The organism is Actinoplanes sp. NPDC026670 (assembly GCF_040638175.1).
In the GTDB taxonomy this organism is placed as follows: domain Bacteria; phylum Actinomycetota; class Actinomycetes; order Mycobacteriales; family Micromonosporaceae; genus Actinoplanes.
Window position 1 is genome coordinate 1 of the sequence record NZ_JBEZXU010000037.1, and the last position, 56,978, is coordinate 56,978.

A 56,978-nucleotide genomic window follows, 5' to 3' on the forward strand; every position below is an offset into this window, starting at 1 on the left:
CGTCGGCCATGACCCGGGCGATGATCTGTCCGACGGTGTCCCAGCCCAGCCGTAGGTAGCGGGCGACCGCGGTCTTGGACATCCGGGTTGCGAACCAGGCGACCAGGTCGTCGAAGCCGCGGGTGTGCCCGGCGCCGTGCCGGGCCCAGGGCAGCCGGGCGACCACGACGGCGTGCACGCGGCACCGTACCCGCGGCGCGGCCGCTTCCAGGTATGCCCGGCGGGTACCGACGTCGAACGTGCGCCACCGCCGTCGGCCGTGGCCCTGGTCGAAGCCGGGCGCCCGGCGCCCGCAGACCCCGCACCGGCGCGTGGTCCGAGCGTGTGGCCGGACCGTGACCACGATCTCGCCGGCCTCGACGCGTACTGACTCGACGACTGCTTCCTCGATACGCAGCAGTTCACCCCATACCCTTACAGAACGCACGCCGTTGCCCCCGCCTTCGGATCCTGTCTCGACAAACCGGAACCTAAGGCCTGCAACGGCGTGCGCCTGTCTAAACCCCTCAAACCACCCACACATACGACCGGAGAGCCTGAAAAACACCCTTGCCATGCTGGTCAGAGTGCTTGAACAGGCCGTGCGGGACGGTTTGGTTGATCGCAATGTCGCGCGGGTGAGAGGCTGGCAACGCGCGTACCAGCAGGCCGAGGACGAGTTGGACGATCCGCGGTCGCTCGCGCTACCGGACTGGGAGGCGTTGACCTCCCTCGCAGATGCGCTGGTGGCCCGGTCACACGGCCACTTCACCGGATGGGGACACGTCGTCATGTTCGCCGGGTGCACCGCGGCCCGCATCGGCGAGGTGTCCGGCGTCCGCGCCGGCGACATCGACCGGCGGACGTGGACCTGGACCGTGCGGCGGCAGACCACGCCCGGACCGGGTGGCCTGATCGACAAGGGCACCAAGGGCAAGCGCGCCCGCAAGGTGCCGATCATCGAAGAGGTCCGGCCGATGGTCGCCGAGCGGCTGGACTCTGCGTCCGGCCCGGACACACGGCTGTTCACCGGGCCGCGTGGCGGCCGGATCAGCACCGCGGTACTGCGCGACGCCACGCACTGGGACGAGGTGGTGACCGCGCTGGGGTACGAGCACCTACGCCGCCACGACTTGCGGCACACCGGACTGACGTGGATGGCCGACGCCGGTGTCAAGGTGCACGTGCTGCGCGAGATCGCCGGGCATGGATCGCTCAGCACTACACAGCGGTACCTGCACCCGGATCAGCGCTCGATCGACGCAGCGGGAGACGCGCTGAGTGCCCACCTCCGTGCCCCGGGCTCCCTCGACGGCCCCCGACTGCGTGCTGTCTGAACAGGCGAAACGGCAGTCAAGGAGTCCACGGATGTGTCGTCTGGTCCCTAAACGGTCCCCAGATACACCCATCCAAGTAGGAATTTGAGGATCAAGCGCGGTAACGAGAAAGGCCGTTGACCAGGTAATATACCTAGGTCAACGGCCTTTCTTGATCGGTCGGGCTGACAGGATTTGAACCTGCGACCCCTTGACCCCCAGTCAAGTGCGCTACCAAGCTGCGCTACAGCCCGATCCCGCCCGAAGCCTTAACCCCGCGCGACATCTCCTACAGACTACCAACCTCACCCGTGGGCTTTTCCGCGACCCCCCGGCCCGGTCTTCTTCCGCGGCTTCACCGACACCTCGATCGGTGTGCCCTCGAAGCCGAACTCCTCCCGCAGCTTGCGCTCGATGAACCGCAGGTAGCCGGCGTCGAACGGCCCGGTCGTGAACAGCACGAACCGCGGCGGAGCCACCCCGGCCTGAGTAGCGAACAGCACGCGCGGAGCCCGCCCACCGCGCACCGGGTGGGGTGTGGCCTGGGTCAGCGCGGTGAGCCACTGGTTGAGGGCCCCGGTCGGCACGCGGGTCTCCCATGAGGCCAGCGCGCGACGGATGGCGGGCGCCAGCTTGTCGACGGCGCGGCCGGTCTTGGCCGAGATGTTGACCCGGACCGCCCATGTGACTCGCTTGAGGTCGCGGTCGATCTCCTTGTCCAGGTAGAACCGGCGGTCGGCGTCGACCAGGTCCCACTTGTTGAAGGCGATCACCAGGGCCCGGCCGGCCTCGATGACCTGGGTGATCACGCGCTGGTCCTGCTCGCTGATCACCTCGCCGGAGTCCAGCAGTACGACCGCTACCTCGGCCGCTTCGACCGCGCCGGCGGTACGCAGGGACGCGTAGTACTCGGTGCCGGACGCCTGGTGGACGCGCTTGCGCAGGCCGGCGGTGTCGACGAACTGCCAGACCTCGTCGTCCATCTCGACCAGGCTGTCGACCGGGTCGACTGTGGTGCCGGCGACCGAGTCGACGACGGCGCGCTCCTCCTTCGCGACGCGGTTGAGGAGGCTGGACTTGCCGACGTTCGGCCGGCCGACCAGTGCCACCCGGCGGGGGCCGCGCGGGCCGCCCTCGACGACCGGCGGGGTCGGCGGCAGGGCGTTGAGGATGTCGTCGAGCAGGTCGCCGGATCCGCGGCCGTGCAGGGCGGAGATCGGGTGCGGCTCACCGAGGCCGAGCGACCACAGGTGCACGGCCTCGAGTTCGAGGTTCTGGTTGTCGGCCTTGTTGGCGACCAGGATGACCGGTTTGTGGCTGCGGCGCAGCATCTTGACGGCGGCCTCGTCGACATCGGTGGCGCCGACTGAGACGTCGACGACGAAGATGACCACGTCGGCGGTCTGCACGGCGATCTCGGCCTGCGCGGCGATGGCGGCGGCGCGGTCCTTGGCGTCCGGTTCCCAGCCGCCGGTGTCGACGACGGTGAACCGGCGGCCGCTCCACTGGGCGTCGTAGGGGACACGGTCGCGGGTCACGCCCGGTTTGTCCTCGACGACTGCCTGGCGGCGGCCGATGATGCGGTTGACCAGCGTCGACTTGCCGACGTTGGGCCGTCCGACGACGGCTACGACGGGGACGGGGCCGGCGTATTCCTCGGCGGACGAGTCGGAGGAGTCGGGACCGGAGAAGTCGAACCCGCCCTCGAAGTCGTTGAGATCGAGGCCGGCGGGAAGTTCAGTCACTTACTTACCTTGCTGTTCAGCAGATGCAGGAGGTGGGCGACGACGTCGTCGATGCCCATGCCGGTGGTGTCGACCTCGACGGCGTCGGACGCCTGCTTGAGGGGGTCGACGGCGCGGCTGGAGTCGAGCTTGTCGCGGCGGGCCAGGTCGGCTTCGGTGGCGGCGACGTCGGTGGCGTCCTCGGCGCTGCGCCGGGCGGCGCGGGCGGCAGCGGACGCGGTGAGGTAAACCTTGAGGTCGGCGTCGGGGGCGACCACGGAGGCGATGTCGCGGCCCTCGACGATGATGCGCGGGTGGCCGGCGACGATGGCCTGCTGGAGGGCGACCAGGTGCTTGCGGACGGCCGGGACCGCGGCGACCGCGGAGACGGCGCCGGTGACCTCGGGGCCACGGATCGGCGCGTCGACGTTGGTGCCGTTGGCGGCGAAGTGCGGGGCGGACGGATCGGTGCCGATCGACAGCTCAGTCTCCAGCGCGATCTTGGCGATCGCGTCCGGGTCGGTCAGGTCGGCGCCGCCCTGGAGCACGGCCCAGGTGACGGCCCGGTACATCGCCCCGGTGTCGAGGTAGACGCCGTCGACCGCGCTGGCCAGGCGCCGGGACACGGTGGATTTGCCGGATCCGGAGGGGCCGTCGACGGCCACCACGCACTTCTCCGGCCGTTCCTGAAGTGCCACCGTGCCTCCTGAGGGTTGCCACCGCCGAACCAACCCTCCCATTGTGCCGAAGAGCGTGGCCATCGACGAACCGGGGCCGGTCCGCTATGTTACCCATGAGTAACTAAGGAGGCCTGCCATGCCGACCCTGGACCGCCACGAGGACGTCTATGTCCTCGACCTCGGCGACACCGAGAACCGCCTGCACCCCGACCTGATCGCCGCCGTCAACGGCCTGCTCGACGAGATCGAGAAAGCGCCGTCCCCGGCCGCGCTCGTGACCACCGCCACCGGAAAGCACTACAGCCTGGGGCTCGACCTCGACTGGCTCGTGTCCCACGCCGACCAGCAGGGTGCGTACATCTCTTCCGTACAGGAGCTGCTCGCCCGCCTGTTGACCCTGCCCATGGTGACCGTCGCCGCCATGCCCGGCCACGTGTTCGCCGGAGGCGCCATGGTGTCGCTCGCCCACGACCTGCGGGTGATGCGCGCCGACCGCGGCTTCTGGTGTCTGCCGGAGGCGGACATCAACCTGCCCTTCACCCCCGGCATGAGCGCGCTGATCCAGGCCCGTCTCACGCCGCAGACCGCGCACGAGGCGATGGTCACCGCCCGCCGGTACGGCGGCCAGGAGGCCGCCGAACGCCACATCGTCGACCAGGCCGTCCCGGCCGAATCGGTCCTCCCGACCGCGATCGCCCTCGCGCAGTCGCAGGCCGGCAAGGCCGGCCCGACGCTCGGCACGATCAAAACCCGCCTGTACCCCGACGTCCTGCACAACCTCCGCTCAAATCTTCTTTAGCGGTACGGCTACCCGCCCCGCCCAGCGCAAAAGGCATCCACCCCGCCCCCGATCTCACACAGGCCCCCTCCGAACATCCCCAGCCGTCGCTCACACAGGTCACGAGCGCCCGAAAACCGCCGTCAGCGACGGCCGAGACCGCCAGCCGTCGCTCACGCATGTCAAACACACCCGAAAACCGCCGTCAGCGACGGCCAAGACCGCCAGCCGTCGCTCACGGCGGTCAAGAACGGCCGATAACCGCCGTCAGCGACGGCTGGCGGTCTCGGCGAGGCGAGGCGAAGCGAGCCGAGGTCTGCCGGGGTCCGGGTGGGTGGAGCGACTAGCGGGAGGAGGCCGGGGCGCGGGCCGGGGCGGGGCGGCTGCGGGAGACGGCCACGCCGGCCAGGCACAGCGCGCCGCCCAGCAACGTCAGCCAGCCCGGGATCTCGCTGAGGATCAGCCAGGACATCAGGACCACCACGGCCGGGACGGCGTAGGTCGTGGAGCCCATCCGGCCGGCGGTGGTGCGGGCCAGCGCGTACGCCCAGGTGGTGAACGCAATCGCGGTCGGGAACACGCCCAGGTAGACGACGTTGAGGGTGGCCGGCAGCGGGGCGGCGGCCACGTCCGAGATGAGCCGGCCGGCGAACGGCAGGCAGGCGAGCGCGCCGATCACACAACCGAACGTGGTGGCCTGCAGGGCGGTGGCGTGTTTCAGGGCGGGCTTCTGGGCGACCACTCCGGCCGCGTAGGTGAACGCCGCCACCAGGCACAACACGACACCGAGGACCGACGTGTGGCCGCCGCCGGACATGGACAGGCCGACGACGACCGTGCCGGCGAAGGAGACGACGATTCCGGCGAGCAGCCGGGGCGGGAAACCCTCGTGCAGCAGCCAGCCCGCCAGTAGGGCCATGATCGCCGGGCCGACGTTGACGAGCATCGCGGCGGTGCCGGCGTCCACCAGCTGTTCGCCCCAGTTGAGGGCGACCATGTAGAGGCCGAACCAGATCACCCCGGAGATGATGATTCCCGGCCAGGCGGCGCGCGGCGGGAGGCCTTGACGGCTGATCGCCAGGAAGATCAGCAGAGCGACGGCGCCGGCGAGCAGCCGCCCCAGAGCCAGTGAGCCCGGGGAGAAGTGCGGGGCCGCGGCGCGGATGCCGACGAACGCGGACGCCCACAGGACGACCGTGACCGTTGCCGCGGCGATGGCGGCGCGCGATGGGCGTACCGAATCGGGGGTCATGAAAGAAAGCCAAGCGTGTCTCGCGGCCGGGCGCTAGCGAAAATCGGACCTGGCGTCAGAGCAGGCCAAGTGCCTCGACGGCGTCGAAGGCGGGGGTACGGACCGCGTAGCGGGTGATCCCCCACCGCTTCTCGTGGCGTTCGATGCTCGCCCGGATCTCGGCCGCGGTGCCGATCAGGACATACGGGGCGGCAAGGAGATCAGAAACGGACATGCCGAACTCGGTAGCGAGCGGAGCGGCGACCGATTCCGCATCGTCGGTGACGGTCATGACCTGGACCAGTGCCTCGAGCTGCGGAGGCGGCGAGGTGCGGCCCGCGACTCCCTGACGGACGTGCTCGATCTGGGCGTCGATCTGGTCGGGACGCCAGCGGACGTCGTGCTGGTGACCGTCGGCGAGGGTGCGGCCGAGCCCGGACATGCCGATGATGTCGGCGTGCGCGCCGGCCCAGCGCAGCATCCGCGCGTTCGACGTGCCGAGCAGCAGCGGGACCCGGTCCTGGACGGGCCGCGGTTTGTCGAGCCGGGCGTCGCGGACGTCGAGTTGCGGGGTGTGCACGGTGACGGTCTCGCCGTCGAGGAGGGCGCGGACCGCTTCGGCGACGGCCAGGCAGCGGTCGACGCGGGCCTGGACGTCCGGGCGTTCGCGGCCGACCGCGAGCCATTCGGCGGGTGTGTGGCCGGCGCCGAGGCCGGCGCGGGCGCGTCCGCCGGAGACGACGTCGAGGGTGGCGATGTCGGCGGCGAGCAGGAGCGGTTCGCGGATGCCGGCGTTCGCGACGTAGGCGCCGAGGGTGATGCGGCTGGTCACGGCGGCCGCCGCGGCGAGGGCGACGTAGGGTGCGGCGCAGGATCCGGGATGGTCGGCGGCCTGGAGGGTGTCGAATCCGGCGGCTTCGGCACGGCGGGCGAGCTCCAGCCAGGAGGCGGCATCCGCAGGCTGCGCCTGCAACGCGAAGGTGGTCACCGCCCGAGCGTCCCATCGGCTCAGATCAGGGCAAAACATTTCTGCGTACGGCAGACGCGCCGGTTTGTTTCGGAACGTTTACAGAATGAACACAACGGCAGCCATCGATCGGACTCCGAGCACAGTGATGGGCGTCACCCAGCGATGAGAGGAGCCCACCGCCCATGTTCGGACGAAGAGTTGCGATCCCGGCCGCCGTCCTGATGCTGCTGACCGTGGTCGCGGGTCAGCCCGCCTCGGCGGCGCGGACAGGTGTCGTCGACCGGCCGGTCCTGACCACCGGCTGCGGCCGGCCGGCCCCGGCGCCGACGACCACCCAGACCGTCGTGAGCGGCGGCATCACCCGCACCTATCTGCTGCACATCCCGTCCGGCTACCACAGATGGCAGCCGACGCCGGTCGTGCTGGCCTTCCACGGGCGCACCCGCACCAGCGAGTACCAGCAGGAACTCACTCAGATGGACCAGCTGGACGCGATCGTCGCCTACCCGCAGGGCACGATCGGCAACGACGGCGAACCGTCGTTCCAGGGCGCGCCCTACTCGTCGGGTGTGGACGACGTGCTGTTCACCAGCGACCTGCTGAACCAGCTCCAGCGCCGGCTGTGCGCCGACCCGGCCCGGATCTACGTCTCCGGCAAGTCGAACGGCGGCGGCTTCGCGGGCGTGCTGGCCTGCCGCCTGTCCGGCCGGATCGCCGCGTCGGCCCAGGTCAGTGGCGCCTTCTACCCGCAGGGCGGCGTCTGCGAGCCACGCCGTCCGGTCCCGGTTCTGGAGATCCATGGTTCGGCCGACACCACGATCCCGTACGACGGCAGCGCCGCCAAGAGCCTGCCCCCGATCCAGTCCTGGCTGGCCGGCTGGGCGACCCGGAACAGGTGCGCCCCCACCCCGGCGACGTCGACGCCGCTCGCCACGGTGACCCGTTACACCTGGAAGCACTGCGCCGCGCCGGTGCAGCACTACCGGATCGACGGCCTGGGCCACGACTGGCCGAGCACCACCCCGAACCCGGACTCGGACGTGCCGAGCGTGCTCGACGCGACCCCCCTGATCTGGAAGTTCTTCCGCAGCCACCGGCTCGGTCAGCACGCCTGGGACAGCCCGGCTCGCATCTCCGGCTCGAACTCCTGGTAGGTGCCTTTTCGGGTCTTCTTCGCCCGGTACATGGCCAGGTCGGCCTCTTCCAGGAGGCGTTCGGCGGAGCGGCCTCCGCTGTAGGCGACGCCCACGCTGGCCCGGGTGACGACGGTGCGGCCGGCGATGTCGTACGGGCGGGCGATCGAGTCGATCACCCGCTGGGCGATGTCGCGGGCCTGGCCCCGGTGGGTGAGCGGCTCCAGCAGGACCGCGAACTCGTCGCCGCCCAGGCGGGCCGGCATGTCGGTGTCGCGGACGGCGGCACGCAGGCGGCCGGCCACGGCGCGCAGCAGTTCGTCGCCGGCGGCGTGGCCGAGGGTGTCGTTGACCTGTTTGAACAGGTCCAGGTCGAGGTAGAGCAGGGCGGCCGTGCCGTCGGTGATGGTCTCCTCGACGCGGTGCAGGAACAGGGCCCGGTTGGGCAGGCGGGTCAGCGGGTCGTGCTGGGCCTCGTGCACGGCGGCGAGGGTGTGCGCGCCGGTCAGGGCGAGGCTGGCCTGTTCGGCGAACGCGGCGAGCACGTCCCGGCGCACCCCGGAGCCGGCGCCGGAATCGACGACGGCAGGCACGGCGATGACCAGGGCCCCGGCCACGTCGCCGTTGATGTGCACCGGGGCGGCCTCCAGGTCGTCGCAGGTCACCGGGGCGCCGGCGGTCACCGCGCGATCGGCTGCGAAGGTCAGGCCCTCGCACAGGGCGCCGCTGACCGAGGCGACCGCGCCGCGCAGGACCAGCGCCACCGTCACCCCGTCGAGCAGGCCGGCCGCGCCTGAGGTGATCATGTCGAGGACTTCGGCGAGGGGCCGTTGCCCGGCCGAACGCTGGACGCTGAGCAGGGTCTCCAGCAGGTGTTCCCGGCGTTCCAGGGCTTCCACCAGTTCCTGCCGGGCGGCTGCCTCCCGTTCTTGTTCGAGACGCAGCCGGCGTTCCGCCTCCAGGGTGCGCAGGCCGCGCAGGGCCAGCCCGAGGACCCGGGCCATGCCCTGGAGCATCTGCCGTTCCTCGGCCGCGAACGGCTCGTCGGCGCGGGCGATGACCAGGCGGTCGGCGGTGGGCGCGTCCCGGTCCAGGACGTGCACGGTGACGTGCATGGTCCCGGCGCCGGGGAAGGTCGCCTCGTCGCAGCCGGTTTCGAGGCTGGTGAACAGCGACGGCGCGGGGGCACGGCCGAGACCTACCGACGCGGGCACCTCGTCGTCGCAGATCACTGCGGCCACTTCGGCTTCGGTGGCCTCGGTGGCGCGCTGGACGGCGAGCCGGGTGGCGGTGGACACGGTTCCGGCGCGGGTGATCGCGCTGAAGAACTCGGTGAGTTGCAGGGTGGACCAGCCGGACATGACCTCAGCCGAGGGCGAGCGCGACGACGGTCAGGTGGTGCATGCCTTTGGCCTGCGGTCTGCGGACGATCTCGCCGTTGGAGTAGAACCCGCCGTACGGGATCGGCTTGATCGCGTCGTGCAGGCGGGACGTGGCGAGGTCGGTGGCGTCGGGGCCGAGCGCGATCGACCGTACGCAACAGTCGAAGACCAGAAGTCCGAGGGCTTCCGAAGGAAGACCGGTGACGGCTTCGACCGCGGCGGCCGAGGCGGCGTCGACGATCCGTTCGCCGTCGGCCTCCATGAACCAGACCATCGCGCCTTCGGGGGTGTCGGCGAGCCCGGAGATGGACCGGGTGGCCGGGTCGGCCGCGAAGATCACCCGGATGTCCTCGCCGGTGCGGCGGGCCAGGCCGAGCGGCCGGACGGTGGCGAAGTTCAGGAAGGCGGCCGGGTCGTCGGCGAGCGCCGGGTCGGCCCCGGTGCGGCGCAGGTAGACGTCGAGGGCGGGTTCGCCGTCGAGTTCGAAGATGGTGCCGGACTCGCTGCGGGAGACGACCATCGGCTCGCCGGTCTTGCGCCAGCCGTGGGCGATGCCGATGCCGAACGGGGCGGGTGACCCGAGGGCCGCGCCGAGGACCGCGTTCGGCAGGAGCTGCACGTCCGTACCGTCGCTGAAGAAGTGGAACGTCCCGGTCTGGGTGACGTTGTCGCCGGCGCAGCCGCCGACCAGCGGCACCAGGGCGCCGGCGACGCTGTAGGCGCCGCGGACCATCTCCTGCTGGTCGCTGCTGCGGCCGTCGCCGAGCAGCAGCACGACCCGGTTCTCGGCGTCGATGTCGTCGAGGCAGGAGGCGGCGCGGATGCCGGCTTCGTACAGGTCGTCGACGTCGCGGGGGACGGCGCGCACGGACGCGTCGTAGCCGCCGAGGGCGTTGACGACGACGCCGGCGCCGCGGCCGTCGGCGGTGAACTCGCCCGAGGTCGAGCAGCCGATCATCAGGACGTCGCCGCCGGCTTCGGCGTGCACGGCTCGCGCCATCTCGATCGTGGCGTGGGTCAGCGACGCGAAGACGATCAGCAGGCCGGCGTGGCGCCCGCCGAGGGCTTCCCGGCAGGCCTCGGCTCCGGCTGTCGCGGGGTCCGCCGCCAGGCTGCGTCCCACTCCGAACCACCGATCCGCGCCCATGTCCCACTCCTGAGATCCGCGGCCCGCGGTGCGAACCGTCCGAGGGATGTTCGGCGTTCCGGTCCGGATTTTTACCTATTTCGTACGGCCTACCGGGGCCACTGTGGCTGTCCCCGCGAGGCAGGCCGGACACCGGGCCGCCAGCGCGTCTTTCGGGCTGAGGCGGTTTGTCACCCTGTGAACGCACCACAGTCGATCATGAGCAGGTGGAAGTCCACTATTGACTAACCTGTTGTGATCGTTAACATACCGGTAATCGGATAGACACCGATGAGTACGAAGCCCCTTTCGGCCGCGGGCTCCGTTTCCCCGAACGGGACCGCGCATCCCCAGTCGAAGGTGACATCCCCATGCGCATCAGCAGACTGCTCGCCGCCGGTGTGACCGGCATCCTCGCCCTGACCGTGGCCGGCACCGCGCCGGCCGCGGCCGCCTACCCCAACCCGGGGGTGGTGACCGGCTCGACCGGCGCCCACGACCCCGCGATCGTCAAACGCCCGACCGGCGGCTACCTGCTGGCCACCACCGGCGACGGCATCACCCTCAAGACGTCGGCCGACCGCACCGCGTTCGCCGACGCCGGCAAGGCGTTCCCCAGCGGCACGTCCTGGGCCAGCTCCTACACCGGCGGCAGCGCCAACCTGTGGGCGCCTGACCTGTCCTACCGCAACGGGAAGTACTGGCTCTACTACTCGGCCTCGACGTTCGGCTCCAGCAAGTCGGCGATCTTCCTGGCCACCAGCACCACCGGCGCATCCGGCTCGTGGACCCACGTCGGCAAGGTGATCGAGTCGACCACCAGCAGCAACTGGAACGCCATCGACCCGAACCTGACGGTCACCTCGTCCGGCGAGTGGTGGCTGACCTTCGGCTCGTTCTGGTCCGGCATCAAGATGGTCAAGCTGAACCCGGGCACCGGCCTGCGCGCCGACTCCACGATGTACAACATCGCCGAGCGGTTCGTGAACAGCAAGTCGGTCGAGGCGCCGTTCATCCACTACCGCAACGGCTACTACTACCTGTTCATGTCGTTCGACTTCTGCTGCCAGGGCGCGTCCAGCACCTACCGCACCATGGTGGCCCGGTCGACCAGCATCACCGGGCCGTACCGGGACCGGGCCGGCACCTACACCACCTCGGGCGGCGGCACCGAGATCCTGGCCTCGCACGACGCCATCCGCGGGCCCGGCCACCCGGCGGTCTTCACCGACACCGACGCCGACGTGCTGGTCTACCACTACTACAACTCGTCGGGCGCCGCCAAGCTCGGCATCAACCTGCTCGGCTGGGACTCCTCGGCCTGGCCGTACGTGTACTGACCGGGACCGGCGCCGGCACTGCCTGGATGGTGCCGGCGCCGTCGACGGCTCAGACCCCGGCGGCGCGCACCGCCTCGTACAGCTCCCCGGCCCGGCCGATCAGCTCCTTCACGTCCCGCATCCCGGCCGGCAGCGTCAGGTACACGTGGTCGGCGCCCGCCTCGGCGAACGCCGCCACGTCGGCCGCCAGCTGGTCGATGCTCGCGGTGAACGGCTGCCGCGGCTCCACCGGCGTCTCGGTCACCCCGAGGACACCGATCTGCACCGTGCACCCGATCGGCGTGGTCCGCCCGGCCTCACCGGCCAGCTCCCCCAGCCGGGCCAGCGTCGCCGTCACCTGCTCCGGCGTGACCCCGCTGGCCACCCAGCCGTCGGCCCGCTCGACCAGCCGGCGCAGCGCCCGGTCGGCCCCGGGGCTCGCGCCCAGCAGCACCGGGATCCGGCCGGCCGGCTTCGGGCCGATGTCGGCCGCGCCCACCTCGTACCGCCCGGTGGAGTAACTGACCGGATTCGGTCCCCAGACCGCCGCCGCGATGTCCAGGAAATCGTCCAGGGCCCGGCCCCGCTCGCTCAGCGGCACCGGCGCGGCGGCCGCGAACTCGTCGGGCGACCAGCCGATGCCCAGCCCGGCGACCAGCCGGCCACCGCTGAACGCGTCGAGCGTCGCCAGCTCCCGGGCCAGCCGCAACGGCAGGTGCAGCGGCACCACGAGCACCCCGGTGCCGAGCGTGATCCGCTCCGTGACGGCGGCCGCCGTAGTGAGCGTGACCAGGGCATCCGCCACCCCGCGGTAGATCTGCGGCCACGCGAGCCCGGGCACCCCGTAGAGGCCGTGCACCCCGCTCTGGTCCTCCGGAACGAGCACTCGCTCGAAGGCCCAGAGACTGTCGTAGCCGATCTCCTCCATCGCCCGGGCCGCGGCGATCACGTCTGCTCCGGGGGTGAACTGACTGAACTGGGGAAGGCTGACACCGAGTTTCACCATGCCCCGACGATTCCACACCGGACGGTCACTCGCTGACATGTTCCGGACCGGGCGCGCTCCCACGCCTGTGAAGATCTAATGAATTCAGTTGATCCGATCGGCCCGGCAATCCGTGGTCATAGGCACGGGAACTTCCGCACAGGTTTCACACAGGCCCTGGAGGCACACGTGCTAGCCGTCGTCCGCATGTTCGCCTTGCCCCGCAGGGCGGCCGGGTTGCTCATCGCTGTCCTGGCGCTCGTCCTGTTCAGCCCGCAGGCGGCTCTGGCCGTCGAACCGGGCGTGCCGGACCCGCCGACCAACCTGGTCCCGGACACCGGCGAGGGCAAGCTCGCCGCCGCCGACAAGGACTTCGTGATCAAGGTGCGGCTGGCCGGCCTGTGGGAGATCCCGGCCGGCGAGATGGCGCAGGACAAGTCGAAGAGCAACCGGATCAAGGGCATCGGCGCGGACATCGCCGAGCAGCACAAGGTCCTCGACCAGCTGACCCGGGACGCGGCGAAGAAGCTGAAGATCACGCTGCCGAACGAGCCGAACGAGGATCAGCAGGGCTGGCTCCAGGAGATGGAGGACGCCAACGTCGGCGAGGACTTCGACCAGGTCTACGTCGACCGGCTCCGCGCCGCCCACGGCAAGATCTTCCCGGCCATCGCCACCATCCGGACCAGCACCCGCAACGACACGGTCCGCAAGCTGGCCCAGCGTGCCAACCAGTTCGTGATGACGCACCTGACCCTGCTGGAGAGCAGTGGCATCGTCGACTTCGCGGCGCTGCCCACCGCCCCGCCGCCGAACGCCGCCGCCGCCACCGCCACGGCGAACCCGGTCCTGTCCGCGGCCGACGCCAGCAGCAGCAGCGGCACTCCGTCGGTGAGCCTGCCGGTGGTCGCCGGGGTGGTGATCGCGGCCCTGGCCGGTGGCCTGTTCTTCACCCGCAAGATGATGAACGACCCGCGCCGCCGATACCGCCAGCGACAAAGCAGGGGCGGCTACGGCTACTGACGAACCCCACCGGAAGCGGTGATCTCCCTCGCGGAGGTCACCGCTTCCGGCATGTCAGGGCGAGGAATCAGGCGAGGTTGAGGTAATCGAGTTCGGCGTAGCCGGCGCCGCCGGCGAAGTTCGGGGAGCCCTTGGCCAGGCGGATCACGTTCCAGCCGGCCTTCAGGGTCACCGAGGTGCTGACCGTGGCGCCGAACACGCCCCACGCCGCGGTCTGCGGGTAGCTGACCGTCTGCCAGGCGCCGCCGTTGTAGGCCAGGCCGTGCGTGGCGGTGGCCCCGCTGGCGTTGGCGTATCCGATGGTCATCGTGTAGCTACGGGCGGCCGGCACGTTGACCAGGAAGTCGACGAACGACTGGTTGCGCGGGTTCGCGACGCCGTCGATCTGCCCGACGTAGCCGCCGCTGGACGCCGACCCGGAGGAGAACCGGTTCGCGTTGACGACCGTGGCGTTCTCCGCCTCATAGCGCTGCTGCCACGTCGGGACACCACTGGTCGGGGTGACCAGCAGCTGGTAGGAGTCCCAGGCGTGCATGCCGGCGACCGGGACGCTGATCGCCCCGCCGGACACCGTGTAGGTCGCCGACGACACCGCGATCGGCGCCGACTGGTTGGTGGTCCGCCCGGTGATGCCGCTACGGACGACGGTGGCCCGCACCTGGGTGCCGAGCGCGCCGAGGCCGGTGACCCGGACGGTGTTGTCGCCGCTGTCGCCGCCGAACACCACGTTCACGATCTTGCGGGTGCCGTCGTAGGCGGCGACGCCCTCCAGCCACGAGCCGGGGGTGGTGCGCACGATGTTGCCGGCCATGTCGCCGTACCACTTGTAGGTCCAGTACGAGCTGGTCGGCGCGTTGTTGTGGAGCAGCCCGTTGAGGGTGCCGGCCTCGTACCAGTAGGCGCGTTCCGCCGACCGGATCCCGTGCCGTTCGAAGACCGCCATGTAGTGCACGGCCACGCTCGGGATGTCGACCTGCGACGGTGACGCGTACTCATTGATCGAAATCGGCCGCGGTGAGATGCCCAGCGAGCTCTCGATGGCCCGGTAGTCGGCGACGTGCGCCTGGACGTTGAGGTACGAGTCGTTGTCCAGCTCGTGCCAGACGATCACGTCCGGCAGGGTGGCGGTGTCGCGGGCGTTGGTGAGGAAGCTGACCATCCAGTCGTGGTTGTAGATCGAGTGGCTGGGCCCGACGATCGGGGTGACCGTGTCGAGCGAGCGGATCACCCGGTGGGTCCGGGTCCACCCGGCGTTGAACGTGCCGGCGGCGCTGGTGTTCCAGGTCCAGTCCGGCTCGTTCCACAGCTCGTAGCCGTCGACGTTGGTGGTGCCGGTGGCGGCCAGCCGGGTGTTGACCATGGTGCGGACCTTGGACTCCCAGTCGGTCCAGCTGACCCACTTGTACGGGAAGTCCTTGTAGATGTCCGGCAGCCGCCAGAACTGCTGTGCTCCGGCGCTGGTGACCTTGCCGGCCGCCAGGTGGCCGTCGCAGCACGGGGTGGTCGCGCCGTTGCCGAGCTGCTGCACGCCGGGCGGCGGCTGGGTGAGGTGGTTGAGCCGCAGCGGGTACATCTGTTCCAGCGGCGGTTTGGTGCCGGTGTCGACGGCGTAGAGGCCGCCGGCCGCGACGTGCGTGACCGGGCGGACGACGGTGCCGACGTCGACGGTGAGGGTGTTGCCGGCGGCCTGCGCCGGGCTGGGGACGGCCAGCCCGGCCAGGACGAGCAACAGTGCGGCGGGGATGCGGTGGCGCACGGTGTCACCTCGGTGGGGGTGATAGGGGATTTTTAGTCCTCCTGTGCGGCGAGCGGGATCCAGACCCGCATGGGCCCGGGTTCCCGGTTGGCCCACAGGAAGTAGGGGATGGCGGTGACCGTCAGGGCCGTCGCCGAGCCGCCGTCACCGCGCAGGTCGCGATAGAGCGGCGTGTCCTCCGTGGCACGGGCGCGAACCCGGACCCGGAGGGTGACCGGGGACAGCCCGGCGCTGTGGAAGGCGACCGCCGCGGGGGCGGCGGCGTCGAGTTCGTAGTCCTCGAACAGGGTGCCGTCGGCGGGCATGTCGGCGTGTTCCAGGCAGTACACGATCGGGCCGCGAACCAGGGCGGCGGCGCCACGGACGGCGTCCACCCGCGGGTGCCCGGCGACCAGGCGGGCCGGCATGGCGAGGGTGAGCACGACCTCGTCGCCGGTGTGCCAGATCCGGTTCAGGCGCAGGTAGCCGTCCTGGGCGCGGGCCGGGGCCGGGGTGCCGTTGATCGTGAGGCGCACGTCGGCGCACCAGGAGGGCACCCGCAGCGACAGCGTCCACGGCGCGTCCACGGTGTCCGCGATCGTGACGGTGACCTGCTCGTCCCAGGGGTAGCGGGTGGCCACCTCGACGGCGTGCGAACCGGCGGCAAACCTGCCCGAACCGTAGAGGTGCAGCTGAAGGCCGGTGTCATCGCCGGTCGCGGCGTACGTGTGCAGCGACGCCATCAACCGGGCCAGGTTCGGCGGGCAGCAGGCGCAGTCGTACCAGTCGAGCCGGTGCCCTGGCGCGTTCTCGTCGCCGCTGTCGTGGCCGGTACGCCGCTGGAGCGGGGTGGAGTAGAAGAACGCCGTGCCGTCGACGGCGGTGCTGGCCGCGATCGCGTTGTGCAGCACCCGTTCCATCTCGTCGGCGTATTTCACCTTGCCGGTGGCCAGCAGCAGCCGCCAGGCGAGCTGGAAACTGGCGATGGCGGCGCACGTCTCGGCGTAGGCGCGGTCCGGCGGCAGCTCGTAGGCGTCGCCGTAGGCCTCGTCCCGGTGCCGGGAGCCCTGCCCGCCGGTCAGGTAGGTGCGGCTGTCCAGCGCCGAGTCCCACAGCTGCTCGGTCTTGGCCAGCAGCGTCTCGTCGCGGGTCTCCACCGCCACGTCGACCGCGCCGGCCAGCAGGTACAGCTGGCGCACCACGTGGCCGGTCACCTCGGTCGCCTCGCGCAGCGGCTGGTGGTCCTGGAAGTAGGCCGGCCCGAACCGGCCGGGGCCGATCACCCCGTGGCCACGGTTGTCCAGCAGACGGGCGGCGAGATCGAGATACGGGCGATGGCCGGTCACCCGGTACAGCTCGGCGAGCGCCGTCTCCACCTCCGGATGGCCGTCGGTTTCCGGCGAATCTCCGTACCGCTGCACCAGAAGGTCGGCGAAACGGCGGGCGACCGAGACGACCTGCTGGGCCACCGCATCGCCGGGCGCGGAACGCGCGGCCGCGACGGCGGCCTGGATCAGGTGGCCGGCGGTGTACATCTCGTGGCTGAAGTGCAGCTCGTTCCACTGCCTGTCGCGCTTGTCCGGGTCCTGGTAGTAGGAGTCCAGGTAGCCGTCCGGGTCCTGGGCCTTCTCCAGCAGCGCGGCGGCCTCGGCGGCGAACTCCGGTGCGGCGCCCGACCAGAACGCCGCTTCGAGCGTCTTGTGCACGTCGGTGTCGGCGAACCAGAAACCCTTGAACGCGGGCTCGCCGTCACCCGTGACGCGGCGCAGGTTGCCCAGGTTGCCGTAGGTGTCGAGCCGGGCGACGCAGTGCGGCAGGGTGGCCTCGGCGTTGCGGGCCTGCCAGCCGCCGAGCAGGCCGTCCGGTGCGAGCCGGACCCGGTTCGCGGGCAGCGGCCACAGGGTGCCGAGCGCCTGCGGGGTGGGCGCGACGGGGCCGTGGAGATCAGAGCTCATGGTGTTCCTCTAGTCCTTGACGGCGCCGGCGGTCACACCGGCGGCCACGTAACGCTGGGCCAGGATGAGCAGCAGCGTCGCGGGAATCGACGCGATCACGGCGGTCGCCATGATCGCGTTCCACTGCTGGTTGTTGTTGCCGATGTAGTGGTAGATGCCGAGGGTGATCGGCTGGGCGTCGCCGCCGCCGTCGAGCGTCGTCGCGAAGACGAAGTCCGACCACGCCCACAGGAACGCGAACAGGCTGACCGTGACGATCGCGTTGCGCGACACCGGCAGGATCACCGAGACGAAGGTGCGCCACCGGGTCGCGCCGTCGATCATCGCGGCGTTGATCAGCTCGTCGGGGATGCCGGACATGAACGCTGTGAAGATCAGCACGCCGAACGGCACCGCGATCGTCGAGTCGGCCAGGATCAGGCCGGGGATCGTGTTGAGGACGCCGAGTCGCAGGTAGATGGCGTAGAACCCCATCGCCATGATGATTCCGGGGATCATCTGGGCGATCAGCAGGACGAAGCTGAGCACGCCGCCGCCCTTCGGGCGCAGTTTCGCCAGGGCGAATCCGGCCGGCGCGGACAGCACGAGCGTCAGGATCACCGTGCCGAGACCCACGATCAACGACGTTCCGAGGTACGGCAGCTGCTGATCGAAGACCGCCCGGTAACCCTCCAGCGTGCCGTCGAGGGGGAACAGGTGCGGTGGGTCGGCCCGCATGTCGGTGTCCCTGGTGAACGACACGTTGATCATCCAGTAGACCGGGAACAGCATGACCGCCGTGAAGAACAGGCCGAGCGCGGTCTTGGCGTGCCTCGCGTATCTCATGCCCGCCTCCTCAGGTCGAGCGCGTGCCTCATCTGGTCGAACGCGCGCCTCATGCCTGCCTCCTCTGGAAGCGGATGTAGAGCAGCCCGAAGAAGAGCGCCATCACGATCAGCAGGTTGCCGACCGCGGCGCCGGGGCCGAACTCGGGCAGCAGGCTGCCGAAACTGAACCGGTACGACCAGGTGGCGAACGTGATCGACGCGTCGGCCGGGCCGCCCTTCGTCATGATCCAGATCAGGTCGAACACCTTGAGCGTGTAGACCAGCCCGAGCAGCAGCGTGATCGCCGAGACCGGCCGCAGCAGGGGGAACGTGATCCGCCAGAACCGCTGCCAGCTCGTCGCGCCGTCGATCGACGCGGCCTCGTACACCTCGGCCGGGATGGCCTGTAGTCCGCTGTAGAGCACGACCAGGTTGAACGGGATGCCGATCCAGATGTTCGCGATGATCACGCTGGTCAGCGCCCAGTCCGGAGACGTCAGCCAGTTGACTGGATCAACATGCATCAGCTCAAGTGCATAGTTGACGATCCCGGAATCACTGTTGAGCATCCACGTCCATGTTGATGCGCTCACGATCAACGGGAGCAACCACGGGACCAGGAACAACGCGCGCAACGTGGCGGACAGCCGGAAGTTCTGGGCGAAGAACACGGCCAGCGCCAGCCCGATCGCGAACTGGAACGCGATGCTGACGACGGTGAACGTCAGCGTGTGCAGCAGCGCCGGCCCGAACGCCGGATCGGCGAACACGTCGCGGTAGTTGTCCAGTCCGGAGAACGGCGCGTTCCCCTGCACGAAACTGCGGACCGTGTAGTGCCGCAGGCTCAGGTCCAGGTTGCGGTAGAGCGGGTAGGCGTAGAACGCGAGCAGGTAGATCACGATCGGCGCGAGGAACGCCCACGCCGTCCAGTGGCCTCTCCCCCGCCGGGCCGGCCGGCCAGGATCGCGGCCGCGCCGGCCGCCGCCACCCCGGCCCCGGACGGCCTCCGCCGCCCGCGCCCCCGCGGCCGCGCCCGCCGGAGCGGACGCGGAAGCGGGGACGCCTGCCGACACGTCGTGTGCCATCGTCACTTGGTGGCCGCGGCGGCTGTGGTCTGCGCCGTCTTCAGTGCGTCGGCCGGGGACGCCGAGCCGCTGAGCGCGGCCTGGAACGCGGTCCACAGCGGCTGCGAGATCTTCGGGTACTTGGTGCCCAGGTCGTCGCTGGTCCGGCCCTTGGCCGCCTTGACCGCCTGCACCCAGACCGTCAGCTCCGGGTTCGCGGCGACCTGCTTCTGCTGCACCGCCTCGGTGGCGGCGATGTAGGAGAGCGTGGTGTCCGTGGTGAGCGCGTTGTCGCTGCTGCTCAGGCAGCCGATCAGCTTCTCGGTGACGGCGTAGCGGGCGGTCTCGGTCTGGACCGGGGCGGTCACGAACTCACCACCGGTCGGGGCCGGGGCGGTGCCGCCGGCCTGCGACGGGATCGGGATGATGCCGTACTCGAAGCCGGTCTTCTTGGCGTTGGCCAGCTGCCAGGTGCCGTTCTCGCTGAACGCGAAGTCGCCTGCGGCGAACTCCTGCCAGCTGGTGGTCTGGGTGTTGTTGAGCACCGAGTTGGGGGCGTAGCCGTTCTTCAGCCAGCCGTTCCACAGTTCGAGGGAGGCGACACCCTGCGGCGAGTCGAGCTGGGTCAGGTTCGCGCCGGAACCCCAGAACCAGGGCAGGAACTGGAACGAGCCCTCCTCGGTGCCGATCGCCGAGAAGGTGATGCCCTTCTTGCCTGCTGCCTTCACCTTCTCCAGGGCCGCGGTCAGGCCGGCCCAGTCCTTGATCGCCGCCGGGTCGACCTTGGCGTCGTCGAGGATCTTCTTGTTGTAGTAGAGCGCGAGCGTGTTGGCGCCGATCGGGATGCCGTAGGTCTTGCCGCCGATCTGACCGGCCGCCAGCAGGTTCGGCTCGACCGCGGCGGTGTCCACCTTCAGCTCGTCGGTGGTGGTGAGCACTCCGGCGTCGGCCAGCGTGGAGACCACCGGGTTGTCGACGATCAGCACGTCCGGCGAGTTGCCCTGCTGGGCGGCGAGCAGCGCCTTGTTGGTCAGGTCGGTGGTGTCGTAGCCGGTGCGCTTGACCGTCACCCCCGCGTCGGTGCCGCACTTGGTCAGCAGTTTCACCCAGTCCGAGCTGTCGTCGAACTGCGGGTACGGGTCCCAGATCGTGTAGTCGCCGCCGGCTGCGCCGGTGCCGGTGTCACCGGTGTCGGCGCCCTTCGAGCAGCCGGTCAGCAGGCAGGCGGAGATGACGAGAGCCGCTGCCGCACGCAGACGTCCCCGGGTAGTGGTCATATCGGATCCCCTTGCACGTGGAGGAGGATGGCGGGAGGGGTGGCGGTTCACGCGAGGCAACCGCTAGGAAATCGATTGCCTAGACGCTAGGTAGCGTCTTGCTCGCATGTCAAGAGCAAGTTACGGTCACATGACGAGGGTGCCGGAAACGGTGCCGGAAACTGGGGAGGAAACGCTGAGCACCATGGATCGCGCGGTCACCATCAGCCAGGTGGCGGCGCTCGCGGGGGTCTCCACCGGCACGGCGTCGAAAGCCCTCAACGGCCGGGGCGCGCTGCGGCCGGAGACCCGGCTACGCGTTCAGCAGGCCGCCGAGCAGCTCGGATTCGTCGCCAACGCGGCCGCCCGCAGCCTGCAGACCGGCCGCACCTACACGGTCGGGATGATCACCACCGACAGCATCGGCCGGTTCAGCATCCCGCTGCTCATCGGCGCCGAGGACGCACTCGGCGCCGGCCAGATGTCGATCTTCCTGTGCGACGCCCGCGACGACCCGATCCGCGAGCAGTACTACCTGCGTACGCTGCTCAGCCGCAAGGTCGACGGGATCATAGTGACCGGCCGCCGCACCGACGCCCGCGCGCCGATCGGGGTCGGCCTGCCGGTCCCGGTGGTCTACGCGTTCATCAGCTCGACCGACCCGCAGGACTGCTCGGTGGTGCCCGACGAGGCCGACGGCGCCCGCCGCGCGATCCGGCACCTGCTCGCCATCGGCCGCCGCCGGATCGCGCACGTCACCGGCCCCGAGCACCATCACTCGGCCAGTCTGCGGGCCCGCGCCGCCGAGGAGGCGCTGGCCGGTGAGGGTTTCCGGCCGGCCACCCCGACGTTGTACGGCGAGTGGAGCGAGGCCTGGGGCCGTCAGGCCGCCGGGATCCTGCTCAACACCGGCGCCGAGGTGGACGCGGTGTTCTGCGGCAGCGACCAGATCGCCCGCGGCCTGACCGAGGCGCTCAGCAAGGCCGGGAAGCAGGTCCCGCGGGACGTGGCCCTGGTCGGCTTCGACAACTGGGACGTCATGGTGGAGGGCTGCCAGCCGGCTCTGACCAGCGTCGACATGGATCTGGAGGGGATCGGGCGGTCGGCTGCGGAGATGCTGCTCGCGGCGATCAACGGCACTCCGGCGCACGGCCGGCACGCCCGCCCGGGCCGGCTGATCCCCCGCGCCTCGACGGCGGTCTGATTCAGGCAAACGTTTTCCTGCGGAGGCATTGACTGGCGTATCTGCGGTTCGTAACCTGGGCGAAATCCCACGTTGACAGAACGCAATCGCTTGCCCGCGTTCGCTTGTTAACGCTCACATCACGCTACGGAGCGATGCATGAGAGCCTGGAAAGTCCCCGTCCTCGCCGTGATCCTCGCCGCGGCGCCCGCGACACCCGTGCTCGCCGCGGCCGACCTGCCCACCCCGGTGCTGGCCTACGAGTTCGACACGGCCGGCACGACGATCACCGACAGTTCCGGCAACGGCCTGGACGGCACCCTGGTCAACCCGGCGACCGCGGTCTTCGCCGACGGCGCGCTGACCCTGCCCGGCGGCGCGCCCACCTCGAACGGCGCCTACGTCACCATCCCCCGCAGGGCCCTCGAAGGCCACACCGAACTGACCGTCGCCACCCGCGTGAAGTGGGACGGGACGACCGCGCCCTGGCAGTGGATCTACGCACTCGGCAAGGACAACAGCCGTTACCTGTTCAGCACGCCCTACAACGGCGACGGGCGGCTGCGCACCGCGATCACCAAGGGCGGCGGCGGCGCGGAGTCACAGGTCACCGGCTCGGCGGCGCTGCCCGCCAACGCGTGGAAATCGCTCACGGTCACGCTCGGCGCGGGGCGGCTCACCACGTACCTCGACGGGGTCCCGATCGCCGCGGCGACGACCACCCTGACCGCCGCCGACCTGCTGGACGCCGGGACCACGTCGGCGGGTTTCGTCGGGAAGTCGTTCTACCAGGACCCGCTCTTCGACGGCGCGATCGACTCGTTCCGCCTCTACGGCACCGCGCTGACCGCCGAACAGGTGGTCGCCGAATCCGGCGTCACCCCGCCGACCGTCACCGGCATCACCGAGACCACGTTCGACGTGCGCACCACGATCGGCACGGCGCCGGCTCTGCCGGCCACGGTCAACGGCAACTTCACCGATGGGTACGACCGGAGCGTCCCGATCTCCTGGACGCCTGTCGACCCCGCGCAGTACGCCCAGCGCGGCACGTTCACCGTGGCCGGAACCGCCGCCGGCCGGCCGGTGACAGCCACCGTGACGGTGATCCGCGAGGGTGAGCTGGTCATCGACCTGGCCGACTCGACCGGCCCGTTCCACGGCGGCGCCTCCGGAACCCTCTACGGCCTCTACGGCGACGGCGTGCCCACCCGCAACCTGATCGAGGGCATGCGGCTGCGGACCGTCTCGACCAAGGCGCAGGACGGCCCGCAGCATCCCGGCGCCGACGCCCTCGAAGTGGTGAAACCGCTGGCCGACAGCACCGGCGGCGACACCTACATCTACATGACCGACATCCACCGCGGCTTCCCCTACCAGTGGCCGGGCAGCACTCCCGCGGAAAAGCTGAGCCTCTTCACGGAGAAGATCGCCAAGCAGGTCGACCAGGTGCTCACGCTGGCCCCGGAGTACCAGGACAACGTGGTCTTCGTGCCGTTCAACGAGCCCGAGGGCAACATGTTCGGCACCGGCGAGTGGAGCTACAACGGGGTCAGCTGGCTCAGTGACCCGGACGACTACTTCCAGGCCTGGGACGACGTCTACGCCCTGATCAAGGGGAAGATGCCGGCCGCACGGATCGCCGGCCCGAACACCAGCATCCTGTTCGACCAGGTCAAGGGCTTCCTCACACACACCGTCGAAGCCGGAACCGTGCCCGACGTGATCACCTGGCACGAGCTGAGCCACCCCGAGGCGGTCCGGGACAGCGTCGCGAAGTACCGCGAGTGGGAGAAGACGATCATCGGCCGGGAGCTGCCGATCAACATCAACGAGTACGCGTTCAACTACCACACCAGCGTGCCCGGCCAGATGATCCAGTGGATCTCGGCGATCGAGGAGTCGAAGGTCGACGCCGACATCGCGTACTGGAACATCGACGGCAACCTGTCCGACTCGGCGGTGCAGGCCAACCGCGGCAACGGGCAGTGGTGGCTGTACAACGCGTACGGCAGCATGACCGGCGACACCGTGCGGGTCAGCCCGCCGTACCCCGGCCGCAACTACTCGCTCCAGGGCGTGGCCAGCCTCGACCAGGCGAAGAAGCAGGCACGGGCCATCTTCGGCGGTGCGGCGAGCGCCGGGTACATCAGGTTCGACAACGTGCCGAAGAGCTTCGGGAAGAACGTGCACGCGTGGATCCGGGAGATCCCGTGGACCGGGCAGGTCGGCGACTCGGCCCAGCCCCGGCTGCTCGCCGAACGTGACTTCCAGGTCGTCGACGGGTCGGTCGCGGTCGAGTTCGACAGGCTGATCGAGTCGTCGGCGTACGAGATCGTGCTCGGCCCCGGAAGCCGGGAGACCGCCGGGCGGACGCCGACGCTGTGGCAGGGGTCGTTCGAGGCCGAGGACGCGAAGTACACCGGTGCCGGCTACAGCCGGAACGGTCCCGAGGGCTCGCCGTCGGACGTGTCGAAGTTCTACACCTCGGGCGGCTTCAACGTCGGTGGCCTGCGCACCGGCAGTGACGGCGTCCTCGACTTCACCGTCGACGTGCCGGCCGACGGCACCTACGACCTGAGTGTCTTCGCGAACTCGCTGAACACCTACAACCTGGTGCGGGAGCAGGGGCCGACGAACGTGTTCCTGCGGGTCGACGGCGCTGCCGAGCAGGAGGTGTTCCTGCCGCTCGGCTACAAATGGGTGGTCTGGGACCACGCCGACACGAAGGTCGCGCTGACCAAGGGCACCCACACCATCTCGCTCGCGGCCAGGAGCCTGGACGGCGTCCGGGTCACCAAGGGCGACGCGATCGTCGACCGGATCACCCTGGCCCGGCCCAACCCGGCCGCCGCCACCGACGTCTACGAGGCCGAGCTCGCTGATCTCCGGTCCGCCAGGCCGGCCAGGGACGGCGTCGAACTCGGACGTCGCGGCAGCGCCACGTTCTGGGTCTACTCCAAGGCCGACGCGGCCGCGGTCGTCGAGGCCGTCGGTGACCGTGACCTGCGGATCACCGTCAACGGGATCGCGGTCGGTGAGCGGAAGGCGACGGTGTCACTGTCCGGCGGCGTCAACAAGGTCGTCGTCACCGGCGGCGCCGGGCACGCGAAGATCGACCGGCTGACGGTCCGCGCCGGGGCGCTGCCGTCGGTCTCCTACGAGGCCGAGGCGGCCACCCTCGCCGGCGCCGCCACGGTCACCGCGAAGTCCCTGGCCAGCGGCGGCCAGGCGGTCACCGGGGTGACCGGGGCGAGCACCCTGACGTTCGCGGTCAAGGCCGACCGGGCGGGGACGTACGCGCTACGGATCCGCTACTCCAACCCGGAGCAGGCGGTCGCCACCCACTACAACCCGGACCCGCTGACCAGGCACGCCGACCTCACGATCAACGGCGGCCCGGCCGAGCGGGTGCTGTTCCCGCACAGCTTCCACGACAACAACTTCTGGGAGCTGACCGTCCCGGTGACGCTGAAGCGCGGGTCGAACTCGCTCACCTTCTCGTCGGCGGAACTGCCGAACTTCGACGGGCTCACGTACGCCTCGGACACCTGGCCGGACGTGCTGCTCCGCTCGAAGTACGCGCCGGTGATCGACAGGGTGACCGTCGCGCCGTACAGCAGGTGACTGGTCCAACCAGTTGACGGGTTGACGTGATGGCGGGCACACTGCCGCCATGACGTTCGCACCGCTCGACCGGCAATCCGTCTCCGATCAGGTATTCGGCCGGCTGCGTGACGCCGTTCTCGGCGGCCGTTACGCAGCCGGCGACGCCCTGCCCGGCGAGCGTGACCTGGCCGCCTCCTTCGGGGTCAACCGGCACGCCGTCCGGGAGGCGCTACGCCGTCTCCAGCAGCTCGGCCTGGTCCGGGTCAGCCAGGGCGGCGCCACCCGGGTGCAGGACTGGCGGGCCACCGCCGGCCTCGACCTGGCCATGGCGCTCACCCAGACCGGCGACGTGCTCCCGGTGCCGACGCTGGCCCGCGACGTGATGGAGATGCGGGTCAGCATCGGCGCCGACGCGGCCCGGCTGTGCGCGCTCCGGGCCGCACCCGGGGCACGGGAAGCAGTCGCCGAAGCCGTCGAGGCCTACGCCGCCGCGGTGCCCGACCTGACCGCGATGGGGATCGCCGACCTGGCCGTGTGGCGGCGCATCATCGAGGGCTCCGGCAACATCGCGTACCTGCTGGCGTACAACAGCCTCACCGCCGGCGACCTGGCCGTCGGCCACGTGCCGCCGCACCTGCGGGCCGCCGAACTGCTCGACGTCGCCCTGCACCGCCGCCTCGCCACGCTGATCGCCGACGGCGACGCCCCCGGCGCCGAACGCGCGGCCCGGGCGCTGCTCACCCCGTCCGTCCCGTCGGACAAGGCGGAACGCCGATGATCCCCGCCGTCCTCTACGCGGTTCCCGCGTTCCTGCTGCTGATCGTCATGGAGTTCCTGTCGTTCCGGTTCCTGCCCGACGACGAGGAGCGCGGGTACGAGGCCCGCGACACCGCCACCAGCCTGTCCATGGGCCTGGGCAGCCAGATCGTCGGCGTGCCGTGGAAGCTGTTCACCGCGGTCGCGTTCGCCGGGCTCTACGTGATCAGCCCGTTCCGGCTCGACCCGCACGACTGGTGGGTGTGGGTGCTGCTGTTCTTCGCCGACGACCTCGCCTACTACTGGTTCCACCGGCTGCACCACGAGGTGCGGGTGCTGTGGGCCGGGCACGTGGTGCACCACTCCAGCCAGTTCTTCAACCTGTCGACGGCGCTGCGGCAGAGCTGGACCCCGATGACCGCGCTGCCGTTCTGGCTCGGACTCGCGGCCCTCGGCTTCCCACCGTGGATGATCTTCCTCCAGCAGTCGATCAGCCTCGCCTACCAGTTCTTCCTGCACACCGAGCGGATCGACAAGCTCCCCCGGCCGGTCGAGTGGTTCTTCAACACACCATCGCACCACCGGGTGCACCACGGCTCCAACGACCCGTACCTGGACCGCAACTACGGCGGCATCCTGATCGTCTGGGACCGGCTGTTCCGCAGCTTCGAACCCGAGGGCGAGAAGGTCCGGTACGGGCTGACCAGCAACATCCAGACGTACAACCCGCTCAAGGTGGCCACCCACGAGTACGCGGCGATCTGGCGTGACCTGCGTGGCGCCAGATCGTGGCGGGACCGGGCCGGATACCTGTTCGGGCGGCCCGGCTGGCAGCCCGCCGCATGATCCTGCGCCTGTTCCTCGCGGTCGCGGCGGTCGAGATCATCGCCGTGGCCGCGGACTGGACGGCCGTCCAGTGGATGACCAAACCGCTGCTCGGGCCACTGCTGATCCTCCACATGCTGACTCGTGGGCGGCGGGATCTCGTCACCGTGGCGCTCGGGTTCGCCACCGCCGGGGACATCGCACTGCTCGTGCCCGGGCAGGTCGCGTTCCTGATCGGGATGGGGTTCTTCCTCGTCGCCCAGATCTGCTTCATCCTGGCGTTCCGGCCACTGCTCGCGAAGTACGCGGCGCCCTATGGACTGCTGTGGATGCTGGCCAACCTGCTGCTCTGGTCACGGCTGGGCGCTCTGGCCGTACCCGTGCTGATCTATAGCCTCGCCCTGACCATGATGGCTGCGGCAGCGGCCGGAGTCTCCCGGCGGGTCGCCGCCGGTGGGCTGCTCTTCCTCGTCTCCGACCTGCTGATCGGGCTCGGCGCGGCCGGATTGCGGCCGCCCGCTCACGGCGTCCTGGTGATGACCACCTACGCCGCGGCGCTGTACCTGATCACCACGGGATGGGTGCGGTCGAAAGGCCGGCCGGCCTGATCGGGGTGCGGGCCCTGCCGGATTCGAACCGGCGTCCTTCGGCTGTGCAGGCCGACGCGACGACCTCTGCGCTACGAGCCCGCACCAGCCGAGATCATATCCGCGAGTTCTCTCAGGACAGTCGCCCGGTCGCGCATCCGCTGATCCCCCGAACGGTCCGCGGCGTGCGCGGCCTGCGCCGCCAGCATCCGCAGGCGCGGCACGTGCGCCCGCGCCTCAGCGGACGCCGGCAGACGTGCCGCGACCAGCCGCAACACCTCCGGGTCGGCGTTGTCGATCGCCCCGCCCACCGCGTCGGAGGTGACCATCGCGCCCCGGGCCAGCAGCGTCCGGGCCAGGTCGGCGGTCACCGCGTGCGCCCCGGTACGCAGCGTGTTCGTCACCGGAACCCGCCGGCCGAGCAGGTTCCGGGCCGCCTCCAGACGGCCGTTGACCAGGGCGATGTCTATCGGCGTGAGCCCGCCGCGGACCGGTTCGGCCAGGTCGCAGCCGGTCTCGGCCAGGCGTTCCAGCAGGTCGGTGTCGCCGGACGACGCGGCCCGGTCCAGCGCCAGCCGCCGCAGCCGGGGCGCCTCCGCCAGCGTCCCCGCGGCCAGCGCCGCCGGCCAGTCCAGCACTGCCGATCGCACCAGGTCACGCAGCTTCCCGGCGACGGCCGGCTGCTCCCCGGCCAGGTCGTCGATCGTGTCCCGCAGTTCCGCTCCGGCGTCGGCGTCACCGTCCGCCCACGGGTCGTCCTCCAGCGCCAACTGCCCGAACAGCGCCCGCACATCCACCGCGAGGCCGTCCGCCCGGTCACCCTCGGTCAGCTCCCAGCCGGACGGCAGCCCCTGCTGCCAGTAAACGACCCGCCCGGTCTCGGTATCCGCATAGAGCCGGTCCAGATATTCGAACCCGCCGAACGGCAGAAACCGCAACCTTCCCGGCTCCTGCTCGTGGTCGATCCAGCCCCACAGGTCGTGATATCCGTCCGAACCCGGCCAGAACAACTCCGTGAACGAGATCTGCCCATCCAGCTGGTAGTCGATCCGCCCACCGAAACTCACCCGCCACAGCGCGGCCAGCGCCTCCGGCACCGGCCCGGCACACCGCGCCGCCACCGCTTCCAGCGTCTCGTCGTCGATCGGCGGCCGCGCCCCGAGAATCAGCCGGTCCGCGAAAACGGCGATCCCGGCTTCGCCGGCGATCCACCGATCCTTTTCATCGAGGGACGTCGCTGAGGACATGTGGTCACCCTACTCATCTGGTACGCGCCACCCCGCCCCGCGGAACCACACCTCCCGCACTACAACGCGACGCCCGCGCCGCTCCAGCCCATCACCGCGCCTTTCGGGCGGAATCCCCACTCACCGCCCTCCCCAACCCGCGTGCCAACCAGCGGTCCGATCCGAACCACGGCGTGGCACGCGGGCTTTGGGGACGGCGGGTGGGGTTACTCGCGGACGATGGGGATGCAGTTGCCGGTGTGGTAGCTGCCGTCGGCGGCCAGGGCCAGACCGTGGCCGGACTTGGCGATCCGGGCGCACACCTTCTCGGCGTCGCCCACTGCCTCGTAGTCCTGGTCGGTGACCTTCCGGACCGACGGCTGCTTGTCCTCGTAGTAGTACTTGCCGTGCGCGGTCGCCTGGCTGCCCATCGTCGACTCCTTCGGGGACTGCCCGTCGCCGCCGTAGATGTGCAGGTGGAAGCCGTCCACCGTGTCCGGGTCCTCGCCGTTCCACTCGGCCTCGTACCAGAGGGTGAACTTGCCGTCCCGGATGGTGGCCCGGGTGAGGCAGACCCAGCGCGGGCTCTGCCGCATCTGATCGGTGCACGCCTCATCGGCCGGAACCACCGCGGCGGACTTGCTGGTCTCCGCGCTCGGCGAACCCGTCACGCCGGCCGAGTCCTCGCTGTGCTGCTGCGCGCTGTGCTGCGGGCTCGCTCCGGCGGCCGGCGTCTCCGGGTTCTTGTCACCGCCGTCGAGCCGGCCCAGCGCCCAGGCGGTGCCCGCGACACCCGCCATCATCACCACCACCAGCGCGGCGACCATGATCGTGCCGAGCGAACGCCCCGGCTTGACCATCGGCAGGCCGGCGCCCGTCGCCCCAGCCTCGGGAACCGGTGCCTGCGGTCCGCCGGCGTCGGCCCCGCCGTCACCACCGACCGGCCGGATCGCCCCGGTCGACTCGCCCGCGCCGGTTGCGATCCCGGCAGCCCCAACCGAGCCGGGCAGCCCGGTATTCGCGCCGGACAGACCCGCATCCGAGCCGGCCGAACCGGGCAGACCCGCATCCGAGCCAGCGGAGCCAGACAGACCCGCGTCTGAGACCGCCGAGCTGGGAAAACCGGCGCCTGATCCAGTCGAGCCGGTTCCAGCGGGATCCGGCCCTGCCTCGCCGGTGCCGGCGGCGGCCGAGCCAGCCTGGCCCGAAGCGGCAGCCCCTGAGACCGCAACACCTGAAGCGGCAACACCTGAAGCCGCAGCACCTGAGATCGCAGCGCCTGAGACGGCAGCGCCTGAGTCTTCGGTGTCTGGGGCTAGCGGGCTCGGGTCGGTGAAAGCGCGCGCGGCGGCGGATGAATCGGAGAGGGCGGGCACTGCGGTGAAGGGCTGCGCACTCTCAGGCCAGGCCGCGGGGACGACCTCGCCGGCACCGGTTGCCCACGGGTCGACCGGGGCCGGCAGCACCAGGGCCGTGCCCGCCTCGGAGATCTCCGCGCCCGCCTGCCACGCCGCGCCGAGCGCCACCGCGTGCTTGGGGTGGGCGTCGACCGCGACCGGGCGGCCCAGCTCCGCGGCGACCATCTGGCCGACCAGCGGAATCCGTGACGAGCCACCGACCAGCAGAACCGCACTCAGGTCGCCCGGCTCTATCCCGGCGGAACGGATCGTGCGGCGCAACACGTCGATCGGGCCGTGCAACACCGGGCGGACCATCGACTCGAGTTCGGCGCGGGTCAGCCGTACCTCCGTGGTGAGGTTTGGCAGTAAGACCGGGATCGTCACGTCGGTGTCGGCCGACAACGCCTCCTTCGCCTGCACGCATTCCTCCCGCAGGCGGGCGACGGCGGCGATCGCCGCCGCATCGTCCTCGTCGAGCCCGTCGAGGCTGCCGCCGAGGGCACCGGAGACGTGGGCGAAGACCGCCGCGTCGAAGTCGATCCCGCCGAGGCGCTCGATCCCCTCCGGTTTGCCGATCAGCTCGAAGCCGCCGACCGTCTTACGCAGCACCGCCGCGTCGAACGTGCCACCACCGAGGTCGTAGACGGCCACCGTGGCGCCCGGTTCGAGCCGCTGCTGCCGGGCGTAGAAGACCGCCGCCGCCTGCGGTTCGGTGACCAGCTGGACCGGGCCTTCGATCCCGGCGAGGCGGATCACCTGATACATCAGATCGATCTTGTACGGCCCCCAGTTGGCCGGATGCGACACACAGATCCGTTCCGGCTCGCCACCCTCGCGTGACGACACCTCGTCGATCACGGATCGCAGCATCCGGGCCATCAGGGACTCCGCCGAGTACGGCACCCCGCCGAGCAGGATCGGCGTGGGGTCACCGAGGCGGCGCTTGAACTCCCGGGCCACCCGGCCGGGTTCGGTCAGCCCACGCCGGCTGGCGATCTCCCCGGTCAGAACCGTCTCGTCGGAGCGCAGCAACACCACCGAAGGCACAGCCGCCGACCGGCTGCCCAGCGACGCGATCTCGACGTGCCCGTCGCGCCACACCGCCGCCGCCGTATAGGTGGTTCCCAGGTCGATACCGAGCGCATACATCCCGAGTGACTCCGGATCCGGTCGAACCGAGACCGACACGTGTCCGCCTCGGCTCCCCAGGAAGGGGCCCCCAGAATAGGGTCACCCGTCCCACCGGATCCCCCCGGGCGATCTCCTGCGAGTCACCCCACGACCTTCCGGGGTGACGTCTACACCCACTCGCCGTACATACCGGTCGCTGATGAGCGTTTCGGAACGCTCACCGGCGACCGGGGTTCGGGTCAGGGGCAGGGGGCGGGCTCGAGGAAGAGGTCGTACCACGAGTCCACGCCGTTGAGGACGGTCTCGAAGTTCGCCGTCAGGCCGCAGTCGCCGCCGGCAGCGGTGGCCGTCAGGGTGTAGGCGCCCGGCGCCAGGCCGGGGAACTCGAAGCCGCCCCACTCGTTGGTGGTGGTCTGGAGACCGCCCGGCTGGAGCGTGACGGTGACCTCACCCGCGGCCTCGCCCCACACGATGCCGCCCAGCGTCGCCGGCGGAACCTCCGGGTCGGCCGGCGGCGGGCACGGCTCGCCGTCCTCCGTGTGCAGGTGGATGCCGAAGGTAAGTCCGTACTGGTCGATGTACAGCAACTGGCTCGCCGAAACGGGGCAGTCACCGTTCAGCGTCGTGGACGCGGACACCAGATATTCACCGACCGGAAGGCCCGTGAAGAGGACCCGGCCGGAGGCATCGGAGTTCTGCTGGTAGCCGCCCGGCTCCAGAGTGACGGTGACCCCTTCGAGCGGAAGCCCGCCCGGGGCCCTGACCCAGCCCTCCAGTGAGCCGGTCGGCGACGCGGGTTCGGCAAGAGCGGGCGCCGCCCCGGTCATGAGAACGAAGCCGGCCAGCAGCACCGCGAACGCGGTAGTCAGCACACGCCGGACAGAAACAACAGCCATGTTCGGCCTCCCCGTGATCCACATCAGACCAGGGGATCCAACCAATCAACGCCGGACGATGTAAAGCTCATTACCGAACGCCGAGTCCGCCGCCGCACACAAACCGCGGACCCCGCCAGCCGTCGCTCAGCACGGTAATACCGCCGGCATTCCCGCGGTGAACGACGGCTCGCGGTCTCGGCCGTCGCTCAGCACGGTAAAACCGCTGGCATTCCAGCGGTGAGCGACGGCTCGCGGTCTCGGCCGTCGCTCAGCACGGTAAAACCGCCGGCATTCCAGCGGTGAGCGACGGCTCGCGGTCTTGGCCGGGACCGCGCCGGGGTGCGCTGGACGCCGGTGGGCGGTCAGTGGGCCAAGATGGTGGGGATCAGGGCCAGGACTGCGGGGACGGTCTGGATGTAGATGATCCGGCGGCTGGCGGTCAGGGCGCCCACGATGCCGGCGATCGCCACGCAGATCAGGAAGAAGACGATGACGGCGAAGCCTCCGCCCAGCAGGCCCCAGAACAGGCCGGCGGCCAGGAAACCGTTGTACAGGCCCTGGTTGAGGCCCAGCACCTTGGTCTGCTCGGCGAACTCGGGGGTGAATCCGAACGCCTTGCGGCCCTGCGGCTTGGTCCAGAGGAACATCTCCAGGACCGCGATGTAGACGTGGATCAGTGCCACGATGGCGGCCAGGACGTTCCCGATGATCAGCATGGGTGGAGACTACCTGGCCGGTGACCACCGCATTCGGCCCGCAGCGGGCGCTGCGGGCCGGGTGCCGGAGACGTCGCCGGGTAGGTCACGGGACGGCTTTCGTTGCGGTTGGCGAGCGGTGGCCGTACGAGATCAGAGTCCGTAGGTTTTTCCGATTATGTCCCGTTGGATTTCGCTGGTGCCGCCGTAGATCGTCGAGACGAGGGTGGCTCGGACGTGGCGTTCCATGTCGTATTCGGTGGCGTAGCCGTAGCCGCCCATCATCTGCATGCCGGCCAGCGCGACCTGGCGGGCGACCTCGGTGGTCTTGAGTTTGACCATGCTGCTCTCGCGCGGGAGGACCTTGTGCGGGTCGCGGTCGGCGAGGGTGGCGACCCGGTGGACGAGCAGGCGGCAGCATTCGATCTCGGTGGCCAGGTCGGCGACGCGGTGGCGTAGCGCCTGGAAGGAGCCGACCGGGCGGCCGAACTGTTTGCGCTGCTTGATGAAGTCGAGGGCGTCGTCGAAGGCGCGCTGGGCGGTGCCCAGCATCAACGCGGCCAGAATCAGGCGCTCAACATTGAGACCGGCCATCAATTGTTGCCAGCCCTGGTCAACATTGCCGACGACGGCGTCTTCGTGCAGATGTACATCCGTGAAGTACAGGTCGTTGACCTCTTTACCGCCCATCGTCTCGATGCCGCTGATCCGCAGGCCCTCGGCGTCGGCGGGGACCAGCAGCATGGTGAGGCCGGCGTGTTCGCCGGGGCTGCCGGAGGTACGGGCGACGAGCAGGATCGCGTCGGCGATGTGGGCGTTGGAGCACCATGTCTTCTGGCCGTTCACGATCCAGCCGTCGTCGGTGCGGACCGCCCGGCAGGACAGGTTGGCGACGTCGGAGCCGGCTTCGGGCTCGGACATGGCGATCGCGTAGACCCGGCCGTTGACGAGGCCGCCGAGGACTGTCTTCTTCTGCTCGCCGGACCCGGACCGCTGCACGGCGGCGGCGACGATCGCGCTGGTGGTGAAACCGCCGACCGGGGCCTGGCCGTAGGCGACGTGTTCCAGGAACAGGCAGGTGTCGAGCATGCCGGCGCCGGAGCCGCCGTATTCCTCGGGAACCGTGACGCCGAGCCAGCCGAGGTCGGCCATCCTGCGGTACAGGCCGGGGTGGTGCGGGCTGTCGCCGCGCTGCTCGCGGGTGCCGGCCTCGCGGCGGCAGAAGTCGTCGACAGCCTCGGTGAACGCCTTCTGTTCGTCGCTGAGATCGATGCTCATTTCGTCACCCTTCGAGAGTATGCGCAGGTGAATCGCCATGTTGACAGCGACCGTAACATATCAAATATCAAATCTTAGCCCGGGAGCAACGATGACCGAGGTTCAGGCAACAGTCGAGAAAGCCCGGTCGGCCGCACGCTGGTGGGGCGGGCTCAGCCATAACGAACGCCGCAGCCGTCTCCTGGCCTGGAAGCGGCACATCGCACGGCACATCGGGGAGTTGTCGGCGCTGATCGCCGAGGAGACCGGCAAACCGCAGGACGACGCCGCGCTCGAGGTGATGCTCGCGGTCGAGCACCTGGACTGGGCCGCCCGCCACGCCGGGAAGGTGCTGGGCCGGCACAAGGTGCCGAGCGGGATGCTGGCCGCCAACCATGTCGCGACCCTGGAGTATCTGCCGCTCGGCGTGATCGGGGTGATCGGGCCGTGGAACTATCCGGTCTACACGCCGCTGGGCTCGGTGTCCTACGCGCTGGCCGCCGGCAACGCCGTGGTGTTCAAGCCGAGCGAGCACACCCCGCGCACCGGGGCGTGGCTGGCCGACGCGTGGGCGGCAGCGGTTCCGGGTGAGCCGGTGCTGCAGGCGGTTCTCGGGGACGGGTCGGTCGGCGCGGAGCTGACCTGGTCGGGCGTGGACAAGGTCGCGTTCACCGGGTCGGCGGCGACCGCGCGCAAGGTGATGGCCACCTGCGCGGAGACGTTGACCCCGCTGGTCGTGGAGGGTGGCGGCAAGGACGCGATGATCGTGGCGGCGGACGCGGATCTGGACGCGGCGGCGCGGGCGGCGGCGTTCGGCGGGTTCGGCAACGCGGGGCAGACGTGCGCGGGTGTGGAGCGGGTCTATGTGGAGCGTTCGGTCTACCCGGAGTTCCTGTTGAGGCTGAGCGCGCTGGCAGTGGGCGAGCAGACGATGACGACTCCGGAGCAACCCGCGATCGTGCGGGCGCACGTGGAGGACGCCGTCTCGAGGGGCGGCCGGGCCGTGGTCGGCGGGCCGTCGTCGATCACCGACTCGACGGTCGCGCCGGTCGTCCTCGCCGAGGTGCCCGAGGACAGCATCGCGGTCACCGAGGAAACGTTCGGGCCGACGCTCGTGGTCAACCCGGTGGACGACATCGGCGAGGCGATTCGCCTGACAAATGCATCTAAATACGGGCTTGCCGCTTCGATCTTCTCCAAGGACTCGCACCGGGCCACCGGGATCGCCCGGAAGCTGCGCACCGGCGCGGCCTCGGTCAACGCCGTCCTCGGGTTCGCCGGTGTGCCGTCACTGCCGTTCGGCGGGGTCGGTGACTCCGGGTTCGGGCGGATCCACGGGGCGGACGGGCTGCGCGAGTTCTCCCGAGCCCAGGCCGTCACCCGGCAGCGGTTCGCCGCGCCGATGGACCTGATGCGGCTGGACCGGGACCCGAAGGTGATGCAGCGGGCGCTGAAGCTGTTCCACTTCCGGCACGGGCGGTGAAGACACGGGCCCGATGAGGGCACGGGAGGTAAGGCACGGGCGGTAAGGCCAAGGCTCAGGAGTCCCAGATGCCCAGGTCGTCGAGATGCTTGACCAGGCGCTCCGCCCCATCGGTGAAGTGCCTGGTCATCGCCGTGCGGGCGGCGTCCGCGTCGGCCTCGGCGAAGGCGGCGAGCACAGCCTCGTGATCAGCGCGCATGCCCTCACGCCAGCCCGGGTCGGCCGAATAGACCCGGGCCGGGGTGTAGCGGGTGGCGGTGTGCAGGAACCAGCTGAGCTTGCGCGAACGGGCCATCCGGTTGACCGCCCGGTGGAACTCGTATTCATACGTCTCCACGTCGGCGGCCTTCCGCGCGCGGGCCACCTTGCTGTGCGCCACTCGCAGCTCGGCCAGCTGGGCCTCGCTGATCCCGCCGGCGACCCGGGCGGCCAGCTCGCCGGCGATGTCGCCCTGGAGCTGGAACACGTCGAGGATGTCCTGCCGGGCGAGCGGGGCCACCACGTACCCCTTGCGGGGTTCGAGCTCGACCATGTCCTCGCCGCGCAGGGTGAGCAGCGCCTCGCGGACCGGGGTGATGCTCACGCCGAGGCCGGCGGCCACCTCTTCGAGCCGGATGCGCGCGCCCGGGCGGAGCTCGCCGGACATGATCCGGCCGCGCAGGGCGCCGGCGACCTCCTCCGAAAGCAAAGCCCTCACCTCTCGCTTTATGGGCCGTCACCGTATCAAATATCAAAAAAGAGGAAAGGTGACCGATGCGCCTCGCAACGACGCTGATGTATGCCGGAGATCCACGGGCGACCGCCGACACGGTAGCCGGATGGGAGGACGCCGGGCTCGACGTGCTCTGGGTGGCCGAGGCGTACGGCTTCGACGCCCCCACGATCATGGGCTATCTGGCCGCCAAGACCGAGCGGGTGCAGATCGGCTCGGCGATCCTGCCGATCTATTCGCGCACTCCGGCGCTGCTCGCGCAGACCGCGGCCGGGCTGGACGCGATGTCCGGCGGCCGGGCGATCCTCGGGCTGGGCGCGTCCGGACCGCAGGTGATCGAGGGCTGGCACGGGGTCGCCTACGACAAGCCGATCGGCCGGACCCGCGAGATCATCGAGATCTGCCGGTCGATCTGGCGGCGCGAGGTGGTCACCCACGACGGCCTCTACCAACTCCCGCTGCCCGAGGGGCAGGGCACCGGCCTGGGCAAACCCCTCAAGATCCTGACCCATCCGGTACGGGACTCGATTCCCGTCTACGTGGCGGCGCTGGGCGGGGCCAACGTCCGCATGACAGCTGAGGTGGCCGACGGCTGGCTGCCGTTCCTGTACGTGCCGGAGCGCGCCGCCGACGTGTGGGGCGCCTCGTTGACGGCCGGCTTCTCGAAACGCGACACCGCGCTGGCCCCGCTGGAGATCGTCGCCGGCGGCCCGGTCGCGATCGGCGACGACGTCCTCGGGTTGCGTGACCTGGCCCGCCCGCTGATCGCCCTGTATGTCGGCGGCATGGGCGCGAAGGGCCGCAACTTCTACCACGACGTGGTCAGCCGGTACGGGTTCGAGAAGGAGGCCGACCTCATCCAGGAGCTGTACCTGTCCGGGCGCAAGAAGGAGGCCGCCGCCGCGGTGCCCGCCGAGCTGCTGGAGCTGAGCAGCCTGATCGGCCCGGAGTCGTACGTGCGGGACCGGATCGCCGCGTTCCGGGAGGCCGGCGTGACCGTGCTGAACGTGACGCCGATCGACGCCGACCCGCAGCGCCTGCTGTCCAAGGTGAAGGAGCTGATCAGCTGAGATGGGCCGTTACGAGCTGCGGGACCGGATCGCGGCGCTCGATCCGGAGAAGGACCACCTGGAGATCTACCAGATCTCGTCGGGCCAGGAGTTCCCCTGGGACTACACGCGGGCGCTGGAGTTCGCGCTGTTCCGGACGTACTGCGTGCCGAGCATCTCGAAGCTGCTGGCGGCGACCGGGGAGTTCCGGGACCGGCCGCAACGGCGTTACGACGACACCGCGCTGCTGATGGCCGAGATGGCCGCGCACGGGTACGACTCGGAGCGGGGCCGGGAGGCATTGAAGGTCGTAAATCGCGCCCACGGCCGGTACGCCATCAGCAACGACGACATGCTGTACGTTTTGTCGACTTTCATCTACGACCCGATCGACTGGCTCGCGCTCTACGGGTGGCGGCCGCTACACGAGAACGAGAAGCTGGCGGCGTTCCACTACTACCGCGCGGTCGGCGCCCGAATGGGCATCCGGAACATTCCGGACATTTACGATTCGTTCCACGCGTTCAAGGTCAACTACGAAGAGCAGTATTTCGTTTATTCGGATACAAATCGGCAAATCGGGCAATACACCGTCGAGCTGTTCGCCGCCTGGTTCCCCCGGGTCGTCCGGCCCGCCGTGCGACTCGGGGTCCGGGGCATGCTCGACGAACGGATGCTGAGCGCCTTCGGGTTCGACCCGGCGCCCGGCTGGGTCGGCAGTCTGGCCACGGCCGGTCTGAAAAGCCGCGCCCGGGCGTTGCGGCTCTTTCCCGCGCGCCGGGAGTCGGTGCTGGGCAAACCCAAGCGCAACCACACCTACCCCGGATACCCTTCCGGCTATCAGCCGTCCGACCTGGGCGCACCACCCCCACCCGATGACCTTCCGGCTGAGTTCCGGCGGTCATCACGTCAGGGTCAGGGGCATATTGACATGACCTGATGCATTGCTGGCCGTCGATGCCTGGGGGTTTGCTGTGAGCACCATTCCCCAGATCCGGAGGTCGTTCATGAGACGACGGTCCCTCGCGGCGCTCGCCGCGGTCACGTTCTGCGCGGCCGCGGCCATCTCCGCATCCTCCCCCGCCGGTGCGGAAGCCGTCGCCGAGCCCGCTCCGCCCGGTGAGTACGAGATCTACGACGTCCGCACGCTGAGCCAGCGCAACGCCATCGCCGGTACCGGCGTCGCCATCGAGGACTTCGAGCACGGCGTCGCAACCGTCACCGCGACCACGGGCGAGGTGACCAGGCTGCAGAAGCTCGGCTTCAAGGTCGAGCCGGTGCTCCAGACCTTCGACTTCCCCGCCGCGGACGCGGCGTACCACAACTACGCCGAGACGATCGCCGAGGTCAACGCCGTGGTCGCCGCCTACCCGGCGATCGCCAGCAAGCGGGTGATCGGCAAGTCGTACGAGGGCCGCGACATCGTGGCGGTCAAGATCTCCGACAACGTCGGCACCGACGAGGCCGAGCCCGAGGTCCTGTACGACGCCAACCACCACGCCCGTGAGCACCTGACCGTGGAGCAGGCGCTCTACCTGCTCGGGCAGTTCACCAAGACGTACGCGACGGACACCCGGGTCAAGAACATCGTCGACACCCGCGAGCTCTGGATCGTGCCGATGGTGAACCCGGACGGCGTCGAGTACGACATCGCCTCCGGCAGCTACCGATCCTGGCGCAAGAACCGGCAGCCCAACAGCGGCTCCAGCTATGTCGGCACCGACCCGAACCGTAACTACGGCTACAACTGGGGCTGCTGCGGCGGGTCGTCGGGCAGCACGTCGTCGGCCACCTATCGCGGGCCGTCAGCGTTCTCCACACCTGAGGTCCGCGCGATCCGGGACTTCGTGAACAGCCGGGTGGTCGGTGGCGTCCAGCAGATCAAGGCGGCGATCGACTTCCACTCGTACTCGAAGCTGGTGCTGTGGCCGTACGGGCACACCACCGCGAACACCGCGACCGGCATGAACGCCGACCAGGCCAACACCTTCGCCACCCTGGGCCGGCAGCTGGCGGCGACCAACGGCTACACCCCGCAGCAGTCCAGCGACCTCTACATCACCGACGGCGACTCGCTCGACTGGCTGTGGGGCGTGCACAAGATCTTCGCCTTCACCTTCGAGCTCTACCCGGGCAGCTCGGGCGGCGGCGGCTTCTACCCGCCGGCCAGCGTGATCCCGACCGAGACGGCCCGCAACCGGACGGCCGCGCTCATGGTGGCCGAGGCCGCGGACTGCCCGTACAAGGTCATCGGCAAGCAGGCGACCTACTGCGCCTAGTCCAGGTAGGCGCTCTTCCAGGCGGTGAAACGCTCGCCGTACTCGGCCTGCGCGGCGCCGACGATCCCGTCCGGGTCGTCGGTGGCCGCCAGGCCGAACTGCGTTGCCAGCCAGGCCACGAACTCGTCGTGGGCGGCCGTGTGCTCGGCGTCCGCGGACCGGTAGAAGTACACCTCGTCGTGGTCGACGGTCGGCTCGGTGTCGAAGGTGAGCAGCCGGAACAGCTCGCGGACATCGCGGGCGACCACGTGCTCGCCGCCCTCGTCACCGAAGACGACCACCGGTAGCGTGCCGTCGCCGGCCTCCCAGAGCGCGTAGAACGAGCCGCCGCCGGTGGCCCGGGCGAACGGTTTCAGCCGGGCCAGGAACGCCGGGTCCTTCGACCAGCCGGCGGTCAGGCCGGACACGTCGTTCCAGTCATCGAGGCCGAAACACTCCGAGTACGACTCGTAGCCGTGCTCGTCCTGGAACGCCTTCAGCAGGTTCAACTCGGGAACCGGAGAGTAGGTCACCTGCACACGATATAAGCGACTCGGGATGTTTATATCTATGAACGTCGATGCAATGCTCGGTTCACCCCCAGACAAGAGGAGAACCGAGATGCGCAGATGGCGAACCCTTCTGGCGATGTTGGCCGCGGTCGTCACCGCCGCCACCATGTCCCCCAGCCCGGCTCAGGCCGCCGACGACCCGGTCGTCCCGTACGTCGTCGGAGGCAGCCGCGCGGCGCTCGGCGAGTTCCCGTTCATGGTCCGGCTCTCGATGGGCTGTGGCGGGGCCCTCTACAGCTCCACCCTCGTCCTGACCGCGGCGCACTGCGTCAGCGGCACGGGCACCAACACCTCGATCACCGCCACGTTCGGTGTGGTCGACCTCCAGTCGAGCAGCCGGGTCACCCGTAGGTCGAACTACGTCTACCGGGCCCCCGGCTACAACGGCAACGGCGACGACTGGGCACTGATCCGCCTGGCCAGCCCGGTCTCCGGCACCAACATCAGCACCCTGCCGATCGTGACGTCCACGGCGTACGACAGCGGCACCTTCACCATCGCCGGCTGGGGCTCGGCCAGCGAGGGCGGCGCGCAGCAGCGTTACCTGCTCAAGGCGACCGTGCCGTTCGTCAGCGACACCACCTGCAACTCCAGCGCCATGTACGGCGGCGACGTGATCGCCGCCGAGGAGATCTGCGCCGGCTACACCGCCGGTGGCGTCGACACCTGCCAGGGCGACTCCGGCGGCCCGATGTTCCGCCAGGGCGCGTCCGGCTGGGTCCAGGTCGGCATCGTCAGCTGGGGTGAGGGCTGCGCCCGCGCCAACAAGCCCGGCGTCTACACCCAGGTCAGCTACTTCTCCTCGGCCATCCGCGCGGCGGCCACCTCGCTGGGCGGCTGACCCGTCCGATGATCACACCGGGCGTCCTGAACGGGGGCGCCCGGTGTTTCATGTCCGCACCCCGGCTCGTTCAGGCGCACGGGATCCCGTTGACGCTGAAACCGCTCGCCGTGCCGCCGGCGCCGGTCGCCTGATAGGAGACGGCAACCGTTCCGCCGGGCTCGACGATCGCGTTCACCACGATGTCGTGTGCCACCACCGAACCCGCCGGGCTCTCCAGCGAGGCCCCCTTGACCAGAAGGATCTTCTGGCTCGCCGGAAGCGTGAACCGCAGCGTCCACCCCTTGAGCGTGTCGGCGCCGGTGTTCTTGATGGCCAGCGCCGCCTGATGCACGGACGCGTCCACCTGCCGCCACGAGTAGCCCACCGCGCACCCGTCCGCGGACCCGGTGACCGGGGCCGGCAGCACCGCGGCCACACCCAGCAACGATCGGAAGATTCGCGACATTCTCTTTCCCCCTGCGTCAGTGCTCTCCATCCTCGACACCAGACACTGACGACTGTCACTGGATTTCGACTGGATGGGGACTGGTGCTGCGGATACAGGTTCTCGGGCTGACCCGGGCCTGGGTCGACGGCGAACCCGCCGACCTCGGGCCGGCCGGGCAGCGGGCCGTGCTCGGGCTGCTGATCCTGGCCGGCGGGCAACCGGTCAGCCGGGCCGCGCTCGTGCACGCCCTGTGGGACGACGAGCCGCCGGACAGCGCCGTCAACGTCCTGCAGACCCGGGTCAAACACCTGCGGCGGGCGCTCGAACCGGACCGGGCCGCCCGGTCGGCCAGCGAGGTGATTCCGCTGGCCGGGGACGGGTACCGGTTCGCCGGCACGCCGGGCGGCGTCGACCTCTTCGAGTTCCGGCGGCTGGTCCGGCAGGCCGGACAGGACCACGACGACCGGCGGCTCGACGCGGCGCTGCGGGTCTGGCCGCACGGCGAGGCGTTCGCCGACGTTCCGGTGCTCGGACGGCATCCGGCGGTCATCGCGCTCGGCGAGGAACGGCGGGCGGCGCTCACCAGATATGCGGCGGTGATGCTCGCCGACGGGCACACCGAACGGGCGGTCCGGCTACTCGCCGAGGCTGCCGCGGCGCGGCCACTCGACGAGGCCGGACAGGCGCGGCTCATCGAGGCCCTGCGTGCGGCGGGACGGCGGGCCGAGGCCTTCGAGACCTATCACGCGGTACGGGCACGACTGGCCGAAGAACTCGGCGTGGATCCGGGGCCGGAGCTGGCCACGGCACACGAGAAGCTGCTCGCCGAGGACCGGGGCGGCCTGCCGTTGTCCGCTCCGGCCGGGCCGGGAGTGGCCGTACCCCCTCCTTCGCCGAAGGCGCGAACGGCGCCGCCGCCGGCCGAACTGCCTGGAGAAATCGCAGGTTTCACCGGCCGAGAGGCCGAAATGTCCAATCTGGACCTGATCATCGACGGCGACCAACGAATCGTGGTGATCTCCGGGGCGGCCGGGGTCGGCAAGACCAGCCTCGCGGTGCGCTGGGGGCACCGCGCGCGGGACCGCTTCCCGGACGGGCAACTCTACGCTGACCTGCGCGGATACCATCCGGAGCAGCCGGTCGCGGCGGGTGACGCGCTGGCCGGCATGCTGCGCTCGCTCGGCCTGGCCGCCGACCAGATCCCGCCCGGCCTCGACGAACGGTCGGCCCGGCTGCGCAGCCTGCTCGCCGGCCGGCGGATGCTGCTGCTGCTCGACAACGCCGCCACCGTCGAGCAGGTCCGCCCGCTGCTGCCCGGCGCCGGCGCCTGCGTCGTGCTGGTGACCAGCCGCGACTCGCTCGCCGGGCTGGTCGCCGGGCAGGGCGCCGACCGTCTCGAACTGGACCTGCTGCCGCTGGCCGACGCGATCGCCCTGGTCGGGCGGCTGCTGCGGGCCCACCCCGGCGACGCGGCGGCGGTGGCCGCGCTCGCCGTCCAGTGCGCCCGTCTCCCGCTCGCCCTGCGGATCGCCGCCGAGCTGGCCCTGATGCGCGGCGTCCCGCTGTCCGACCTGGTCGGCGAACTGTCCGATCGGCACCGGCGGCTCGACCTGCTGGCCACCGGCGGCGACCCGCAGACCGACGTCGGGGTGGTGCTCTCCTGGTCGTACGGCCACCTGCCCCCGCCCGCGGCCCGGCTCTTCCGGCTGCTCGGCGTGCACCCCGGCCCGGACATCGACATCCACGCCCTGACCGCCCTCGGTGGCGACACCGGCCCGGCCGTCGACGTCCTCACCCGCGCCCACCTGATCCGGCGCACCGAGAACGACAGGTTCGTGCTGCACGACCTGCTCCAGGCGTACGCCGCCCGGCTCGCCGCCACCGACGACGAGTCGGAGCACGCCCTGGACCGGCTGCTGCGCTACTACCGGCTCACCGCGCAGGCCGCCGCCGAGACCATGTACCCGGCCGAACGCCGCCGCCTCGTCGACACCCCCGCCGCCGACCGCCCCGGACCGCTGCTGGACACCGCCGCCCGTAGCCTGGCCTGGCTGGACGCCGAACGCGCCAACCTGGTCGCCACCGCCGTGCACGCCGAACGCCACGGCCGCCCCGAACACACCACCGCCCTCACCCTGGTGCTGCTGCGCTACGTGGAGGCGGGCGGGCACCACGACGAGGCGGCCACCCTGCACACGCACGCGCTGCGGGCCGCCGCCCGGCTCGGCGACCCCCGGCAGGAGGCGAACCTGGAGACCAATTTCGCGGTGATCCTCGCCCAGCAGGGCCGCTACCCGGAGGCCGAGCTGCGGCTGCGCCGGGCCGCCGCGGCCACCACCGACCCGGCGGCCCGCGCCCGGGCTCTCGGCAACCTCGGCCACCTGCACGAACGGCAGGGCCGCTACGCCGAGGCGGCCGGCCTGCTGGGTGCGGCGATCGACCTGTGCCGGACCGCCGGCGACGCCACCGGGGAGGCCCGTGCCCTCGGCAACCTGGGCCAGGTGCTGCTCCGACAGGGCCGCCCGGACGAGGCGGCCGGCCGGCTGGGCGCGGCAGTGGTCATCAACCGGCGCATCGGCGACGCCGTCGGGGAGGCGTACGCGCTGATCAGCCTGGCCCACATCGCCCTGCAACACGGCGAGCACGAGCGGGCCGCCGCCCTGTCCGGCACCGCGCTGACCCTGTGCCGCGGCAACAACGAGCCCGGCGGCGAGGGCTACGCGCTGAACGCCCTCGGCCTGGCCCGGCTCGGCGGCGGCGACCACGACACCGCGATCGACCTGCTGCGGCAGGCGCTCGTCACGTTCAGCCGCCTCGGTGAACGGGCGGGCGAGGCGGACGCCGGCAACAGCCTCGGCGAGGCGCTGGCCGCCGCCGGGCACGTGGCGCCGGCCCGGGCCCACCACGAGTCGGCGCTCGCCCTGTCCACCGAGATCGGCGACCACCACCAGCGGGAACGCGCCCTGCGTGGGCTGTCCAGTGCCGTCCCGCCGGAGTCCAGTCGCTGACCAGAGCCGGTTCCTACCGTCCTTCCGGTCAACCGATGTCCAGGAGGGACACACGATGCGACTCTTTCGTACGCTGGCGGCGCTCGCGGCGACCGGTGCTCTGGTCTTCGCCGGGGCGGCACCGGCGGCCGCCGTCTCCGATCTGCCGAACTTCCAGATCGGCATCCAGCTGATCGACAACGGTCACGAGGTCGGCCAGATGCAGGTGACGCCGTTCGCCACGTTCGGCGGCGGCTGCTCCGACTGGGCCGGCGACCCGAACGCCTTCGACCCCGACGGCGCCCGGGTTCTGCTCATGCCCGCCGCGCGCGGCAAGCTCGGCGACCGGGACATCCGGCTGGGCATCCAGGTGACCGACCGCAACAACACCGAGACCGGCCCGGTCCAGTGGACGGCGTGGGCGAGCCAGGGCGGCAGCATGAGCCCCGACGCGTTCGACACCAACTACTTCGACCCCGACCGGGTGCGGGTCTGCCTGGAGACGCGGACCATGCCGGCCGCCATCGACCTCTACGACCTGCGGGTCTCCATCAAGACCGTCGACCTCGGCGGACGCGACCAGAACGGCTACCGCCAGTACACGCCGTGGCTCTACGACGGCGGTGGCTTCAGCCCGTGGGCGTACGACTCGAACGCCTTCGACCCGGACGGCTTCTCGATCGGACTGGAGGTCTACTGACCTGACGAGCGGCGGGGGCCGGCCACGGTCCCCGCCAGCTCCGCCCGGACCCGCATCAGAGCGAAACCCAGGAGATTCAAACCCCTCCAGCGGTACGGGTCACCCGCGCGCGGATCGTCCGCGGTCAGCCCGATGCCCCAGATCCGGTCGAGCGGACTGGCCTCGACCAGCACCCGCCGTCCCGTGGTCAGCAGGTACTCCGCCAGCGCCGGGTCCTGCCGGAACTTCGCCAGGTTGCCGGCGACCACGATCGGCGTGCGGTGCGCGTTCCACACGGTCTGATCGAAGCCGGACACGAGTCCACCGAACCGTTTGGCCTGATGCGGATGCGACGCGGTCAGGATGCGCCCGGCCATCACGTCGTCGCCGAACAGCACCGCCTTACGCCACATCATGTAATGCTCAGCAGTCGCGAACGTGTGCCCGTCCACCTCGAACCGCCCCGGCCACCACTGGCTCAGGCACCCGGCGCCGACACTCCCGTCCCGCTCGCGATCGTGCTTCCAGAAATACAAGAACTTGACCTTCGCCCCAGCCGCCCAGGCTGTGGAGAGGCCCGCGACATCGTCAAAAGGCATGCCCGGCAGTCTGCCCGCCGACCCCACCCGGGCGCTCGCCATTTTCAGGCATTGAAGTGGGGGTCCTGGGCCATGGCGCGGTAGGCGGCCAGGGCGGACGGGTCGGTGTCGAACCGGAAGTTGTGGTCGGTGCCCTCCTGGATGTCGGTGTCGAACCAGACGACCGCGCGGACCGCCGGGGTGTCCGCGACCCAGGTGTGCAGGCGCTTGATGTAGCGGGCCTTGTCCTGGACCGCGGCGGTCTCGCTCAGGATGATCGGCTTGCGGCCACCGTAACGGCCGGTCACCGGACCGAACAGTGTGGACGGTGACTCGCCGTAGAAGTTGTAGCCGGAGATGCCCACCCAGTCGACGTGCTCGTCACCCGGGTAGTAGCGCTGCACCTGGTTCCACGACTCGGCCGGGGACGAGTTCCAGTTGGGGCTCCAGATCCAGGACACGTTGGTGGCCCCCTGGTCGGCGAAGATCTCCCGCAGGCGGCGCCACACGCGCACGTAGCCGGCCGGGTTCCGGCCGTTGGCCGCGCCGGACCACTCGAACCAGTCGCCGTTCATCTCCCAGCCCCAGCGCAGCAGGATCGGGCGGTTCATGCCCTTGAGCCGGCGGGCCACCGAGCGGATGGTCGCGTCCGAGCCGCCGTCGAGGATCCCGGCCCACGGGGCGCCGTGCCAGGAGACCATCAGCAGGCTGCTGCGGGCGACGTCGGGTTCGCTGGTGGGCACGTAGCCGTCCCACGGGTAGAACCGGTGCACGATCCGCTGTTCGCGGTCGAGCTGGCCGCGGCGCAGGGCGAGGCTCTGCCGCAGGGTCTTCCCGCCCAGCGCGAGGTAGGAGCCGAGCATGACGCCGGGCTCGTCGGTCGCGGACGGTGACGGTGACGGGGAAGCCGACGGCGATGCGGACGGCGGTGGTGCGGTAGCCGTGAGCGCAGTGCCGAGCCGTTCGGTCGCGGCCGGCAACGTCCCGGCCGGCGACGGCGTCCCGGACCGCGCCGGGGAGGTGCCGCAGCCCGCCATGCCGGTGAGGGCCAGCAGGGACAGCAGCTGACGGCGTTTCAAGGCGGCACCCACTTCCGACGCGTTCGTGACCGCACGGATCTTGCCGCAAGCGCGCCTGAGTGAGGTCAGCCGAACGGCCGGTGAGCTGCGAAAACATGACTCAGCACACAGGGCCTGGTCGGCTGAACGGCGGATTCTGCGGGGCCGAATGGGCCACCGGGCCGGGTTCTCCTGACCCGTCGGCGGGCCGCGCGTAGCTTTTGAACCGCCGGGGACGCCAAACCGGCGGCCCCGGAAACAACGGGGAGGAAAGAACAATGAACCTTCGCAAGAGCTGCGCCCTCGCTGCCGGAACGCTCTTCATGGCCGGCACCGCGGTCGTCGGAGTCACCGCACCGGCCGTCGCGGCGCCCGCGCCGACCACGCAGACCGTGACGCCGAGTGATCCGTGGCCGAGTCAGGCCTTCCGGAAGGGTTACCGGGACGGCCGCAGGGACGGCTGGCGTGAGGCCCGGGACGAGTGTGAAGACTCGCACAAGTCCATGTTCAAGCTGCACAGCCAGAGTGAGTCGGACTACATGCGCGGCTACGACAAGGGCTGGGAACGCGGCTACGCCGACGGGTTCGACGAGTTCTGCTACTGATGCCGGCCGCCCGGCCGGAACCCGCACGGGGTTCCGGCCGGTGCCCGTCTCAGCTGTAGAGGGCGCCGATCTCGTCCGCGTAGCGGTCCTGGATGATCCGGCGCCGCAGTTTCAGCGTCGGGGTCAGCTCGCCTGACTCCGGGCTCCAGCCACGGGCCAGCACCCGATACGTCTTGACCTGCTCCGGCCGGGACAGCTTGGCGTTGGCGGCGGCCACCGCGGCGTCGATCTCGGCCCGCAGCACCGGGTCGTCGGCCAGTTCGGCGACGGTGGTGGCGGGCAGCCCCTTGGAGCGCGCCCACAGCGGCGTGATCTCCTCGTCGAGGACGATCAGGGCGGTGACGTACGGCCGCCGGTCACCCACCGCGACAGCCTGGGCGATGAGCGGGTGCGCCCGCAGCAGGTTCTCGATCTGGGCGGGTGAGATGTTCTTCCCGCTCGAGTTGATGATGAGTTCCTTCTTGCGGTCGGTGATGGTCAGGAACCCGGCGTCGTCGAGCACCCCGACGTCACCGGTGGCCAGCCAGCCGTCGCCGTCGGTGATCGGCTCGATCCCGCCGTCGGCGCGCAGGTATCCGGCGCTGACCAGCGGCCCGCGGACCAGGATCTCGCCGTCCTCGGCCAGTTTGATCTCCATGCCGCCGTTGGGCTGCCCGACCGAGCCGGTACGGAAGCTCTCCGGCGTGTTGATCGTGGCCGTGCCGGTGGTCTCGGTCATGCCCCACACCTCGAGCACGTCGATCCCGATGCTCGCCAGGTAGAGCAGCACCGCGACCGGGATGGGCGCGGCGCCGCTGCCGGCCCACAGCATGTTGTCCATGCCGAGTCTGGCGCGCAGCGGTTTGAGCACCTGCGCGTCCAGGGCGGCGTGCCGGGCGGCCAGCTCGTCCGGGATCGGCTGGCCGGCCTCGCGCAGCCGGTAGACCTCGGTGGCCACCGCGCGGGCGGCCTCGACCGCGGCCTGCACCGGTGGCTCGGCGGTGGCGAGCTGTCCCTGCACGCCGGCGACCATCTTCTCCCAGATCCGGGGCACGCCGAAGAACGACACCGGCCGGACCCGGACCAGGCCGGCCAGCAGCTGGGTCGGGTCGGGGCAGATGGTGACGTGTCCGGCCCGGTAGATCGGGTTGTAGACGCCGAGGACCCGTTCGGCGATGTGCGCGAGCGGAAGGTACGCCAGGGAGGCGGCGTGATCCGGGGTGTCGATCGTGTTCGCCATGACGACGCACTGGTAGAGCACGTTGTGGTGGGTGAGGACGACACCCTTCGGGTCACCGGTGGTGCCGGAGGTGTACAGCAGTGTCACGGGCTGCTCCGGCCGTACCTCCCGCCAGGTCTTCTCGAAAGCCTCCGGGTCGGCCTGGTGCGCTGCGGCGCCGCGGATGCTGACGTGCCGCAGCGTGATGACCCGGCCGTCCGGGTCGTCGGCGGCCCGGTCGATCACCACCACCCGGCGGATCTCCGGCAGGTCGTCGAGGATCGGCCGCCAGCGGTCCAGCGCCGCCTCGTCCTCCAGCACGACGACCCCGGCCTTGGAGTGCCGGGCCAGGTAGCGCAGCTGGTCGGTGGAGAGGGTGGCGTAGACGGTGGACGGGATCGCCCCGAGCGACGCCGCGGCCAGGTCGATCAGCCAGTGCTCGGGACGGCTGGACATCATGATCAGCAGGCGGTCGCCGGCGCCGAGGCCGAGGTCGGCCAGCCCGCGGGACAGCACGGCGACCTCGTCGCGCACCTGTTTCCAGGTCAGGGTGCCGGACGAGCCGAGCAGGCTGAGCGCGGGCAGGTCCGGGTACTCGGTGGCGTTGCGGTGCAGCAGGGCGGGAATCGTCAGGTCGCGGGCTGTATCGGCGCACCGCTGCTGGATGTCGGAATCCATGAGCTGCCTCCTGGGAAAGCCGAAGACGGACGGCTATGGCGCGACTGTAAACGCGCACTAACTTCCTGGGAAGACACCATGCGAATCCGGCTTAACTTTCTCAGGGTTTCATCAGGCTTTCAGCACGGTCAGAGTCAGTCTGGTGAGGTGCTTGTCCATGCCCGAGCGGCGGTCGAACCGGACCAGCCGGCTCAGGTCGGTGACCAGGTTGAGGCCGGCGTGCACGAGCACCCGGGCCTCCGGTGCGGCCAGCCCGGGGCGCAGCCGGCCGAGCAGGCGCACCCACTCCTCGACGTGCAGGCGCTGCATCTTGCGCAGCTCATGCCGGTCCGCCTGGGGCAGATTGTTGTTCTCCGCGAGGTAGACCGCGACCAGGGCGCTGCGCTCGAAGGTGAGCTCCACGTAGGACTCGGCCATCCGGCGCAGCGCGTCCTCGTCGCCGGTCGCGCCGGCCAGGGCGGCCGCGGTGGACTCGGTGACCCGCTCGGAGGCGCGGTAGAACGCAGCCGCCAGGATGTCGGCCTTGCCGGGAAAGTAACGATAGACGCTTGACGCGTTGATCCCCGCGGCCCGGCCGATGTCCTCCACCCCGACCGCGTGGTAACCGTGCCGGTGGAACAGCTTGATCGACTCGGCCAGCAGGATCTCCCGGCGCGCGGTCACGCCGACCGTCGGCTCCGGCGGCGGGTACTCCGGCATCGGCGAGACCGGGGTGGCCGGCTCGTCGTGCAGCACCGCCCACGCCACCCGGCGCAGCACCAGCTCGGCCCGGCCGCGGGCGATCGCCGCCCGGTGCGTGCCCAGGCTGCCGAAGACACTGAGCGCCGCCCGGACCAGCGCGAACGTGTCCCGCCCGGTCAGCTCCGGGCGCAGCTCGCGCAGCGGGGCGGCCAGTCGCGCGGCGAGCGTGCTCAGCTCGGCCAGGAACTCCTCGCGGTGCTCCGGCTCCAGATAGCGCCACTCCCACTGGTAGAGCCCGGCCACCCGGCGGTGGTCGACGGCGAGCCGGGCCAGCACCGCGAGCAACCGGTCCAGCCGCTGCCCGGGATCGCCGTCGGCAGGCAGGTCGGTGGCGGTCAGCACGGTCTCGACGAGCTGGCGGGTGGCGTGCACCAGCATCGCGTACTTGTTGGAGAAGTGCCGGTAGATGGCCGGGCCGCTGATGCCGACCGCGGTGGCGATCTCGTCGAGGCTCACACCGTGGTAACCGCGGTCGCAGAACATCTCAGCCGCGGCCAGGGCCAGCTGCGACTTACGGTTCTTGGGGCGTTTGCGGACCTCTGCTGGTGCCGGTTCGCCGGCCGCGGCGACGCTCATGGAGCACAGCCTAACGGTGATCTGTGGTTCGCCCGACCTTTGACTTCGTATCCTTGACACCTAGCGGAAACATCGGCAAAAGTTAGTCGCAATTCGCATGCAGGGGAGCTGTCGATGACGACCGAGGCCTATCTGTACGACGCCGTGCGCACACCGCGCGGCCGGGGAAAGAAGAACGGAGCCCTGCACGGGGTCAAACCCATCTCGCTGGTGGTCGGGCTGATCGACGAGCTGCGCCGCCGCTTCCCGTCGGTGGACCCGGCCGACATCGAGGACGTCGTGCTCGGTGTGGTGTCCCCGCTCGGCGACCAGGGCTCCGACATCGCCAAGACCGCGGCGCTCGCGGCCGGGCTGCCCTACGAGACGTCGGGTGTCCAGCTCAACCGTTTCTGCGGCTCGGGCCTGGAGGCGGTCAACATCGCCGCACAGAAGGTGCGCTCCGGCTGGGAGGACCTGGTCCTCGCCGGCGGCGTCGAGTCGATGTCGCGGGTGCCGATGGGCTCCGACGGCGGCGCCTGGGCGATGGACCCGGAGACCGCGCTCGACACCGACTTCATCCCGCAGGGCATCAGCGCCGACCTGATCGCCACGATGGACGGGTTCAGCCGGGAGGACGTCGACGCGTTCGCCGTCGGCTCCCAGCAGAAAGCCGCCCGCGCCTGGCAGAACGGCTGGTTCGACCGCTCGGTGGTGCCGGTCCGCGACCGCAACGGCCTGCTGATCCTCGACCGTGACGAGCACATCCGCGCGGACAGCACGGTGGCGAGCCTGGGCAAGCTGCCGGCCTCCTTCGCCGTCATCGGCGACCAGGGCGGCTTCGACGCCGTGGCCCTCCAGAAATACCACTGGGTCGAGAAGATCAACCACGTGCACAGCCCCGGCAACTCGTCCGGCATCGTGGACGGCGCGGCCCTCGTGATGATCGGCTCGGAGCGGGCCGGGCAGCGCGCCAGCCTCACCCCGCGCGCCCGGATCGTGTCGGCCGCCCTGAGCGGGGCCGACCCGACGATCATGCTGACCGGCCCGGCCCCGGCCGCCCGCAAGGCGCTCGACAAGGCCGGCCTGACCGTCGACGACCTCGACCTGGTCGAGATCAACGAGGCGTTCGCGGCGGTCGTCCTGCACTTCATCGACGACCTCAAGCTCGACCCGGAGAAGGTCAACGTCAACGGTGGCGCGATCGCGATGGGCCACCCGCTGGGCGCCACCGGCGCCATGATCCTCGGCACCCTCGTCGACGAGCTCGAGCGGCGCGGCGGCCGGTACGGCCTGGCCACGCTCTGCATCGGCGGCGGCATGGGCATCGCCACCATCGTCGAACGGCTCTGAGGGGACCACTTTCCATGACCGAGACCATCCGCTACGACCGCGGTGACGACGGCATCGTCGTGCTCACCCTCGACGACCCGAGCCGCGGCGCCAACACCATGAACGACGCGTATGTGGCGAGCATGGAGGCGACCGTCTCCCGGCTGGAGGCCGAGCGCGACCAGATCACCGGCGTCATCATCACGTCGGCGAAGAACTCGTGGTTCGCCGGCGGCGACCTGGACCAGCTCGGCTCGGTGCCGGCCGACCGCGGGCAGGACGTGTTCGACCTGTCCACCCGGGTCAAGGGCCAGCTGCGCCGGCTGGAGACGCTGGGCCGGCCGGTCGTCGCGGCGATCAACGGGTCGGCCCTCGGCGGCGGCCTGGAACTCGCGCTCGCCACCCACCGGCGGATCGCGCTGAACAACCCGAAGACCGAGATCGGCCTGCCCGAGGTCACGCTCGGGCTGCTGCCGGCCGGGGGCGGCGTGGTCCGTACCGTCCGGTTGCTCGGCCTGGCCACCGCCCTGATGGAGGTGCTGCTCAAGGGCACCCGGCACCGCCTGCCCAAGGCGAAGCAGCTCGGCCTGGTCGACGAGATCGTGGACACCCCGGAGCAGCTGATCACCGCGGCACGCGAGTGGATCGCGGCCAACCCGGGGGCGGCCCAGCCCTGGGACACCAAGGGCTACCGGATCCCCGGCGGCACCCCGTCGACGCCGGCGCTGGCCGCGATGCTCCCGGCCTTCCCGGCCAACCTGCGCAAGCAGCTCAAGGGGGCGAACTATCCGGCGCCGCGCAACATCCTGGCCGCCGCCGTCGAGGGCGCCCAGGTCGACGTCGACACCGCGTTCGTCATCGAGACGCGCTACTTCGTCGAACTGGTCACCGGGCCGGTCGCGAAGAACATGATCAAGGCGTTCTTCTTCGATCTGAACGAGGTGAGCCAGCGCGACATCGGCGACGTTCCGCCGATCACCAAGGTCGCCGTGCTCGGCGCCGGCATGATGGGCGCCGCCATCGCGTACGTCTCGGCCCGCTCCGGCCTGCCGGTGGTGCTCCGCGACGTCTCCCTGGACGGCGCGCTGCGCGGCAAGGGCTACTCGGAGAAGCTGGTCGCCAAGGACGTCGCCCGCGGCCGGATCACCGAGGAGAAGGGCAAGGCCCTCCTCGACCTGATCACCGCCACCGACCAGATCGCCGACCTGGCCGGCGCCGACCTGGTGATCGAGGCGGTCTTCGAGGACCCGGCGCTCAAGCACAAGGTGTTCGCCGAGATCGAGGGCGTCGTCGCCCCTGACGCGCTGCTCTGCTCCAACACCTCCACGCTGCCGATCACGCTGCTCGCCGAGGGGGTCAGCCGCGAGGCCGACTTCATCGGCCTGCACTTCTTCTCCCCGGTCGACAAGATGCCTCTGGTCGAAGTGATCAAGGGCCAGAAGACAAGCGATCTGACGGTACGCCGTGCGCTCGACGTGGTTCGCCGGCTGCGCAAGACGCCGATCGTGGTGAACGACAGCCGCGGCTTCTTCACCAGCCGGGTCATCGGCACCTTCACCAACGAGGGCATCGCGCTGCTCGCCGAGGGGGTCGCGCCGGCCAGCATCGAGCAGGCCAGCAGCCAGGCCGGCTACCCGGCCCCGGTGCTCCAGCTGATGGACGAGCTGACCCTCACCCTGCCCCGCAAGATCCGCAACGAGTACCGGGCCGCGGCGGCCGCCGCCGGCCAGCAGTTCGAAGTGCACCCGGCCGACGTGGTCATCGACCGGATGATCGACGAGTTCGGGCGGCCCGGCCGCTCCGGCGGGGCCGGCTTCTACGAGTACACCGACGGCAAGCGGACCGGGCTGTGGGCCGGGCTGTCCGCCTTCGCCAAGCCGGACGTCGCGATCCCGTTCGAGGACCTCAAGGAGCGGCTGCTCTTCATCGAGGCCATCGAGACAGTGAAATGCCTGGACGAGGGGGTGCTGCTGTCGGTCGCCGAGGCCAACATCGGCTCGATCTTCGGCATCGGCTACCCGGGCTGGACCGGTGGCGTGTTGCAGTACATCAACCAGTACCAGGGTGGTCTGCCCGGTTTCGTGGCCCGTGCCCGGGAACTGGCCGACCGCTACGGCGCCCGGTTCACGCCGCCGCCGCTGCTGGTCGCCAAGGCCGGCGCCGGGGAGATCTTCGCCTGACACCGGCAACCGCGTGATCCGTGTCTCGTGGCTCCTTCTCGGGGTCGCGGGACACGGACCTGCATGGTTTCCTTCATCCGGCAGTTTCCGGTCGGACAACAGGACGATGCATGATCGATGATCTCCGGACTACCGTCCATCCCGGAGGTTGATCATGAACATCGACGCGGAGTTACCCGGCGTCCCGATCGAGGAACCCTGGGCTCCCGCGGTCCGGGCCCTGCTTCGCCATCTCGAGGATTCGGGATTCGACGGCGCCCCGCCTGTCGACGGCAGCCCCACCGGCGCCGCTCTGCCCTGGCCGGAGTGGACCCGGGAGGACGACACTCTCTGGCAGGTCGCCCAGTGGCTGCGTGAATACCACGAAGCGGTCGACGACTTCGTGCCGCCGGCCGACGCGGTCTGGCGCAAGGGCGGGGCCTGGGAGCCCGGCCTGATCATCGGGCACAACGACGCCGCGCCGTACAACGCGACCCGCGCCGGCCGCCGCCTCACCGGTTTCGTCGGCTGGGACTTCGCCGGGCCGGTCAGCCGCGACGCCGACCTCGCGTTCACCGCGTTCGCCTGGGTGCCGCTCACCGCCCGCAGCGACGCCACCGCCGACGGCTGGACCGACTTCGCCGACCGGCCCCGCCGCCTGCGGATGCTGCTCGACGCCTACGGCTGGCGTGGCACCGCCGCCGACATGGTCCGCGAGGTCCGCGACCGGATCAGCGCCGCCATCCACGACATCCGCCGGCTCGCCACCGACGGCGATCACGACTGCCGCGAGCTCATCCACTCCGGCCTCGACCTGCGCCTGGCCACCGCGGTGAAGGAACTGGCCACCTTCCCCGATTGAGAGCGGGCTCATCGGGCACGAGGTCGAGATCCTATCCGCGGGCAGGAAGAATCTGTCAGATGTGAGTAAGCTATCTGCCATGCTCACCCGGCTCGAGGTCCAGGGGTTCAAGAACCTCCTAGATGTAAAGATAGATTTCGGCCCGTTCACTTGCATTGCAGGAGCAAACGGAATCGGAAAGTCAAACGTTTTTGACGCCATCGAATTCCTTTCCTACCTTGCGAGCGAATCACTGGTTGAGGCCTCGCAGCGGGTTAGGGGAGCTTCAGGAATCAGAGGCGGCGACCCGAGAGATCTATTCTGGGACGGATACCGGGAGCATCAGCGCAAAATCACCATGGCCGCAGAGATGATTGTCCCAGCAGAGGTTGAGGATGACCTGGGAGCACCTGCGAAGGCCACAACAACTTTTCTTCGCTATGAGGTGGCTCTTGGCTACTCTGCCCCGGAGGGAGAGGGTGGCGTCGGGCGCCTTACACTCCTCGAGGAGGAACTCCGGCATATCAATCGCGGCGAAGCTGGCCGCCATCTCCGCTTCAAGCACAATGCCAAAAGCTTCCGAAACTCTGTCGTCGTCGGCCAGCGCCGCGGGGGTGCATTCCTTTCCACGGAACATCGCGAGAGCGGCACAGTTATAAACGTCCATGGCGACGGAGGAAGCTTCGGAAAGCCGCAGCCGCGCGCTGCAGGACGTGCTGGCCGGACGGTGCTGAGTACCGTCACGACGAACGACTACCCAACAATCTTAGCCGCTCGTCGTGAAATGCAAAGCTGGCGCCGACTCGCGCTTGAGCCTTCAGCACTGCGGGCTCCGGATAATCTGACCGGGCCGCGGTCACTCGACACCGACGGTCGACATCTCGCCGCCACCTTGTACCGGATCGCCAAGGAACGCGATCCGTTTACCGGCGAAGCCGACCCCGAGGCTGTATACGCCCGCGTCGCTGGGCGCCTTTCAGATCTCGTGGGAATGGGAATCGAAAGTATCGAGGTCGAACTCGACCAGATCCGCGAAGTATTCACACTCTTCCTACAGGAGAAGGGAGGACTACGCCTTCCCGCTCGCGCCCTCTCTGAAGGTACGCTAAGATTTCTGGCACTTTGCGTCCTCCTAGAGGATCCAAGTTTCGTCGGTCTCATCTGCATGGAAGAGCCCGAAAACGGCATCCATCCAGCAAATCTTCCTGCGATGCTCGATCTGATCCAGGATCTAGCCGTCGATCCAAAAGAAACGCCAGATGCGAGCAATCCGTTTAGGCAGGTGATCGTCAACACTCACTCGCCCGGCGTCGTACAACTCTGCAACACCGGCGACCTTCTGCTTGCCGAGGTTAAGAAATTCCGGTCGGGAGACGGCGGCACGGCCAGGGCCTTGGCTCTTCTGCCGTATGCGGGATCATGGAGGGAAGGCCCCTCGGAACCAGTGTTCACTCGCGCCGACGTTGTGTACTACCTCGCAGCACCAGTGGGTGCCCAACTCACGCTTCCGCTGGAGATCGCTGGATGACCGAGCAAAGTTACTCTGGAATCTTCATCGGTGAGGGCAGTTCGGACATGCCCATCTCAGAAATCGTTGAATCCCTCTTCTTCGACCGTGGCATCACACTACATCTCAGTAAGCCAGACTTCGGACTACTAGGAAAAGTAGCGAAAGATGTGCGCTCGCGCATTTTAGCTGGTGAGAAACTGAACGACGGCAGAGTCGACCTCATCGTCGTTCATCGAGATGCGGACAATGCCGGAATCGAAGCCCGACGAGCCGAGATCAGTAATGCCGCCGAAGCGATCGAGTCCTCCCCTACGATCCTTCCAGTCATTCCAGTACGAATGACCGAGGCCTGGCTCCTTCTTGATGAACAGGCAATCAGGACAGTAGCCGGGAATCCGCGAGGACGCGCAGATCTTGAACTTCCTAAATGGCATGAGGTCGAAAGTCACGCCGACCCGAAAAATCTTCTCAACGAGTGCCTACTCAAGGCGGCAGACGTATCCGGACGGCGCCGTGAACGAATTGCAAAACGATTCAACCAAAACCGAAGGCAGCTTCTCGAACGACTGGACAAGGACGGTCCAGTGACGAAACTTGGAAGCTGGAAAAATCTGGTACACGATATCGAAATAATCACTGAGGACTGGCTGGCGAGCTAGGAATTTTAATTCGCCGAAAGATACGGTCGTACGCCGCCGAGAACGAA

Annotated in this window: 46 protein-coding genes, 2 tRNA genes and 2 pseudogenes; 23 read left to right on the forward strand and 27 right to left on the reverse strand. The window is 69.9% G+C overall.

Annotated features, from left to right (window positions below; all coding sequences use genetic code 11):
* A partial coding sequence (locus AB0E94_RS31200; RefSeq protein WP_360333466.1) for a helix-turn-helix domain-containing protein occupies positions 1-427 on the reverse strand: 427 nt, incomplete at its 3' end.
* A gap of 106 nt (positions 428-533) precedes the next feature.
* Here AB0E94_RS31200 and AB0E94_RS31205 point away from each other — a divergent pair.
* A pseudogene (locus tag AB0E94_RS31205) lies at positions 534-1,316 on the forward strand (tyrosine-type recombinase/integrase); the annotation flags it as partial.
* A 159-nt stretch (positions 1,317-1,475) separates the two neighbouring features.
* Here AB0E94_RS31205 and AB0E94_RS31210 read toward each other — a convergent pair.
* From AB0E94_RS31210 to cmk, 3 genes are all read right to left on the reverse strand, one after another.
* Positions 1,476-1,549 (reverse strand) — tRNA-Pro (locus AB0E94_RS31210).
* A gap of 51 nt (positions 1,550-1,600) precedes the next feature.
* Positions 1,601-3,040 carry a ribosome biogenesis GTPase Der gene (der, locus tag AB0E94_RS31215; protein ID WP_360333469.1) on the reverse strand — a complete coding sequence of 480 codons (1,440 nt, stop codon included), beginning with the start codon at positions 3,038-3,040 and terminating at the stop codon, positions 1,601-1,603.
* Positions 3,037-3,717 (reverse strand): (d)CMP kinase, encoded by a 681-nt coding sequence (gene cmk / locus AB0E94_RS31220; RefSeq protein WP_360333472.1) that lies wholly within the window; start codon positions 3,715-3,717, stop codon positions 3,037-3,039. The genes der and cmk overlap by 4 nt, the downstream gene beginning before the upstream one ends.
* Positions 3,718-3,835: 118 nt before the next feature.
* Between cmk and AB0E94_RS31225 the strand changes: the two genes are divergently transcribed.
* The gene (locus tag AB0E94_RS31225; protein ID WP_360333475.1) at positions 3,836-4,498 is read left to right on the forward strand and encodes an enoyl-CoA hydratase-related protein; all 663 of its coding nucleotides are present in this window, start codon (positions 3,836-3,838) and stop codon (positions 4,496-4,498) included.
* 322 nt (positions 4,499-4,820) lie between these two features.
* Here AB0E94_RS31225 and AB0E94_RS31230 read toward each other — a convergent pair whose 3' ends face one another.
* Together AB0E94_RS31230 and AB0E94_RS31235 are read right to left on the reverse strand one after the other, a co-directional pair.
* Positions 4,821-5,729, reverse strand: a complete 909-nt coding sequence (locus AB0E94_RS31230) for a DMT family transporter (RefSeq protein ID WP_360333478.1) — start codon at positions 5,727-5,729, stop codon at positions 4,821-4,823.
* Between the two features lie 55 nt (positions 5,730-5,784).
* The gene (locus tag AB0E94_RS31235; RefSeq protein ID WP_360333481.1) at positions 5,785-6,696 is read right to left on the reverse strand and encodes an LLM class flavin-dependent oxidoreductase; all 912 of its coding nucleotides are present in this window, start codon (positions 6,694-6,696) and stop codon (positions 5,785-5,787) included.
* Positions 6,697-6,860: 164 nt separating this feature from the next.
* On the opposite strand from AB0E94_RS31235, the gene AB0E94_RS31240 reads away from it, so the two are divergent.
* Entirely contained in the window at positions 6,861-7,832 is a 972-nt protein-coding gene (locus AB0E94_RS31240) for a ferulic acid esterase (protein ID WP_360333484.1), read from the forward strand.
* Here the strand turns inward: AB0E94_RS31240 and AB0E94_RS31245 are convergent.
* Positions 7,781-9,172, reverse strand: coding sequence for a GGDEF domain-containing protein (locus AB0E94_RS31245; protein ID WP_360333487.1), 1,392 nt, complete (start codon positions 9,170-9,172; stop codon positions 7,781-7,783). The genes AB0E94_RS31240 and AB0E94_RS31245 overlap by 52 nt on opposite strands.
* Positions 9,173-9,176: 4 nt before the next feature.
* The gene (locus tag AB0E94_RS31250; protein WP_360333490.1) at positions 9,177-10,340 is read right to left on the reverse strand and encodes an FIST N-terminal domain-containing protein; all 1,164 of its coding nucleotides are present in this window, start codon (positions 10,338-10,340) and stop codon (positions 9,177-9,179) included.
* A gap of 350 nt (positions 10,341-10,690) precedes the next feature.
* On the opposite strand from AB0E94_RS31250, the gene AB0E94_RS31255 reads away from it, so the two are divergent.
* Positions 10,691-11,659, forward strand: a complete 969-nt coding sequence (locus AB0E94_RS31255) for an arabinan endo-1,5-alpha-L-arabinosidase (RefSeq protein WP_360333493.1) — start codon at positions 10,691-10,693, stop codon at positions 11,657-11,659.
* Between the two features lie 49 nt (positions 11,660-11,708).
* On the opposite strand, the gene AB0E94_RS31260 is transcribed toward AB0E94_RS31255, so the two are convergent.
* Positions 11,709-12,644, reverse strand: a complete 936-nt coding sequence (locus AB0E94_RS31260; RefSeq protein ID WP_360333496.1) for a TIGR03619 family F420-dependent LLM class oxidoreductase — start codon at positions 12,642-12,644, stop codon at positions 11,709-11,711.
* A gap of 186 nt (positions 12,645-12,830) precedes the next feature.
* On the opposite strand from AB0E94_RS31260, the gene AB0E94_RS31265 reads away from it, so the two are divergent.
* On the forward strand, positions 12,831-13,646 hold the full coding sequence (locus AB0E94_RS31265) for a DUF4142 domain-containing protein (protein ID WP_360333499.1): 816 nt from the start codon (positions 12,831-12,833) through the stop codon (positions 13,644-13,646).
* Positions 13,647-13,713: 67 nt separating this feature from the next.
* Here the strand turns inward: AB0E94_RS31265 and AB0E94_RS31270 are convergent, their stop codons facing one another.
* The 5 genes from AB0E94_RS31270 to AB0E94_RS31290 are packed head-to-tail and all read right to left on the reverse strand — an operon-like array spanning position 13,714 to position 20,483.
* Positions 13,714-15,402, reverse strand: coding sequence for a hypothetical protein (locus tag AB0E94_RS31270; RefSeq protein ID WP_360333502.1), 1,689 nt, complete (start codon positions 15,400-15,402; stop codon positions 13,714-13,716).
* A 32-nt stretch (positions 15,403-15,434) separates the two neighbouring features.
* A complete protein-coding gene (locus AB0E94_RS31275; protein ID WP_360333505.1) occupies positions 15,435-17,336 on the reverse strand; it encodes a beta-L-arabinofuranosidase domain-containing protein in 1,902 nt (633 codons plus the stop codon).
* A gap of 9 nt (positions 17,337-17,345) precedes the next feature.
* Positions 17,346-18,161, reverse strand: coding sequence for a carbohydrate ABC transporter permease (locus tag AB0E94_RS31280; protein ID WP_360333508.1), 816 nt, complete (start codon positions 18,159-18,161; stop codon positions 17,346-17,348).
* A gap of 49 nt (positions 18,162-18,210) precedes the next feature.
* The gene (locus AB0E94_RS31285) at positions 18,211-19,227 is read right to left on the reverse strand and encodes a sugar ABC transporter permease (RefSeq protein WP_360333511.1); all 1,017 of its coding nucleotides are present in this window, start codon (positions 19,225-19,227) and stop codon (positions 18,211-18,213) included.
* Positions 19,228-19,229: 2 nt separating this feature from the next.
* Positions 19,230-20,483 carry an extracellular solute-binding protein gene (locus AB0E94_RS31290; protein WP_360333514.1) on the reverse strand — a complete coding sequence of 418 codons (1,254 nt, stop codon included), beginning with the start codon at positions 20,481-20,483 and terminating at the stop codon, positions 19,230-19,232.
* A gap of 184 nt (positions 20,484-20,667) precedes the next feature.
* Between AB0E94_RS31290 and AB0E94_RS31295 the strand changes: the two genes are divergently transcribed.
* From AB0E94_RS31295 to AB0E94_RS31315, 5 genes are all read left to right on the forward strand, one after another.
* On the forward strand, positions 20,668-21,666 hold the full coding sequence (locus tag AB0E94_RS31295; RefSeq protein WP_360333517.1) for a LacI family DNA-binding transcriptional regulator: 999 nt from the start codon (positions 20,668-20,670) through the stop codon (positions 21,664-21,666).
* A gap of 138 nt (positions 21,667-21,804) precedes the next feature.
* Complete coding sequence (locus AB0E94_RS31300; protein ID WP_360333520.1) at positions 21,805-25,272, forward strand: LamG-like jellyroll fold domain-containing protein; 3,468 nt, start codon at positions 21,805-21,807, stop codon at positions 25,270-25,272.
* A gap of 49 nt (positions 25,273-25,321) precedes the next feature.
* Positions 25,322-26,032: a GntR family transcriptional regulator gene (locus AB0E94_RS31305; RefSeq protein WP_360333523.1), complete on the forward strand. Its 711-nt coding sequence runs from the start codon at positions 25,322-25,324 to the stop codon at positions 26,030-26,032.
* Entirely contained in the window at positions 26,029-26,856 is an 828-nt protein-coding gene (locus AB0E94_RS31310; protein WP_360333526.1) for a sterol desaturase family protein, read from the forward strand. Before AB0E94_RS31305 ends, AB0E94_RS31310 begins: the two co-directional genes overlap by 4 nt.
* Positions 26,853-27,443, forward strand: coding sequence for a lysoplasmalogenase (locus tag AB0E94_RS31315; protein WP_360333529.1), 591 nt, complete (start codon positions 26,853-26,855; stop codon positions 27,441-27,443). The genes AB0E94_RS31310 and AB0E94_RS31315 overlap by 4 nt, the downstream gene beginning before the upstream one ends.
* Positions 27,444-27,451: 8 nt before the next feature.
* On the opposite strand, the gene AB0E94_RS31320 is transcribed toward AB0E94_RS31315, so the two are convergent.
* The 6 genes from AB0E94_RS31320 to AB0E94_RS31345 all read right to left on the reverse strand — a co-directional run bounded on the left by AB0E94_RS31320 (position 27,452) and on the right by AB0E94_RS31345 (position 34,030).
* Positions 27,452-27,524, reverse strand: a tRNA-Cys gene (locus AB0E94_RS31320).
* Positions 27,515-28,669, reverse strand: coding sequence for an ankyrin repeat domain-containing protein (locus tag AB0E94_RS31325; RefSeq protein ID WP_360333532.1), 1,155 nt, complete (start codon positions 28,667-28,669; stop codon positions 27,515-27,517). The genes AB0E94_RS31320 and AB0E94_RS31325 overlap by 10 nt, the downstream gene beginning before the upstream one ends.
* Positions 28,670-28,875: 206 nt before the next feature.
* On the reverse strand, positions 28,876-31,236 hold the full coding sequence (locus AB0E94_RS31330) for an Hsp70 family protein (protein ID WP_360333535.1): 2,361 nt from the start codon (positions 31,234-31,236) through the stop codon (positions 28,876-28,878).
* Between the two features lie 182 nt (positions 31,237-31,418).
* On the reverse strand, positions 31,419-32,075 hold the full coding sequence (locus tag AB0E94_RS31335) for a carboxypeptidase-like regulatory domain-containing protein (protein WP_360333538.1): 657 nt from the start codon (positions 32,073-32,075) through the stop codon (positions 31,419-31,421).
* 344 nt (positions 32,076-32,419) lie between these two features.
* On the reverse strand, positions 32,420-32,773 hold the full coding sequence (locus tag AB0E94_RS31340) for a DUF1304 domain-containing protein (RefSeq protein WP_360333540.1): 354 nt from the start codon (positions 32,771-32,773) through the stop codon (positions 32,420-32,422).
* A 132-nt stretch (positions 32,774-32,905) separates the two neighbouring features.
* Positions 32,906-34,030 carry an acyl-CoA dehydrogenase family protein gene (locus AB0E94_RS31345; protein WP_360333543.1) on the reverse strand — a complete coding sequence of 375 codons (1,125 nt, stop codon included), beginning with the start codon at positions 34,028-34,030 and terminating at the stop codon, positions 32,906-32,908.
* Between the two features lie 91 nt (positions 34,031-34,121).
* Between AB0E94_RS31345 and AB0E94_RS31350 the strand changes: the two genes are divergently transcribed.
* Positions 34,122-35,492: an aldehyde dehydrogenase family protein gene (locus tag AB0E94_RS31350; protein ID WP_360333546.1), complete on the forward strand. Its 1,371-nt coding sequence runs from the start codon at positions 34,122-34,124 to the stop codon at positions 35,490-35,492.
* Positions 35,493-35,547: 55 nt separating this feature from the next.
* On the opposite strand, the gene AB0E94_RS31355 is transcribed toward AB0E94_RS31350, so the two are convergent.
* On the reverse strand, positions 35,548-36,180 hold the full coding sequence (locus tag AB0E94_RS31355; protein ID WP_360333549.1) for a GntR family transcriptional regulator: 633 nt from the start codon (positions 36,178-36,180) through the stop codon (positions 35,548-35,550).
* A gap of 65 nt (positions 36,181-36,245) precedes the next feature.
* Between AB0E94_RS31355 and AB0E94_RS31360 the strand changes: the two genes are divergently transcribed.
* From AB0E94_RS31360 to AB0E94_RS31370, 3 genes and pseudogenes are all read left to right on the forward strand, one after another.
* A complete protein-coding gene (locus AB0E94_RS31360; protein ID WP_360333552.1) occupies positions 36,246-37,274 on the forward strand; it encodes an LLM class F420-dependent oxidoreductase in 1,029 nt (342 codons plus the stop codon).
* A gap of 1 nt (position 37,275) precedes the next feature.
* Positions 37,276-38,193 carry an oxygenase MpaB family protein gene (locus tag AB0E94_RS31365; protein WP_360333555.1) on the forward strand — a complete coding sequence of 306 codons (918 nt, stop codon included), beginning with the start codon at positions 37,276-37,278 and terminating at the stop codon, positions 38,191-38,193.
* Positions 38,194-38,260: 67 nt separating this feature from the next.
* Positions 38,261-39,526, forward strand: a pseudogene (locus AB0E94_RS31370) (M14 family metallopeptidase); the annotation flags it as partial.
* Positions 39,527-39,528: 2 nt separating this feature from the next.
* Here AB0E94_RS31370 and AB0E94_RS31375 read toward each other — a convergent pair.
* On the reverse strand, positions 39,529-40,044 hold the full coding sequence (locus AB0E94_RS31375; protein ID WP_360333558.1) for a hypothetical protein: 516 nt from the start codon (positions 40,042-40,044) through the stop codon (positions 39,529-39,531).
* Positions 40,045-40,132: 88 nt separating this feature from the next.
* Here AB0E94_RS31375 and AB0E94_RS31380 point away from each other — a divergent pair, with 88 nt between their 5' ends.
* Positions 40,133-40,924, forward strand: coding sequence for a serine protease (locus tag AB0E94_RS31380; protein ID WP_360333561.1), 792 nt, complete (start codon positions 40,133-40,135; stop codon positions 40,922-40,924).
* Between the two features lie 70 nt (positions 40,925-40,994).
* Here AB0E94_RS31380 and AB0E94_RS31385 read toward each other — a convergent pair whose 3' ends face one another.
* Positions 40,995-41,372, reverse strand: coding sequence for a cellulose binding domain-containing protein (locus AB0E94_RS31385; protein WP_360333564.1), 378 nt, complete (start codon positions 41,370-41,372; stop codon positions 40,995-40,997).
* Between the two features lie 83 nt (positions 41,373-41,455).
* Here AB0E94_RS31385 and AB0E94_RS31390 point away from each other — a divergent pair, with 83 nt between their 5' ends.
* Complete coding sequence (locus AB0E94_RS31390) at positions 41,456-44,362, forward strand: BTAD domain-containing putative transcriptional regulator (RefSeq protein ID WP_360333567.1); 2,907 nt, start codon at positions 41,456-41,458, stop codon at positions 44,360-44,362.
* Positions 44,363-44,417: 55 nt separating this feature from the next.
* On the forward strand, positions 44,418-45,041 hold the full coding sequence (locus AB0E94_RS31395; RefSeq protein WP_360333570.1) for a hypothetical protein: 624 nt from the start codon (positions 44,418-44,420) through the stop codon (positions 45,039-45,041).
* Here AB0E94_RS31395 and AB0E94_RS31400 read toward each other — a convergent pair.
* Both AB0E94_RS31400 and AB0E94_RS31405 read right to left on the reverse strand, forming a co-directional pair.
* Positions 45,035-45,619: an NADAR family protein gene (locus AB0E94_RS31400; protein WP_360333573.1), complete on the reverse strand. Its 585-nt coding sequence runs from the start codon at positions 45,617-45,619 to the stop codon at positions 45,035-45,037. The two genes, AB0E94_RS31395 and AB0E94_RS31400, sit on opposite strands and share 7 nt — an antisense overlap.
* A gap of 44 nt (positions 45,620-45,663) precedes the next feature.
* A complete protein-coding gene (locus tag AB0E94_RS31405; protein ID WP_360333576.1) occupies positions 45,664-46,677 on the reverse strand; it encodes a glycosyl hydrolase in 1,014 nt (337 codons plus the stop codon).
* Positions 46,678-46,934: 257 nt separating this feature from the next.
* Between AB0E94_RS31405 and AB0E94_RS31410 the strand changes: the two genes are divergently transcribed.
* Positions 46,935-47,261, forward strand: coding sequence for a hypothetical protein (locus AB0E94_RS31410; protein WP_360333579.1), 327 nt, complete (start codon positions 46,935-46,937; stop codon positions 47,259-47,261).
* Positions 47,262-47,310: 49 nt separating this feature from the next.
* Here AB0E94_RS31410 and AB0E94_RS31415 read toward each other — a convergent pair whose 3' ends face one another.
* On the reverse strand, positions 47,311-49,137 hold the full coding sequence (locus AB0E94_RS31415) for an AMP-dependent synthetase/ligase (RefSeq protein ID WP_360333582.1): 1,827 nt from the start codon (positions 49,135-49,137) through the stop codon (positions 47,311-47,313).
* A 111-nt stretch (positions 49,138-49,248) separates the two neighbouring features.
* Positions 49,249-50,454 (reverse strand): TetR family transcriptional regulator, encoded by a 1,206-nt coding sequence (locus tag AB0E94_RS31420; protein WP_360333585.1) that lies wholly within the window; start codon positions 50,452-50,454, stop codon positions 49,249-49,251.
* A gap of 114 nt (positions 50,455-50,568) precedes the next feature.
* Between AB0E94_RS31420 and AB0E94_RS31425 the strand changes: the two genes are divergently transcribed.
* From AB0E94_RS31425 to AB0E94_RS31445, 5 genes are all read left to right on the forward strand, one after another.
* Positions 50,569-51,783 (forward strand): acetyl-CoA C-acetyltransferase, encoded by a 1,215-nt coding sequence (locus AB0E94_RS31425; protein ID WP_360333588.1) that lies wholly within the window; start codon positions 50,569-50,571, stop codon positions 51,781-51,783.
* 14 nt (positions 51,784-51,797) lie between these two features.
* The gene (locus AB0E94_RS31430; RefSeq protein WP_360333591.1) at positions 51,798-53,942 is read left to right on the forward strand and encodes a 3-hydroxyacyl-CoA dehydrogenase NAD-binding domain-containing protein; all 2,145 of its coding nucleotides are present in this window, start codon (positions 51,798-51,800) and stop codon (positions 53,940-53,942) included.
* Between the two features lie 154 nt (positions 53,943-54,096).
* Positions 54,097-54,783: an aminoglycoside phosphotransferase family protein gene (locus tag AB0E94_RS31435; RefSeq protein ID WP_360333594.1), complete on the forward strand. Its 687-nt coding sequence runs from the start codon at positions 54,097-54,099 to the stop codon at positions 54,781-54,783.
* 79 nt (positions 54,784-54,862) lie between these two features.
* Positions 54,863-56,290, forward strand: a complete 1,428-nt coding sequence (locus AB0E94_RS31440; RefSeq protein ID WP_360333597.1) for an AAA family ATPase — start codon at positions 54,863-54,865, stop codon at positions 56,288-56,290.
* The gene (locus AB0E94_RS31445; protein WP_360333600.1) at positions 56,287-56,931 is read left to right on the forward strand and encodes a hypothetical protein; all 645 of its coding nucleotides are present in this window, start codon (positions 56,287-56,289) and stop codon (positions 56,929-56,931) included. The genes AB0E94_RS31440 and AB0E94_RS31445 overlap by 4 nt, the downstream gene beginning before the upstream one ends.
* The last annotated feature ends 47 nt before the right edge of the window (positions 56,932-56,978 follow it).

Bases quoted from the DNA above. Each gene is read 5' to 3' on its own strand.
- AB0E94_RS31225 (WP_360333475.1), top strand. From the start codon at position 3,836: ATGCCGACCCTGGACCGCCACGAGGACGTCTATGTCCTCGACCTCGGC.
- AB0E94_RS31230 (WP_360333478.1), bottom strand. From the start codon at position 5,729: ATGACCCCCGATTCGGTACGCCCATCGCGCGCCGCCATCGCCGCGGCA.
- AB0E94_RS31240 (WP_360333484.1), top strand. From the start codon at position 6,861: ATGTTCGGACGAAGAGTTGCGATCCCGGCCGCCGTCCTGATGCTGCTG.
- AB0E94_RS31245 (WP_360333487.1), bottom strand. From the start codon at position 9,172: ATGTCCGGCTGGTCCACCCTGCAACTCACCGAGTTCTTCAGCGCGATC.
- AB0E94_RS31250 (WP_360333490.1), bottom strand. From the start codon at position 10,340: ATGGGCGCGGATCGGTGGTTCGGAGTGGGACGCAGCCTGGCGGCGGAC.
- AB0E94_RS31255 (WP_360333493.1), top strand. From the start codon at position 10,691: ATGCGCATCAGCAGACTGCTCGCCGCCGGTGTGACCGGCATCCTCGCC.
- AB0E94_RS31260 (WP_360333496.1), bottom strand. From the start codon at position 12,644: ATGGTGAAACTCGGTGTCAGCCTTCCCCAGTTCAGTCAGTTCACCCCC.
- AB0E94_RS31265 (WP_360333499.1), top strand. From the start codon at position 12,831: ATGTTCGCCTTGCCCCGCAGGGCGGCCGGGTTGCTCATCGCTGTCCTG.
- AB0E94_RS31275 (WP_360333505.1), bottom strand. From the start codon at position 17,336: ATGAGCTCTGATCTCCACGGCCCCGTCGCGCCCACCCCGCAGGCGCTC.
- AB0E94_RS31280 (WP_360333508.1), bottom strand. From the start codon at position 18,161: ATGAGATACGCGAGGCACGCCAAGACCGCGCTCGGCCTGTTCTTCACG.
- AB0E94_RS31285 (WP_360333511.1), bottom strand. From the start codon at position 19,227: ATGGCACACGACGTGTCGGCAGGCGTCCCCGCTTCCGCGTCCGCTCCG.
- AB0E94_RS31290 (WP_360333514.1), bottom strand. From the start codon at position 20,483: ATGACCACTACCCGGGGACGTCTGCGTGCGGCAGCGGCTCTCGTCATC.
- AB0E94_RS31295 (WP_360333517.1), top strand. From the start codon at position 20,668: ATGGATCGCGCGGTCACCATCAGCCAGGTGGCGGCGCTCGCGGGGGTC.
- AB0E94_RS31300 (WP_360333520.1), top strand. From the start codon at position 21,805: ATGAGAGCCTGGAAAGTCCCCGTCCTCGCCGTGATCCTCGCCGCGGCG.
- AB0E94_RS31305 (WP_360333523.1), top strand. From the start codon at position 25,322: ATGACGTTCGCACCGCTCGACCGGCAATCCGTCTCCGATCAGGTATTC.
- AB0E94_RS31310 (WP_360333526.1), top strand. From the start codon at position 26,029: ATGATCCCCGCCGTCCTCTACGCGGTTCCCGCGTTCCTGCTGCTGATC.
- AB0E94_RS31315 (WP_360333529.1), top strand. From the start codon at position 26,853: ATGATCCTGCGCCTGTTCCTCGCGGTCGCGGCGGTCGAGATCATCGCC.
- AB0E94_RS31325 (WP_360333532.1), bottom strand. From the start codon at position 28,669: ATGTCCTCAGCGACGTCCCTCGATGAAAAGGATCGGTGGATCGCCGGC.
- AB0E94_RS31335 (WP_360333538.1), bottom strand. From the start codon at position 32,075: ATGGCTGTTGTTTCTGTCCGGCGTGTGCTGACTACCGCGTTCGCGGTG.
- AB0E94_RS31340 (WP_360333540.1), bottom strand. From the start codon at position 32,773: ATGCTGATCATCGGGAACGTCCTGGCCGCCATCGTGGCACTGATCCAC.
- AB0E94_RS31345 (WP_360333543.1), bottom strand. From the start codon at position 34,030: ATGAGCATCGATCTCAGCGACGAACAGAAGGCGTTCACCGAGGCTGTC.
- AB0E94_RS31350 (WP_360333546.1), top strand. From the start codon at position 34,122: ATGACCGAGGTTCAGGCAACAGTCGAGAAAGCCCGGTCGGCCGCACGC.
- AB0E94_RS31360 (WP_360333552.1), top strand. From the start codon at position 36,246: ATGCGCCTCGCAACGACGCTGATGTATGCCGGAGATCCACGGGCGACC.
- AB0E94_RS31365 (WP_360333555.1), top strand. From the start codon at position 37,276: ATGGGCCGTTACGAGCTGCGGGACCGGATCGCGGCGCTCGATCCGGAG.
- AB0E94_RS31380 (WP_360333561.1), top strand. From the start codon at position 40,133: ATGCGCAGATGGCGAACCCTTCTGGCGATGTTGGCCGCGGTCGTCACC.
- AB0E94_RS31385 (WP_360333564.1), bottom strand. From the start codon at position 41,372: ATGTCGCGAATCTTCCGATCGTTGCTGGGTGTGGCCGCGGTGCTGCCG.
- AB0E94_RS31395 (WP_360333570.1), top strand. From the start codon at position 44,418: ATGCGACTCTTTCGTACGCTGGCGGCGCTCGCGGCGACCGGTGCTCTG.
- AB0E94_RS31400 (WP_360333573.1), bottom strand. From the start codon at position 45,619: ATGCCTTTTGACGATGTCGCGGGCCTCTCCACAGCCTGGGCGGCTGGG.
- AB0E94_RS31410 (WP_360333579.1), top strand. From the start codon at position 46,935: ATGAACCTTCGCAAGAGCTGCGCCCTCGCTGCCGGAACGCTCTTCATG.
- AB0E94_RS31415 (WP_360333582.1), bottom strand. From the start codon at position 49,137: ATGGATTCCGACATCCAGCAGCGGTGCGCCGATACAGCCCGCGACCTG.
- AB0E94_RS31420 (WP_360333585.1), bottom strand. From the start codon at position 50,454: ATGAGCGTCGCCGCGGCCGGCGAACCGGCACCAGCAGAGGTCCGCAAA.
- AB0E94_RS31425 (WP_360333588.1), top strand. From the start codon at position 50,569: ATGACGACCGAGGCCTATCTGTACGACGCCGTGCGCACACCGCGCGGC.
- AB0E94_RS31430 (WP_360333591.1), top strand. From the start codon at position 51,798: ATGACCGAGACCATCCGCTACGACCGCGGTGACGACGGCATCGTCGTG.
- AB0E94_RS31435 (WP_360333594.1), top strand. From the start codon at position 54,097: ATGAACATCGACGCGGAGTTACCCGGCGTCCCGATCGAGGAACCCTGG.
- AB0E94_RS31440 (WP_360333597.1), top strand. From the start codon at position 54,863: ATGCTCACCCGGCTCGAGGTCCAGGGGTTCAAGAACCTCCTAGATGTA.
- AB0E94_RS31445 (WP_360333600.1), top strand. From the start codon at position 56,287: ATGACCGAGCAAAGTTACTCTGGAATCTTCATCGGTGAGGGCAGTTCG.